At 47.7% G+C, this 46,118-nt stretch carries 33 protein-coding genes; 31 read left to right on the top strand and 2 right to left on the bottom strand.

Annotation, left to right across the window (positions count from 1 at the left end; translation table 11 throughout):
• The first annotated feature begins 431 nt into the window (after positions 1 to 431).
• From DW085_RS17680 to DW085_RS17655, 7 genes are all read left to right on the top strand, one after another.
• The gene (locus DW085_RS17680) at positions 432 to 3,233 is read left to right on the top strand and encodes a hypothetical protein (protein ID WP_118494215.1); all 2,802 of its coding nucleotides are present in this window, start codon (positions 432 to 434) and stop codon (positions 3,231 to 3,233) included.
• Positions 3,234 to 3,296: 63 nt separating this feature from the next.
• A complete protein-coding gene (locus DW085_RS17675; protein WP_118494212.1) occupies positions 3,297 to 4,601 on the top strand; it encodes a hypothetical protein in 1,305 nt (434 codons plus the stop codon).
• A gap of 56 nt (positions 4,602 to 4,657) precedes the next feature.
• Positions 4,658 to 6,112 carry a hypothetical protein gene (locus DW085_RS17670; protein ID WP_147353993.1) on the top strand — a complete coding sequence of 485 codons (1,455 nt, stop codon included), beginning with the start codon at positions 4,658 to 4,660 and terminating at the stop codon, positions 6,110 to 6,112.
• Positions 6,113 to 6,218: 106 nt separating this feature from the next.
• Positions 6,219 to 6,653: a hypothetical protein gene (locus tag DW085_RS17665; RefSeq protein ID WP_118494206.1), complete on the top strand. Its 435-nt coding sequence runs from the start codon at positions 6,219 to 6,221 to the stop codon at positions 6,651 to 6,653.
• A gap of 57 nt (positions 6,654 to 6,710) precedes the next feature.
• Positions 6,711 to 6,917 (top strand): hypothetical protein, encoded by a 207-nt coding sequence (locus DW085_RS17660; RefSeq protein WP_118494203.1) that lies wholly within the window; start codon positions 6,711 to 6,713, stop codon positions 6,915 to 6,917.
• Positions 6,918 to 7,454: 537 nt separating this feature from the next.
• Positions 7,455 to 7,601: a hypothetical protein gene (locus DW085_RS19345; protein ID WP_182430945.1), complete on the top strand. Its 147-nt coding sequence runs from the start codon at positions 7,455 to 7,457 to the stop codon at positions 7,599 to 7,601.
• Between the two features lie 593 nt (positions 7,602 to 8,194).
• Complete coding sequence (locus tag DW085_RS17655; protein ID WP_147353992.1) at positions 8,195 to 9,052, top strand: hypothetical protein; 858 nt, start codon at positions 8,195 to 8,197, stop codon at positions 9,050 to 9,052.
• 98 nt (positions 9,053 to 9,150) lie between these two features.
• Here the strand turns inward: DW085_RS17655 and DW085_RS17650 are convergent, their stop codons facing one another.
• Complete coding sequence (locus tag DW085_RS17650) at positions 9,151 to 10,053, bottom strand: hypothetical protein (RefSeq protein ID WP_118494197.1); 903 nt, start codon at positions 10,051 to 10,053, stop codon at positions 9,151 to 9,153.
• 282 nt (positions 10,054 to 10,335) lie between these two features.
• On the opposite strand from DW085_RS17650, the gene DW085_RS17645 reads away from it, so the two are divergent.
• The 24 genes from DW085_RS17645 (at position 10,336) to DW085_RS17535 (ending at position 44,206) form a co-directional block, all read left to right on the top strand.
• Positions 10,336 to 18,693 carry a zinc ribbon domain-containing protein gene (locus DW085_RS17645; RefSeq protein WP_118494194.1) on the top strand — a complete coding sequence of 2,786 codons (8,358 nt, stop codon included), beginning with the start codon at positions 10,336 to 10,338 and terminating at the stop codon, positions 18,691 to 18,693.
• Between the two features lie 122 nt (positions 18,694 to 18,815).
• Positions 18,816 to 19,070, top strand: coding sequence for a hypothetical protein (locus DW085_RS17640; protein ID WP_118494191.1), 255 nt, complete (start codon positions 18,816 to 18,818; stop codon positions 19,068 to 19,070).
• A 160-nt stretch (positions 19,071 to 19,230) separates the two neighbouring features.
• Entirely contained in the window at positions 19,231 to 20,955 is a 1,725-nt protein-coding gene (locus DW085_RS17635) for an AAA family ATPase (RefSeq protein ID WP_118494187.1), read from the top strand.
• A gap of 192 nt (positions 20,956 to 21,147) precedes the next feature.
• Positions 21,148 to 22,503 carry an IS200/IS605 family element transposase accessory protein TnpB gene (locus DW085_RS17630; RefSeq protein WP_118494184.1) on the top strand — a complete coding sequence of 452 codons (1,356 nt, stop codon included), beginning with the start codon at positions 21,148 to 21,150 and terminating at the stop codon, positions 22,501 to 22,503.
• A 141-nt stretch (positions 22,504 to 22,644) separates the two neighbouring features.
• Positions 22,645 to 23,613 carry an Rpn family recombination-promoting nuclease/putative transposase gene (locus DW085_RS17625; RefSeq protein ID WP_243034083.1) on the top strand — a complete coding sequence of 323 codons (969 nt, stop codon included), beginning with the start codon at positions 22,645 to 22,647 and terminating at the stop codon, positions 23,611 to 23,613.
• A gap of 350 nt (positions 23,614 to 23,963) precedes the next feature.
• On the top strand, positions 23,964 to 24,236 hold the full coding sequence (locus DW085_RS17620; RefSeq protein ID WP_118494178.1) for a hypothetical protein: 273 nt from the start codon (positions 23,964 to 23,966) through the stop codon (positions 24,234 to 24,236).
• Between the two features lie 343 nt (positions 24,237 to 24,579).
• On the top strand, positions 24,580 to 25,365 hold the full coding sequence (locus tag DW085_RS17615) for a SipW-dependent-type signal peptide-containing protein (RefSeq protein WP_118494175.1): 786 nt from the start codon (positions 24,580 to 24,582) through the stop codon (positions 25,363 to 25,365).
• A gap of 151 nt (positions 25,366 to 25,516) precedes the next feature.
• A complete protein-coding gene (locus DW085_RS17610; RefSeq protein ID WP_147353991.1) occupies positions 25,517 to 26,782 on the top strand; it encodes a hypothetical protein in 1,266 nt (421 codons plus the stop codon).
• Positions 26,766 to 27,386: a hypothetical protein gene (locus DW085_RS17605; protein ID WP_118494170.1), complete on the top strand. Its 621-nt coding sequence runs from the start codon at positions 26,766 to 26,768 to the stop codon at positions 27,384 to 27,386. The genes DW085_RS17610 and DW085_RS17605 overlap by 17 nt, the downstream gene beginning before the upstream one ends.
• A gap of 79 nt (positions 27,387 to 27,465) precedes the next feature.
• Positions 27,466 to 33,969 (top strand): SpaA isopeptide-forming pilin-related protein, encoded by a 6,504-nt coding sequence (locus DW085_RS17600; protein ID WP_118494167.1) that lies wholly within the window; start codon positions 27,466 to 27,468, stop codon positions 33,967 to 33,969.
• 4 nt (positions 33,970 to 33,973) lie between these two features.
• Complete coding sequence (locus DW085_RS17595) at positions 33,974 to 34,375, top strand: BspA family leucine-rich repeat surface protein (protein ID WP_147353990.1); 402 nt, start codon at positions 33,974 to 33,976, stop codon at positions 34,373 to 34,375.
• Positions 34,309 to 35,643 (top strand): BspA family leucine-rich repeat surface protein, encoded by a 1,335-nt coding sequence (locus tag DW085_RS17590; RefSeq protein ID WP_118494161.1) that lies wholly within the window; start codon positions 34,309 to 34,311, stop codon positions 35,641 to 35,643. Before DW085_RS17595 ends, DW085_RS17590 begins: the two co-directional genes overlap by 67 nt.
• Before the next feature lie 171 nt (positions 35,644 to 35,814).
• Positions 35,815 to 37,719, top strand: coding sequence for a BspA family leucine-rich repeat surface protein (locus DW085_RS17585; protein WP_118494158.1), 1,905 nt, complete (start codon positions 35,815 to 35,817; stop codon positions 37,717 to 37,719).
• A 306-nt stretch (positions 37,720 to 38,025) separates the two neighbouring features.
• Complete coding sequence (locus DW085_RS17580) at positions 38,026 to 38,250, top strand: hypothetical protein (RefSeq protein WP_147353989.1); 225 nt, start codon at positions 38,026 to 38,028, stop codon at positions 38,248 to 38,250.
• A 246-nt stretch (positions 38,251 to 38,496) separates the two neighbouring features.
• Complete coding sequence (locus DW085_RS17575) at positions 38,497 to 39,108, top strand: 2-hydroxyacyl-CoA dehydratase family protein (RefSeq protein WP_147353988.1); 612 nt, start codon at positions 38,497 to 38,499, stop codon at positions 39,106 to 39,108.
• A 15-nt stretch (positions 39,109 to 39,123) separates the two neighbouring features.
• Entirely contained in the window at positions 39,124 to 40,326 is a 1,203-nt protein-coding gene (locus DW085_RS17570) for an NlpC/P60 family protein (RefSeq protein ID WP_118494149.1), read from the top strand.
• Positions 40,327 to 40,430: 104 nt separating this feature from the next.
• The gene (locus DW085_RS17565; protein ID WP_118494146.1) at positions 40,431 to 40,634 is read left to right on the top strand and encodes a hypothetical protein; all 204 of its coding nucleotides are present in this window, start codon (positions 40,431 to 40,433) and stop codon (positions 40,632 to 40,634) included.
• Positions 40,635 to 40,757: 123 nt separating this feature from the next.
• On the top strand, positions 40,758 to 41,144 hold the full coding sequence (locus DW085_RS17560) for a hypothetical protein (RefSeq protein ID WP_118494143.1): 387 nt from the start codon (positions 40,758 to 40,760) through the stop codon (positions 41,142 to 41,144).
• Positions 41,145 to 41,181: 37 nt separating this feature from the next.
• Positions 41,182 to 42,027 carry a hypothetical protein gene (locus DW085_RS17555; RefSeq protein ID WP_118494140.1) on the top strand — a complete coding sequence of 282 codons (846 nt, stop codon included), beginning with the start codon at positions 41,182 to 41,184 and terminating at the stop codon, positions 42,025 to 42,027.
• Between the two features lie 63 nt (positions 42,028 to 42,090).
• Positions 42,091 to 42,777 carry a hypothetical protein gene (locus tag DW085_RS17550; RefSeq protein ID WP_118494137.1) on the top strand — a complete coding sequence of 229 codons (687 nt, stop codon included), beginning with the start codon at positions 42,091 to 42,093 and terminating at the stop codon, positions 42,775 to 42,777.
• Positions 42,774 to 42,932 carry a hypothetical protein gene (locus DW085_RS19340; RefSeq protein WP_182430944.1) on the top strand — a complete coding sequence of 53 codons (159 nt, stop codon included), beginning with the start codon at positions 42,774 to 42,776 and terminating at the stop codon, positions 42,930 to 42,932. The genes DW085_RS17550 and DW085_RS19340 overlap by 4 nt, the downstream gene beginning before the upstream one ends.
• Before the next feature lie 131 nt (positions 42,933 to 43,063).
• On the top strand, positions 43,064 to 43,330 hold the full coding sequence (locus DW085_RS17545; RefSeq protein WP_118494135.1) for a type II toxin-antitoxin system RelB/DinJ family antitoxin: 267 nt from the start codon (positions 43,064 to 43,066) through the stop codon (positions 43,328 to 43,330).
• Positions 43,330 to 43,590 carry a Txe/YoeB family addiction module toxin gene (locus DW085_RS17540; RefSeq protein WP_118494132.1) on the top strand — a complete coding sequence of 87 codons (261 nt, stop codon included), beginning with the start codon at positions 43,330 to 43,332 and terminating at the stop codon, positions 43,588 to 43,590. Before DW085_RS17545 ends, DW085_RS17540 begins: the two co-directional genes overlap by 1 nt.
• Positions 43,591 to 43,771: 181 nt before the next feature.
• Entirely contained in the window at positions 43,772 to 44,206 is a 435-nt protein-coding gene (locus tag DW085_RS17535) for a hypothetical protein (protein WP_147353987.1), read from the top strand.
• Positions 44,207 to 44,458: 252 nt separating this feature from the next.
• Here DW085_RS17535 and DW085_RS19335 read toward each other — a convergent pair whose 3' ends face one another.
• Positions 44,459 to 44,602 (bottom strand): hypothetical protein, encoded by a 144-nt coding sequence (locus DW085_RS19335; RefSeq protein ID WP_182430943.1) that lies wholly within the window; start codon positions 44,600 to 44,602, stop codon positions 44,459 to 44,461.
• Positions 44,603 to 46,118: the final 1,516 nt, after the last annotated feature.

Genomic DNA, 46,118 nt, shown 5'->3' with positions numbered 1-46,118 from the left:
CATAGCATCCTGGTATGTCTTATCATGTTCCAAACGGGATAAGAGCTTATTTCCGTGTTTGACGCAGACGTTATGGATATGGGTCATGGCACGGAAGCGTTTTTCCATTTCCTGGGAACAAGCTTTGGTATTCAGTAGGATCTGTACGGTATGCATGCGCTCCCTCCTTTCAAGATTTACTATCAGTATGTCGCATCTTAAAAATCGGTTTTTTGCGGATAATACTTTTTGGTCGAAATGATAAAAAGCATTGATTCATCTGGTTAGATAGGAGCGCAAAAAGGCTGGCACAATTCATCTCACGACTAAAAGTCACGAGCATTCTTGTGCCATGCTGTAAAAAAAATTAATGGGATGCCATGCGTTTTCTGCCGACGATTATTCGGCTGTGTGTCACATACTGAAAGAAATGACTAAAGGAGGGTATCATTGTGTCGGAAACTGCTAATCATACCGTAGATATTACAGATCAGTGCGTCCGGCAGTTGATCTTTTATCTGCATGCGACCAGCCTTTTGGACGGAATCCGCCCGGATGACCTTGCGAAGACGCATGAGACGTTAAAACTTCTGGCGAAGGAAGCCGGGATCGATTTGAAGGATCCGGATAACGGAAAGGTCCGGGAACATGTGAAGGATGCCACCAAGCTCATCATGGAGCGAACCGGTCTGATCGAAAAACAAGAGGACGGGACATACCGGATCCCGAATGAGCAACTTTATAAGGATACCATTTATACCATCGGTCTCCGTCTTGACCGGGAACGCGCCCTGCGCGCCATGCTGGACGTCAGCACGAAGATTCAGGAAAAGGCGTTAAAGGCAGCCCTCGGCATTGTTAGAAGTGATCGGGATATCGCAAAGTCCGTGTCCGAGACCCTGAAGGAGCATGACGGTATCATGCGCCTTGCGGAAGCGGTCGTGCAAAACGCGAAAGAAAGCCGCCTGAGCCGGGCCGCCGATTTTCTGGCGGATGAAAATGTCCGGGGTTTCGCGGAGGAGATCTGCCGGTATACAAAGGAGGCAGCGAGCCAGGCATCCGCAGTCCATTCTACAGCAAAAAAAGTTCTGGAAACGGCGAAGAAGGTATCGGATGAAACTTACCTTGCGACCACGCAGGTCCTGGCACACCCGGAGCTTTATGGAGACACGGTGGAAGAAACCGCCAAAGAAGTGGATTCTGTCTGGAACCGGAATGAATCTGCCATGGCACGTCTGATAGACGGGGTTAGAAGCTTAGCCAGGCTGGACTACGACATTCCGCTCTTGTCCGGATTCCTGGATGTCCATAAAGAACTTTTCCCGGAAATGCCGAAACTTCGCTATGAGGATATCAGTAATGAAGCGAAAGAAAAGATCGGCGACCGGCGTAACTGTTGGCAGATCAGTTTGGTGAACGGGGCGACCAGCGTATTTGGCAGTATCGTTACCGTAACGCGTGGGAAGCTGGTAAAAGCCCTGGAGAAGCACCGTCCGGAAATTTCCCGCCGAGAGAAAGAAGGCCAGTTTTTAAGGCGTTTTTACCAGAACGCGGTTGTAAACCTTCTTACCAAGGGAGATGCATGGTTAAGGACCCGGTATGAGGCTTCCTTGAGCGGAGTCTACAAGATGGACGATATCTGTATGCAGGTTTACGATCTCCGGCTAAAGAACCTGGAGCGGGAGCGTGACCCGAAAGAAAACGGACTGGACTTTGCGAAGGCATTTTCGGAATCGAACTTATGGCGCTGCGGTATCAGCAGAAATATCCCCGGATGGTTCCGCTATATGCAGACCGGACCGGAAGACCGGGCGTGGACACTGGCCTCGTTAAAGGCCGGGATCCGCGTTTCCGAGGAAGGTGTCAAATGGGACAGTACCCTGGCGAAGGCCGGGGCGGAGAAGATCTATCGTGCCTATATACATGGGGATCCGGGTCATCCGCGCTGGAAAAAGGACATAGCGCGTCTGGAAGAATCCCTGATCCACGAACATGAAGCGGCAAAGGAGCAGATGGAGCATTTAAGGGCGGCCCATGGAAGGACGAAACTGAGCGAGTATACGGCTCTTAATCCGGATCTCGCAAATGAGCAGGAGCGTGACGAAAAGGAAAAATATTTTAAAACGGATGAAGCCGGGTATCTGGCAGCGGATATGAATGAGGTCCAAAGAGACCATAAATACCTCTGCATCCGGAATGGACGGGGCGTTTCCCTGATGGAATTTCCGGATCCGGAAGAGAAGGAGATGGACAGCCAAAAAAGGGAGCAAGTCGAAACGACTGCGTCGGTCGGTATCCTTGGGAAAAACGGCTATTGTTCTGCCATCCGGACTGCCTACGACACGGACCACACCAGGAATGCTGAAAAATCAAAGCGTGCCACCCTGCAGTCTACAAAACAGGCTGCTACCGGAATGCTTGTGAGCGAAGTGTTGCAAGCGTACGCGCGTACGGGTGAAAAGGATGCATTCCGCGCGGAAAACCGGGAAATCTGTCAAAAGATGATCGGTCTTGGATATACGGCATCGGTCTGCCTGGATGGTATCCGGTTTACAGATCCGGACGGGATACGCGGCCATCATTTTGAGATCCGGCTTGGACGCGACAATTTTCCGATGGAAGCCGCCGTGTACGCAGGCCGTTTAAAAGACGGGATACTGGACGCAGTTGTGGAACGTCACGATCTGCGGGAGAGCATCGAAGCCGCAAAGGAACTCGAAAAGCGTTCCCTGAAAGACCCAATTTACCAGTTTGCGAAGCGGACCGGCGCCATTCAGAGTTCTCGCTCGGATGCCCTCCTGGCCGCAGTGCATAACGTAAAGGAGATTGGCACGGATGAGGTGCTGGATCTTCAATCGAGGGAGCGGAAAACAGAATATGCGGACCGCCTGCTTGGACAGTTTGATCCGGAAGCCATTCGAATGGAACAGAAAACATGCATGGAGGCGGTCCGGGACTTAAAAGAGCTGGTCAGGCGGGATCCGGAGCTTGCATGGTGTAAGACTGTCCTGCCGGACTGTGAACGGATGGAAGATGGAATCACCGGACATGCGATGGATGGCACGGTAGTCAGGATGTCGTCGGACGGTCAGATTGTGGCAGAGCAGAACACCGCAGCGTCCGTGAAAGCGATGGGGCAGGTGTTGGAGGCGCTGCAAAGGATGCAGGGAACATCAGGCCCCAGACCTGCCTTTTCAGAACAGGACAAAACCCCCGAAACGGAGGAAATCAATGCTTCCGGATATGATCGGTAAACCACATCCGGCAGTTGATCGGCCACATACTGAAAGAAATGAACATAAAGGGAGGAAGTTTCTATGGCAGCACCAGATCCGGAAGAGCGGAAACTGATTGAACATTGCAAGAATTATATCGTGGCCTGCGGGGTCCTGCGCGGGATCCAGTATGAAAATATCGCTTCCATGCAGGACGCGATGAAAAGAATAGCGGATGCCTATCAGGTGGACTTAACGGTCGGGGAGGGCCGGATGAAATTTCAGGAAGGCTGCCGGAAAGCAGCTTATGAATACCTGGAGGGCGAAGGGATCATCGCAAAAGATGATGTTTTAGGGAAAAACCCGGATGGAACCGATAAGGTCACCTACCATATCGTACCGGGAAAGGAACAGGATTACAAAGACGCCATCTACAGGGCGGAGCATCAGCGGAAGAACGCGAGGAACCTGGGGCATTTTCTCGCTGCAGCAGAAAAGGCAAAGGATACGGGCGATTTTCTCATGAAGTGTGTCCATGTTCTTGGGCTGTCGCCACAGCCAGCTATCAAACTCTTCGGCCATGTGGTAGCGTTCGCCTCCAAGGTATCCGATATGGCGGACCAGTTCGATGAGACGAAAGCGGATATCGTAAAGCGTGCCGCACAGGCAGCGTCGGATGCAGTGTACGGGACGGCAGACCATGCCGAGGAACTGCAAAAGGGCATCGGAAACGCAAAGGATGTTACTGCACAAATCGCAAAATCCGCAGATGAGATTCTATACAAACAGGCATGCGCCCCGACGAATTCCATTCAGGAAGCCCGTTTCACGAAACGGATGGGGAAATCGGCTGATAAAACGTATGAACGCGTCATGACACCGCATCCGGAACGGAGACAGAAGCTTTGGGAGATGGCAGAGACTCTGCGCCATATCACGGACGGACGCCAGGAGGATATCTTTGCGGCATTTGCGGATCTGGATGAAGTGCTACGCCCCGGACAGAAAAAGATCACAAAAGATGATATCAGCCAGACAGCGAAGGACGATACCAGGTTCCGGCTGGGCGATGTGAACCCGTTTTTAGAATCCGTCTGCCGGACACCGGAGCTGCTCAAAAACCAACTGATGGCCATGAGAAGTTTCCGTTTCTTAGACAAGCTGACAAAACGGCGGTCGGAGCGCCTTGCAACGTGTTTGATGCCGGAGCCCATCTTCCTCTGGTACCGGAACCGCCTGGCAAGAAAGGAATCCCTCCATTATGAACGTACCATGCAGAAAGAATCCGTCAAAAACAGCCGTTTTGACCAGGCACAGATCGGGATCGCGCATTTCAATGCCACTCATCAGGAGCAGGGCAGTGCCAGGCCAGGGGAGAGAACTACGCGTACGAATACGCAGGCTTAAACGTATACCGATGCGGCCGGTCCGGGTTCCTGGTATCCTCCATGCATTTGTTCCGCATGAATACCTTGGACCGGATCTGGGCGATGGCATACATGAAAGCCGGGATGATCGAAAGCGTACAGGGTGTCCGCTACCTGGGAAGACCAAAGGATGAGGCCAGCATGGGGTATGGACGCAGTGAGGTACGCCGGAGAGCGGAAGCAGTCTTCCATTCCTACGTGGACGGGAAACCGATGCATGAATTAAGCCGGGTATGCGATCAGATGGAAGCGGATTTTATCGGAGAGCATTCTGCCATGATCGACCGGATCGCGGCGGAACGGGAGCGGCAGGGCCTGACTCCTTTACAGGAAGTGTCCCACCTCAATGAGAATTTCGATAATGCCCGGGATGACGGTAAAAAAGACCATGCGGATGTGGAAGTCGTGGACGCGGCAGAGATCGACGGGCTGGATGTCACGGCTCTTCGCAAAACACTCGGGAAGGACGGCTTTTTCATCCGCGACAACGGAAGCGTGGCGCTTTATCTCTTTCAGGAAGATAAAGGTGTGGTCGCGCTCGTGGATGAATGGGAGAACGTCACGGACATGCGCCTGACCCTGGACGGATATCATCGGAACAATGAAACAAAAGATGTGTTTAAAAAACGTTACGCGGAAACGCGGGATGGATTACGGGCCGATTCCGCACTGCATCATGTCGGTGTTAAGATCCAGAATCAAGACGTGATGGAAATCCTGCGCGGACGATGGGAACCGTTTATCGCAGATGCGCTGAAAAACGGATGCGAAGCACAGGCCAGAAGCACGGAGCGAGGGACGGTTTTGAAACTGACGGACGAAAGGACTGGAGTATCCATGGAAGTCTGTGAACAGGATCCGGAGCACGGATACCATGGAGCGACCGTGACGCGCTTTGCAAAGGAAATCGCCGGAAAAGAATTTCGGGATATACTCCAGCAGGCAGGACTTACAGAGGATGACGTAGATCATTGTATGGTTTCAACAGAGTCCCTGTCACCGGCAGAACAGAAGATCCTGGCGGTAGCCGATCCGCAGGGACGACTGGGAGCGCTGACCAAACAGACGGAACGCTTCTTAACCCATGTGGATGCGAAAGAAATCTTACATGCGGATCAGAGGGAGAGAGCGATTTCAGGATTGAGGGAAATGCTTATATCAGAACGTGCGGATGAACTGCACACCATTGCGGAGCGTTATCAGCAAAAGCTGCGGGATTATCAGGAGTTAAGCCGGACGGATCCGTTATTGGCATATTGCAGGATAGCAATGCCGGACTGCACCAGAAATGGGGACATGCTTGTTACGTATGCAGCAGATGGGACTAAGGTGTGTATAGGAGAAGATATGCTGCCGGGAGGTCCTGTAAACAGTCGCGAAGGCAAAAGAACATACGCTATGATGGTACAGTGCCTGAATGAGTTTGAGCAGGAGATGCCCGACCAGGATTTGAGAGATTTTGCCGAAAACGAACAAACTCATGACAGGTAACGCAGAGCTGATAGAGAGCGCCGTTTAGAGGGTGTTCCCGGGGAACACCCTTGCGGTATTTTTAGGTAATTTATATTTCAGACAGTTTAAAGTCAAAAGGAGATATATGAAGCAATATAGAATTACATATGAAGCATTGTTTTTGCCAAGACCGTTAAAGGGATTTGAATATAAAGGAAAACATATTGAAGCATTAGCCTTGTACTTTCTTTACAGATATTTTGATTCCAAAACAGGGAAAGAAATTTTCTTCAAACAGGGAGAACAACCTGTTAGAGAATTTAATTGTAGCATAAATAAAGAGCATCTTTATCAAATGACTCCGTTACATAGAACAGATTGCAAGGTAACATACAAACTATATGAGTGTTATATCTATTCCAGACTGGAACAGAACCCAGAGATGATTTCTTGTGAAGATGCTCTGGATATTTTAAAAGAAAATTATCAGTTGTGGGATAATTTTAACAATAAACCTACTCAATGCACATCTTATGGAATGGTTAAAATCAATGGACACAAAAAATATGAACAAATTTGACAAGTAACTTAAAAAGAGTTGCAATTAAAATAACATCACAATAGGAGGGTGAAGACAATGACATATATTGAAAAAGTGTCACATTGCCCGGTTGTAATTCGGGAATATACTACGTCAAAGAAACTTCCTCCGGTCATTTCTAATAATTATAAGTTGAAAACCGTAGTGATTGATGGAAGGAAATGCATCTTTGCTGAACCATCTGCGGATATCAGCCTTTCTGCGATCAGAAAACAACAGAAATTATTGGAAAATTTAACATAACTTCCGAGAATTCCCTCGCCTCCGCAGGCGGTGGGATGAATCGGCCAGATTTGAAAATATTAGGTAGATCGGACGGATTTTATTTCTGTCCGTCTTTTTTTTGACCCAAAAGAGCTATTCGCAAAACAAAAATGTGAAAAGATAAGACCTACTGAGAATGCGGAACAGATGAAGTTCATGCTTTCTGGGGTAATTGTGCGCAAAAAGTGTATGATTTTCAGGGATTTTTAGTATGTTCCCCGCATACGCGGGGATGCACTTTAGCCATGAGAAAGAGAGCACATTTACACTGCATGTTCCCCGCATACGCGGGGATGCACTCTGTCGAAACTGCCCCACCTGGGGCGGCCGATCATATTTGTACTTACACCCCCCGAATGGGAAAAAAGCACTTTCCAGAACATATGATCTATGATACAATGATAGAATGAGATGTCACCATAACGGTAGGCGGCTTGGACCCTCTGGCTTTGCAACTAATAACCAGGAGGGTACATATTTTTGAGCCCTCCTTTTTTGCATATGGAGGGTACAGATATGGATATGATTGAGATACTCAAGGCGGTTTTAGAAATCGCCGGCGGACTTGCACTGATCGGTGCATGCGTCGCCATTTCCGTAAATGTCAAAATCGTAATTCGCCTTGAAAAACCAAGGAAAGCACGAAAAAAGTCAAAAAAATAACCGCCCAGTCCTCGCAAAACTAGCGGTTATTTTTTAATCATATTTTCGAGGGCCAATCCGTCTATCGGTGGCATCTCTGCTATTATCTATACTATACCATCCAGCTCGGAAAAATGCAAGCCTTCAGAAAAATCCCCGGCAAATTTCTGTTACCAAAAGTAGATGCCGAATCTTCTTGCTTCCATGATAAACTGAATGCGTTTTGTCGCAAAAATTATATAGAAAATGCTACAGAACACTGGAACGCATGACTATTACGAATTGTCTATGCGTAGAATAATGCGCGGATGAGGCTAATTACGGGTATCCGCAATAAGTGGTTGAAAATCCGCCCTCGCCGGATCCTGCAAGACCACAGATCAGGCTGAAATCCCGGCAAATTTCTGTTACCAAAAAGTGTTATCCGCAAAACCAAGATCAAAAACTCATCTCGTATTCACCGTCTGCGTCGCCATACTATTTATACGACTATTGAATTAAGGATATCGAGAAAGGAAAAACGCAAATGTTTAGTGTGCGAGGACCATGATGCTGATGTAGATTGGAATAAAATGATAATACTTTTAAATGAAAATTTCGAGGGAGAAATGAAAATGAAAATAAATATAGCTGAACTACCCAGTAAAATGTGTGATAAAATCATGGAAATATTAGGGTGGTTTTTCAAACCATTGCTCAAAATGCTCCTTACTTTTTTAATGGTAGCATTAACAACAGGTATTTATTGCGGAGGATATGTTTATGATGCCTTTTTGGGAGACAGCCTTATTCACTTTGGACATTTTATTGGGAAGAAATGCCCTAAAATTAAAAAGAAGGATCTAATTCAACAAATATGGAGTAAAATTCAACCAAAGGATTTATACTTGCGTTATGAAACGCCATTACTTACGTACGATTTGTGCTATACAACAATTATCGTAGCATGGCTGGCATTCGATAGCAAAGGATTTTGGGGTGCGATAGCGGTAGATTTTTTGTATGTATTTATTTACCTCGTCGGGATGATTCGAAGATGCGGACGGAGGGAACGGTATTTTGAAAAAATTCTTAATCACAATAAAGAATTTTTGACGCTATCATTTTTGCCGTTGGGATTTTTAGCTACATCTTTAGGAGCCGCTATTTCAATTTTAGAGTTTATTGATCCAACTTACGATGTCAAAACGATGGCATTGACTAATTTGCAGAGAGTGGGAGAAGAGATACTAACTCTTTTTTTAAGCAGCCATGCAACAGCGAATGCTTTGGCGGTGTTATTAGAGATTGCTCTCGTGATGATACTATTTTTCATAATGTGTTATGTTTTAAGTCTTCCGGTTCAGTTGATTGCGTACCTGGGTCTCTCGATTATTAATCATTTCAACAAATATAAAACGGGATATAAAGTTTTATACGGTACATATGTGAAATTGTCAGATCCAATTCTGAAATGGCTGCATTCTTCTTAAGTAAAACCGATAAAAATTAATGCACATTTCGCAGTCCATAAAGAAGAGCCGCGGCGGGCTAATGCCTATGCCGCGGCTCTTTGCGCTATGCAAAACGATTATTTGAACAGTACACATACTCCAAAATCATTCCAACTGTCAATACGGGAATCTAAACCACCTTTTTCTTTATCATAACCATGGAAATGATTATATACCAAGTTACCAAAAGAATAGCTGGTCATACCCCAGGAATGGCCGATACCGATATCCTGATAGCGGTACTGGTTCGGATCTACATGATTCTTATCCGGAACATTGATGCTGGTAGCGACATAGAGGCATTCCTCAGAATGTGCCACCTCACGTCCGCCAATCTCCAAAACACCATGTTTATTCACATAATAACCATCCGGAGTGGTGGTATCCGCAAGAAGATATCCCTCATCATTCAAAGCGATCGCTTCGACATCAACGTTGTCGTATGCTAAGAAATACCAACCACCATGAGTGCGGGTCCATCTGGAACCGACAGCGTCGATCATTTTTAAATTGGTAACACCGTTATTCCATTCAGGTTTGGAAGAATCAACAAGAACATTGCAAAGCTCGTCTAATGACATTTTAGAGGAATCTTGGAGATCTCCTCTATATAAATAAGCAACGATTTCTTTCGAGGATGGTCTGCTTGTATTAGCTGTAGTTACCGTACTCTTCGTCTGCACGACTCCGTTCTGAATCCACTGACCATCTGAGTTTACCTGATACCCGTCTGGGGTTGTGCCGTTGGTCGCGATATAGCCGTTGCCGTCGAAGTAATAGCACTCAGCAACGCCATCTCCATTTCCGTCAACCCACTGCCATCCGTTTGCATACCAAGTGCTGTTATCAGCATTGGTACCATACCACCAGCCAGTGTTATTTTTCTGCCAGCCGGCCGCAAAAGCCGGAACCGCCGCCATAACACTCATCATCAGTGCTGCAGAAAGGACGGCTGTCATTTTTAATCTTTTTTTTAACATAAGTAATCCTCCTTTTTCTATTCGATCCTATATATATTATACGACATTTACCGCCGTTTCCCAATAAAAAGATCGAATTTTTTATTGTCGAATTCAGTATGTATGATTTTAATCAATGTGTATTTTTGCGGATAACACTTTTTGGTCATTTATATCATCAAAAGCCTCGCAAACCGCGTGATATAAAAACTTAATTTTAAATTTCCAAAAACGGCAGAACAATCAATAAAATAAGACATACTGAAAATACGGATATTTTAAAGAGAGGAGACAACGTATCAGATGAAGAAGATGAAACGGGTTACAGCGGGGTTCCTCGCTGCGACTTTAGTACTCGGAAATTCCATGGATGCTTTGGCGGCTTCCGGATATGGGCAGTTCCACAATGCGGTCACCCTGCCGTTTGCGGAACGGACCTTTGCAAGCGATGCACAGAGCCAGATTGATGCAGACATGGGACTAAATAAAGCTGGTTATTGGGTAGCCACCGGCCTTGCCGAAGAGATGACCAGTACCCTGCGAAGTTCCAGCGCCCCAAAAGGCATCCAGGAACCGTTAGGTTATGGCAAATGGTGGTACAGAAAGCATGGGGATGTTAGCATAAAGGGGGTTAGGTATCGGAAAGATCCAACAAAAAGAATTAACGTGGATTTTTCCAAGCTTGCAGGGCATTACAATTCCTGTATTGAGAACCACGCTTCCAATGAAGTCAGTACCACGCAGACCAACGGGGTAAAATACGAAGGTCCAATCGGATGCCAGGCATTTGCGGATTATGCGTATTTACCGGTTACAGGGGCCTATCCGGATTTTATTGCGCAAAGTTCCGGAGATACTCAGACATTAAAATTTAAGATGCTTTTGATGTCACTGCTTCATGCGAACCATCCGATCCCGTCGGGCGCAGAATGGGATTCCAGGTGGGATACGCAGTACAGTATTATGCTGTTTTATTTCACGCGTATTATAGAAGCAAATGGATTTAGAAACGGTGTGTTATCATCTCCGGAAGCGGATTATAACGAATTGTGCGCATTTGCCCGTGGCGACATTGTTATGAAGTATATCAATCCAAATAATGCCGGGGAGAATCTTTTTGATGATTTTATCGGGAACCCGGAAGTGAAGGATTACTTTGTCAAACAATGGAAAGCAGCCGCATTTCTGACATATTTTGGTTATGAAATTGCAGATGGCAGCAATTCCGGCGGTTCCTCCGGAGGAAAGGCAGCAAAAGGACCGTCAGATGGCTCCGGCAATTCGCCGGGAGCATTGGAAACCGGCGTGGCAATCACCTTGCCTCTTACCCCGACTGCGCCGAGTGCAGATGGCGGATATGAGCGGCATTTTGATTATGGGGTTGAAAACTCCGTTGATGATGTGAAATTAAGCCCGGCGCCGGATATCATCCGTGATTATTTCACGAACCTTACGGTAAAATTACCGTCGGACAGCAAGATCAAATTCACGAAATCCGGAACACAGTTGATCTTCACCGCCCCGACTGCAGAGGAACTGGATAATGGGCTTGGCAACCTGGAGATTCTGCTCGGTGAAGACGGCAGCGCATTCCGTGAGGAGTCAAAGACAATGGCACCGGGCGGCCTGGTATCCATGCGTTCCTCGTCTACGTCAGAAGATATGACCGATCTGGCGATCGGCGGTGGTCAGCTGCGTTTCGGCGGATACACATTACCGTTCAAGGCGACTCCCGGGCACTATAGCGGTGGCGGAGGGGAGACGCTTCCAGACGAACCAACCCCGATCGTCCGTTACCAGCATACGGAAACATTCCAGGCGGACTATACGGTTAATTTGAGAAAATTCGATTCTGAAACCGGAAAGGGATTAAAAGGCTCCCATTTTGATATCCTGGAGGCATTCCCGGATGCGAATGGACAGCTTGGCGCCACGGAGCTTGAATCCGAAGAAAACTGGGGCAATGACAATGGCAGCCAGTTTTTAAAATGGAAGGGATGGGACTATGGTTCCGGAAATCCGGATGGCGATCAGGGCGATGACCCGTGTAACATTGATGATGACGTAACGGACACCAATGGACTTTTAAAATATTCTGCCGGTACCGGAACGGCCCATACAGATACGAAGACGTATACATACACGAAGGGCTTTTGCGGCGGACATCCGGCAAAACCAGAACCGCAAGAAGATCCGGAAACCGGGGAAATCCTAAACGAGGATGAAATTGAGGACTGGGAGAATGAAGTTGCCACCTGTGAAGAGTTGATCTCGGAATCCAATACCGGATACTTCTGCGCAACAGCAGAAAATGGCTATGAGAATGGTGAAGATGAAGATGGTTCAGAATCCAAAAAAGAAATGGAAGACGACCGGGATAAATATTATGAACAGTTCATCAGCCTGACCTATGACTATTCCGCAAAAGAGATCAAAGCAAGAGACGGATACATCCTACATGATATCCATACGGATGATATTCCGATCGAGACGAAGACCGTAACCAGTTCCCAGTATAAGGATTACAATGATTCCTGCGGTGGGAATGTGACGAATCTCCCGCACCAGGACAGCCCGTCCGGTGGAAATTCCGGCGGAGGCGGCGGAGGCGGGTCGGAAGATCCGGATGAAGATATAGATAATGATTACGAATACGAGGAGTATAAGTATACCGGTACGATCACCGCGATAAATTCCAGTAAGATTACGATCAAAAGTGATGACGGGGATCAGTATCGCTACTCCACGGATAAAATATACGATCTTCTTTCCGAGGAGGACATCGAGCATTTAACCAAGGGATGCCGCGTATCCGTATCAATCATTGCATTCCAGGGCGAGGAATATATTGACTATTTTGAATTTTCAACCGATCCGGATGCTTACAAAGACCCGAAAAAATCACGTAAGTTGGCACAGCAGATAAACGATGCTGTTACACTGGCAGCTGATACGGAAGAAAGCAAAGATGCCGGGCAGCCTGATAAGAGCGTGACAGCGGACGTATACGTATCAAGTACAGCAGGGAAACGGGTAACGATCGCTACCGCATCGGATGCGGAGGGAATGCCGGATATAGAAGGGGACGATTACTTCAGGCATCTGGCGGACTTTGAAGCTTCCTATCAGGAAAGCAGCAAAAACAATGCGGAACCGGACGAGGATGATGCCGCGGAAGAAACCATCTCGGATATAGAGCTGGCAAACGATCTGGACCTTCGCGGTTCAGTCGCGGAAGTATCCGTCGAAAAAGCAACAGCCTCCAATGCAACTGCTTCAGATGCGGATCTAAGCACTGCCATTCAGACAGAAAAAGAAGGCTGGATCCAGACAGTCGTTAAAAATGTACAGGAGCTTGTGGAACAGTTCTTCACCATGTGCCAGAATGGGATCCGTTATGCGATTTCATTATTTGCAGCCGATGACGATGGCGGTTCTGGGGCATCACATCCTGTCCGCGACAGCGTAAAATGGACTCCGGATGGCCCGGGAAATTATGTGACGCCGCTTGCATCCGATATTGTGGATCATACATTTACCGTATTTGATCACCGGACAGAAGGCGAAGTCCACATCAACAAGCGGGATCTGGATCTGGAAATGAAAAATTCGGGTCAGTATGATTCCTACGCAGACGAAAACGGAGATGGAACGCTGGAAGGCGCCGTTTACGGATTGTTTGCAAAAGAAGACATTATCCACCCGGACGGTCATACGGACGTCGTCTATCAGAAAGATGATCTTGTGGCAGTTGCTACAACCGACCGAAACGGAGATGCCTCTTTCATGGTATTTACGGAAGCACCGGGCAGTACATATGATTACGACCAGGGCGCAATTATAAAACGCACAGACTCTCCGTTTGATGGGCCGGATAACCTGCATAAATCACAGCCGGATGGCGATGCTGTATCGGAAGATAATGAAGCTTATATTGGACACGATTCAAATAATCAGGAGATGTCACTGACAGATTCAGATGAAGGGGATGCCACCGTTTATTATAAGCATTCTTCCAATCAGGACGGCATTGAGGGGCTTCATGGCGGACACGAGGTATATCCGATCCTCAATAATGAAGAGAACAATGGAAATTGTTGGATCGGGCGTCCTCTGATCGCAAATCCGAATGGCAGTAACTACTATATTAAAGAACTTTCCCGATCAGAGGGCTATGAGCTTTCCGTTACCGGTAAAACAAATGAGGTAACAAATGGAAAGGGCAGCCAGAATACGGAAAAAGACACCCAGATGGTTACGGTCGGAAGCCTGACAGAAGATAATGCGAAAAACGGCTGGACATTTTCTGTCATCGGAAAGAACTTAACTGGAGATGTCCATATCAGCGCGTCTTCTAAAGAAGGGGCTGAATTTGTTGCGACGACCCTTGTGGAAGAACCATGCGAAATTGAAGTGGAAGAAAAAACAGAAGTAAAAACACCGGTTATTGGGGTAAAAGATACCCAGGTCATTTTAAATGGAGGTCCGGTGGAAGCTTCCGTGGGCGATTCCGTAAATGTCAATGGTACTTCTTATACGGTGACAAATGTAAGTGCAAAAGAAGAACAGACAATGGGCGCGATCCCGGCCAACACCAAAATGTTCGGGCTTCCATCCGCTACGACTTATAACTCAGCTGACGTAAATGATTTTATTACAAAGTACAATCAGGCGTTATTGGATATGGGCTACCGAACACCGGATGCAAATGCGCCATGGATCCGTGTTAAGATTTCAGGAACATCCGATACGGATTGGATCGCTGTTTTATCCGGCGCTATGCGGGACTATGGGCTGATCTATTTTAACCGCGTCCGTATTGTGGATGCAGTGGCCAATTCAGATGGAAGCACAAGTCTGATTATCCGGTATGATTATGCGACAAAGAAAGAGCCGTCTTCCTGCGTATATAATCCAGACCAAGCTGCATTATATGTAAAACAGGATAGTGGAAGCGGATACTTTGTTTACGTGAAGGTACCGTTAGACAGTGCGGATATCATTTCGGTAGATAGAAACGACGAAGGATTTGTCAAATCCGCAATCCTTAAAAAGTTTACTGCATCATGCGGCACATCCTATCCGAACGCATTGCCGGCTCAGGATGGATATGCGAAAACTTATACGGAAGCAAAATCTTATTGGCTTTATGATGGGGTTATGCAGCAGTTCAATAACAACGGAACACTGGCAACAACCAGTTCCTGGGTGACTACAACGCATAAGGAACCATCCACGCAGCTGGTGGAAAAAACGACGGTGCTTCCGTTTGAGTACGCGGACGGCAACTATATGGTAACGATCCCGAAGAATCTGTTCGGTACAGGAGCCGTTGGCAAAGTAACAATCCGTATGCAGGGTAAGGAGAACAGTAAATGGTATTACCGGTTTAACAAACCGATTTTATCTTATGTACCCGTAAATGAAAATGAAGACAGTTATATCGGTACGGCAACCTTGTCCTGGAAAAATGAAAAAACGATTGTGGATGACGCAGCAACGATTGCCAAACCATTAGGAGTGAATGAGCGTTCCCTCCGCCAGAAGATCCGCATCGATAAGGACATCCAGAAGCTCAAAGAATCCAAGAGCGTCTGGTACTGTCTGAATTGTGGCTACGAAAACGCAGACGGAGATGCCATCTGTGGCTTCTGCGGCCATAACCGGACCACAGAGGAAACAAGGACCATCGACTATGCCCATGACACCTACGGGGCAGTCCATTCCGAAAACATTTCCGCCGACCGCGAGGACGGCTGGTATGAGACCGCAAAGGACTGGTTCGCGAAACTCTTAAAGCTTGAGAGCAAGGATGAAAGCACCGAGAGCATCGGAAACTTCCGGTTCAAGGCGTACTTAAAATCCAACCTGGAACGTCTCTACCGGAAGGCGGACGGCACCATCACCTGGGTCGACCGGAACGGAAACGAGATGATCCCGCAGTATGAGGATAAGGCGGCGGATGACGGCAATTACGATACCTTTACCTGGAAGTACAAAGGCGCGTTCGACGGAAAGACCGTGGACTTCCCGGAAAAGGATAAGACATCTGCCGACGGCGCGCTGGAATCCTCCAACGTCCAGAAGATCTACACGGAGGTGGAGCATAACAAGGATTCCAAGACCTCTTCCGCAAGGACAAATAACGTATGGGCGTCCTACGGCACCCCGCAGGGCGGAAATACCACGGATGTCGGTGACATCAAGAGTTACACGACCTCCGAGCGCGGCGCATCCGGAGAAGCCGTGAAGGATAATTCCAGCCTTTACAGCTACGACGGGAAGCTCGTGGACGCGGACCGTTCCGACAAGCTCAACGACACGGCCAACAGCGGCTACACCCGCATCCTGGAATCCATCCTCACGACCATCGAGGATGAGGGAACGACCCGGGAAGTGGAGATGTATAATTACGAGAAGTTCTTTGACGCCATCCATGCGGCCAATACCGACATCTGGGATGACGACATGCACTCCACGTATACAGGGGATGCCATGAAGAACTACCCGGGCCAGCACTGGTTCGAGACCTTCTATGAAAAGTACCAGAAGGATGATACGGACCCGGGACACACGAAAGCCAATACCGACGGTGCGGATAAGGACGGTACCGCGGGCGGCGATAAGGATACATCATTCAAACCGTTCCGCTGGATCCGGGAGAACGTATTCGGGTACCGGGACGGTTATGAGAAGTACCCGGCAGACAACAACGGTGTGAACACCGAAGTGACCGCCAATACATCGGATTTTGCAAGGGCGAATGCCGAAGCCTCCGACGCGGTCCGCCAGTTCGCAGTCAAATGGTACCTGCAGGATGAGGCAGCCAAGCTCATGGTCGACAACGGCCAGGGCGAGAACATCGCCTTAAAGGGCGGCACCATCGGATATGACGAAGCAGTTTATGACGAGGCACTCTTTAATGCCATCGCGAAAGCCTATAATTACTTAAAGCCGTTCTACTTCTACGACCTGGATACCATTTACAGTGTAGAATGGGACAGCGTGAAGAACGGCGGCGCGGATAAGGATTACACGACCCTTTCCGCGGATGAGCTGCATAACGGAACGTATTACAATACCTCCAGTTACCTGCCGTACGGTGTCTATATCATCGTGGAGCAGCAGCCGGAAAGACGGGATAAGGACGTCAATGACTGGAAGAACCACAGCTATGACATTGAAAAGCCGAAGGAAGTCATCGTGCCGAGTGTCTATGATGCGGAAAAGAGCAATGACACCAGCGACAACTACGACCCGCATTATAACTTCGATACGGACATGTCCCTGCAGAAACAGGCAAAGGCATCCAATTACCTGATCCGGTTCGGCGAGGAGCTTTCCGCCAATACCGAGAACCAGGATGAACGCGAGTTTGTGATCCGGGCACACGGCTACTACGGAGACTTTGAGGTCTATAAATACGGACTGGACATCGACGGACTTTCCGGGGTCATCACGGCACCGAACGGGGCATACGGCTACCACGGATGGGAGCTGCGCCAGGGATACCGGGATCCGCTTAAGGACTACTACGAGTACGACCACCGCGGCGAAGCCGGTATCACGGAGATCGGCGCGGAACTTGGCGGAAACAATGAGAGCAAGTACCACGGCTATGAGCAGGAGAACGGGAACGGGAAGGATACCGCCAACGGGGAGACCTATGACGGCGATACCCTGCGGAAGCGTTTCTTCTATGCATCCGTATCGGAAGATGACGGTACCGCGGACAATGTCCTCTATAAGGACGGAGCGAAGGATGACAACAACGCGTCCGGCATGAACTGGAAGGATAACATCCCGTCCACGACCGGGGAGCTGACGGCTTATGATAAGCTGTATTCGGCAGCCCTGGTACCGTGGAGCGTGACGGCACCGGCAAACCTGGATATCTACAGTTCCAAAGACTTCACGGGATATGCGGATGTCAAGGAACGGAACCGCTATTACGTATCCTATTTAAGGGTCAACAAGGTGGATTCCGAGACAGGGGAATACATCCTGCATGACGATGCCATCTTCGGGCTTTATGCGGCATCCCGCTATACAAGCTTTGATGAGATCGAGGAGGATGCAAAGCTGATCGAAGACGCGGATGAGAGAGCAAGGTTCCTGATGCAGTTTAAGCCGGGAGACGCGAAGTTTTACCTGAAAGATACCCATATCGTCGGATCAAAGAAGTTCCTGGAGGCCATGGGAGCAACCGACCTGCAGATCTCAACCGGCAGGACAAGGACCCCGATCGTGGAGAGCCAGGAAGATACCGGACATACCTATACGGGCCTTGTAAGGAAAGGCACGCCGGTATGCGTGGAATCCGAACGGATCGACTTATCCGATGACTTTGGAAAGAAGACCGGGCAGATGACCGTCTGGAGTACCAAGGCGGACGTGAAGATGGACGACCCGGTGACCGGGGAGTTAAAGGACTACGGGGACCAGAACATTGGTTACTTTAAGACCAGCCAGCCGGTCAGCGCCGGTGTGTACGTCCTGGCGGAGATCAAACCGCCGGCCGGATACGCAAGGAGCAAGCCGGTAGCCATCGAGGTGTACAGCGATGAGACCAGCTACTATGTGGATGGTGACATGTACGCGAAAGTGGCGGCAGTGCGGTACGAAGGGAACCTCCTGACAGATATCCCGTACGAAAAGTAAGACCAACAGTGACAGGAAGCACGGACTGCAAAATGCGGTCCGTGTTTTCGCGTTCAGGAGCGTAGACAAATTTCCATACTGAACATGCAACAAAAATATGCAGGAATTGAGAAAGGAGAAGTATGAAAGAAGAAAAAAACGAAACAGGAGCATGGCTCAAAGTAGAAGACCTTTATGGAGATGACAGTCCCAAAGAAGGCCAGCTGTGTCTCGGGAAAAAGGAAGACGGAACCATTTGGCTGTATCGCTTTTCCTGGTGGGATGATGTGACAGGCGCATTTTATCCGATGATCAATCCGAATGAAAGCGACCGGGAGTGGGACGAAGATGTAACCGAAATTATGATGCTTGACCGAATTCTTCCGTTCGAAGAATAAGGCGACAAAAAGGAGAAAAAATGAAAATGAATGGAATTCAGGCAAAGCCGCAAAATTTTCGACTAATAGCTCAGAGGACAAAACTGGATTGCGTAGACTTTATGACAATGCTATAATGTAAGTATCGATATAGTTTGTAGAAGGAGGTACGAGATTCCAAATGATTACCTATATGTTAAAACATCAAAATCGAGACGTAGCTTCTTTTGTTTTAGATAGTGACGGGGATTTATATACATTTGAAATACATAATCAAAAGGAGATGCCTATTCTTGGAGATGGGCGTAAGAATCTTGCTGAATGGATACAAAACAGATCAATCCCTGACAGTCGAAAAGACCTAGATGAAATTTTACAAAAAGCTGGGTGCAAAACGGCGCAGGAATATATGATCCATAACCTTGCTCTTAACCTATCCGATTCCTACTGGATTTGTCCTATGGAAGAAAGGGATCTTAAATGGGAAGATATTAATTTGTATCAACATCCAACAGGAGATCTTACCTTTAGAAATCGATTAAATGAATTGTCTTATAAAAAAGTAAAGAATAACTCGTCTTTGACAGGTTCTCTTGAAAAATACAATTCTTATGAAAAAGATGGCTGGCATCTTATTAAAAAGGGGGATCCTAAAATCCCTGCTGGCCTTCAAAATATTAATGAGGCATTTGTATCTATGCTGCATCAACGGCAAGGTTTTACGGAATATACACGATATATTCTAAATTTCGATGCACATGGGATTTGTGAATCCTGCGATTGCAAATATTTTACAGACAAGGATCATGAACTGATATCCGCATACAATGTAACAGGAGGTATTGCCGGATCATCTGAAACGCTAAAGGATGCATATCAAGAGTATATTGATGTTTGTATTGCGAATGGATTAGATCGTAATTATGTTATGCATTTTATGGATTACATGCTTATGACCGACTTTCTTATTACCAATACGGATCGGCATTGGGAAAATTTTGGCGTTTTGAGAGATCCAAATACTCTTAAGTTTTTATCGTTAGCTCCTATATTTGATTCCGGAACTGCCATGTTTTGTGATGATCCATTTGCAAAAACAAGGATTCGTCTTTTGAATACTGGAGTTCATGGAATTTGCGCTTCTCAACAAGAAAATCTGGAATTAGTTCACGACAAAACAGTTGTGGATGCTACTAAACTTCCAACAACAAAAGAAATTGTAGAATTTTATGAGCAACGAGGAATACAGCAAGACAGAGCAGAACAAATTGCGCGATGCTTTGAACTAAAAAAAGATATGTTATTAGAATTCCAGCATGGATTTCAGATAAGTATTCCAAAGGAGTACGAGTACAATGGTATTCCGCCATATAAAGGTGGGGAACCTAATCAAGAATATGTAGGGTTCCGTGATAATGTTCGTTTTGTTGTATTATGTGGAATTCCCGATTCTGGGAAAGAAGAGGTTGGAAGGCAATACATTCGAGATATAGACAAAACAGCATATATACGGACCAATAATATTAGAGAGAGAATTGGACTTGCTCTTGGAGAAGACGAAGAAAAAGTTTTTACTACTGCATATAGACAAATTAAGCAGGCTTTGGAAGACAGAAAAGATGTTATATATATTGCCACAAATCTTAACCGAGAAACACGTAAAAAAGTTTTGGAATTAGCAGATGATGTCCCAGGTGTAGAAAGGATTTTGTCTGTTGTATATAAGGATCCACAGAAAATTGATTCTGACATACCGGGACAAAAGCTAGTGCGCATGGCAGAAATTTTACATGACAATAAGCCAGATATATCTGAAGGCTGGGATGATATTGATATATTTGGCCAGGAACCAAGACATATAGGGAAAGAGACTCACAATTTAGAATCCAAATATGATGCGAGATAAGAAACCTAAAGCCATTGAAAATCCATCCGCCGCATTCTCGTGACTTTAGTCATGAGTTGGGCGGGTGGGCGTTTTTGCGTCTTAGGAAGCTTTTTTATGCTCTGATGACCAAAAAGTGTTATCTGCAAAAATGCCGTCCGGAAATATGTTCCATACTGACGGCGTAACGATTTTTGGAAAGGAGGCTGCGGCATGAAATTAAGCATGACATATTCCGTCAAGATCAAACGGCTGAACCATATCTTTATGGATACCGTCCGCTTATACCGTCAGGCAGTCTCTTTTTTTATGGACGTATGCCTGCAGGAATGGGATACCGTATCTTCCGGGAACGGCCAGAAGGAACGGGTGAACCTGGTGGAATCATTCACGGTAGCCAGCAAGAAGAACCCATCGGTTTCTTATGACTTCGGTGCGGATTTCTACAAGTTCCCGTGCTATTTACGGCGTGCCGCCATTGCGGAAGCTCTTGGCAAGGTTTCCTCCTACCGGAGCAACCTGGCCCGATGGGAAGCCGCCGATCCGGCTTCCCGTGGAGAAAAACCGGGACTGCCGCAGGCAGGAATCATTTATCCGGCCATGTACCGGGAGAACATGTTCCTCCGGACCAGCACGTACCAGGCAGCCTTAAAGGTATTCATCCGGAATACGTGGGACTGGATCCTGGTGGATTTAAGGAAAAGTGATGTGGATTATATCCTGCGTCACTGCGGGAACTACAAGGAATGCGTTCCTACGTTACAGAAACGTGGGAAGGAATGGTTCCTGGACTTTGTGTTCCAGACTACTGTGAAGTTATCGGAAAACCCGGCGGAACGGATCCTGGCAGTAGACTTAGGGTTAAACAGCGCATGTACGTGCAGTGTCATGGACGCAGAGGGCACGGTCCTTGGAAGGGAATTCTTATCCCTTCCAAGAGAATACGACTCCCTGTCCCATGCCATCAGCCACATCAAGCATGCGCAGAAGCTCTGCGCCGGACGTACCCCGAGACTGTGGGCACAGGCAAAAGGTATTAACGATGACATCGCGGTAAAGACCGCGCAGTTTATTGTGGATACAGCCGTCAAATATGACGTGGACTGCATCGTCATGGAACACCTGGACCTTACCGGAAAGAAACGGGGAAGCAAAAAGATGCGTCTCCACCTCTGGAAGGCAAAGTACGTCCAGTCCATGGTCATGGAGAAAGCCCACCGGAATCTGATCCGGGTTGCCAGGGTATGCACATGGAATACGTCAAGGCTTGCCTTTGACGGTTCCGGACGGGTATCCAGGGGAAAGGAAGCGGACCTTCCGAGTTACAGTTTATGCAGGTTCGCATCCGGGAAGCAGTATAACTGCGACCTGAATGCTTCCTATAACATCGGCGCCCGGTATTTTATCCGTGAGCGCTTAAAGACCCTGCCGGCAACGGTGGGGCAGACGGTTACGGCAAAAGTCCCGGAACTGGCCCATAGAAGCACAAATACCTTATCCACGCTGATTAGGCTCATTGCGGAACTGCAGGGATTCACCCCTGCAGCTGACGGTGTCACAGCCGGCTGAGATGAGCCCGTATGGTGGAAGGGCAGTCCGTTTCCCCTAAAGGGAAAAACTCCCTGTGCTGACGTGCACAGGGAGGTATCGGAAAACCGCGACTGGAAAGCGTCTTTTAACGGGCTCTGCCCAACATGGATGCGTCAATCCATGAAAGGATGCTTGCGACTTCCAGTCATGAGAGGCTTCACAACAGAGATTGCAAATGCTGTAAATGCAGCTGGAGACAAGGCACAATACGATGATTGTGTGAAAAGAATATTGGCACAGAAGAATATCTTAGCGCATATTCTGGTTAAGACGGTTGACGAATTTCAGGGGATGAAGCCTGAGGATGTGGTGCCGTATATCGAAGGAGAACCTCGCATCAAGGTTCCGGCAGAACCGGGATTAACAAATGTATCAAAAACGGACGCTACTGGGCAGCGCATTGTAGGAATGAATACGGAAAACTCTGAAATCAATGAAGGGTTAATTCGGTTCGACGTGCTCTTTTATGTGCGCATGAAAAATGGGCTTTCACAAATGATTATCAATATCGAAGCCCAAAGAAACGAACCTTCCGAATACAAAATTTTAAATCGGGCAATCTTTTATGCAAGCAGACTGATATCATCACAAAAGGAAAGAGATTTTGTTAATACGAATTATGATGATATCAAACAGGTGTTCAGCATCTGGATTTGCATGAATATGAAAACCAACAGTCTGAGTCATATCCACTTGACGAAAGATGAGAAACTGAGTTCGCATGCGTGGAAAGGCAACATCGATCTACTGAATATCGTGTTAATCGGAATCACCAACGATATTCCACTGCATGATGATGACTATGAAATGCATCGCATGGTAGGAACATTGCTCTCAAGCGAACTAAGGGAACAGGAAAAACTGGATATATTAGAACGCGAATATAATATTCCAATCAGCAAAGAATTCAGAGAGGATGTGAGAAGTATGTGTAATCTGAGCGTAGGTATCGAAGAAAAAGGTGCCGAAAAGGCAAATGTCAAAGTAATTCTAAATATGCACAAGCAGGGATATACTCTAAATCAGATCGCAGCTGTGGTCGAAGTGAGTCCTGAACAAGTCGAGAAAGTGCTGAACGAGGCAAAATAAGGACTAAAAAATAGGTAAGACCCAGGATGGCAAATGAGCTATCCGAGCTTTTTCGCCTGAAAAACTTCTGTCGGTTTTTCCGACAAAAGTTCTCTAAGAAGCAACATAACATTTTTCATTTATGATCTCCCCGGATATTACGGGGAGGTCTTTTTTTGACCAAAAAGTGTTATCCGCAAAAAATTGGTGTTCTGCGTATTTGCAAACTTCCGTCACTTATGTGCAGTCTATCGCAGCATAGAATTATGGCAAAATGCCGGAGCGTATCTTGTGGCACTATCTCAAGTGTGATAAGATAATATGGTACATTATCACGTTAATTTCATGCGTGAGATATTAAGGAGGATGCTATGGCTTTTGTAGATTCTGACGGCAGGAATATTAGCTTCGAATGCTCTGTCCTGATCGATGAACTAAAACAAGATATTGCGATCATGGGTGAGGACCGAGTTGTAGCGGTGTGGTGCAAACCGTATGGGAACGTCACTCTGTATACGAATTATGATTTCATCGACGATGAAAACCCAATCACCGAACAGGAACTTAAGGACGGGGAACACATTGCGAATATGACAATGGGTGCGTTATTACCGCTTTTAGAAAAGCAAAACGCTATTTTGTGATGGAAAAATTTATGCGCACACTTGGGCAGGACGATAGTCCTGCCTTTTGTTTTCGTTAGCACTACGACCAAGAACCCCATCGCTGAAATCAGCAGGACACATCGACTAGAGCAGAACTCATCACGGGAGACAGGCGGATCTTATTTCCACCTGTTTTTTTGACCAAAAAGTGTTATCCGCAAATAGATATCCGCAAATAATCTGCGTTTTGTGCGTATTTTAAAAATGCCGCATACTGATAAAAGATGGAATAATGATTCCACGACAAAGGGGAGGCGGCCTCCATTAAAAAATAAAAAAGGAGAAAGTTTATCTGTCTGCCTGCGGATAAATCGCAAGAAACATGAAAAAGACAAAAAAACAGCTGGCAATCGCAATGGCATCCTGCCTGATGGTCGGCGCCCTTGCATTCGGTGGCACCATGGCGTACTTAACCGATACGGAAGGCGCAACCAATACCTTTACCGTTGGTAAGGTGCAGATTGATTTTGAGGAGCCGAACTATCCGGGCAATGACAGTGATACTGTTAAGAACCTGGTTCCGAACGCTGAGGTGAAAAAGGATCCGATTGTTGAGAATACCGGCGAAAACGCTGCGATCGTATTCATGACCGTTGAGGTTCCGAACGATAACGTGACCGTTGTTGCGGCAGATGGCACGAAAGGCACAAAAGGACTGACTGACCTGTTCTGGTTCAAGAAGGACGGCGATACTCAGGGAACTTTTGCAAACAACTGGAACGAGAACTGGGTTGAACTGACCGACAAGGAAACTGCAGCGACTACAGATGCAAAGACTCATAAATACGTATTTGCATACAAGACCGCAGTCGCAAAAGACGGTAAGACCGAAGCCCTGTTCGACAAGGTTCAGTTAAAGAACGTAATCGAGCGTGAAGTTGATGCCGCTACCGAGAAAATCGTTGTAAACGCATACGCGATCCAGGCAGCAGAAGTTCTGGATACTGACGGTTCCGATTTAACCGACACTCTGGATGCAACCACTCTTGGAAAGATCTATGATACTTACTTCAAGCAGAATGGCAATGCAACTGCCAACAAGGTAAAAACAGAGGCTAACACCAATAATGCTAAGGATCTGAAGGGAAACACTATCATCAAGAAGTAATCGCATTCAGAAACTTACGATTAACAACCTTCCCCGCCTTGCGGGGTTTTCTTACCAATCATATGCCGCCTCCCATGGGCGGCTGACCACCGGAGGAGGATATGAGGAAGCGAATTTATTTTATCATCCGGCCATGTGCAGCGTGCTCACGATGACGCCCTGCATGGCGTATGCCGGGGAATATACAACGGAAGTAACCAACAGCGTGACACTCGGGGATGTCTCCATTTCCCTTTCAGAATATGAACTGGATGAGGACGGTAAGGAAGTCCCGTACCAGAATGATAAACAGGTCCTGCCGGGACAGACCGTGGACAAGATTGTCCGGATTACGAACAATGCGAATGCGAGCTGGATCCGGGTGAAGGCGGAATATACGTCAGAGGAGGGCCTTGACAGTCTTTCTGATGAAGAACTGACCCTTGCAGACGGGGATTGGGAAAAGATCGGCGATTACTACTATTACAAGAAGCCGGTTGCAAAGGATGAGTCCGTAGATTTCTTAAAACGCGTGAAGATCCCAGCTTCCTGGGACAGTACCTACGCAGAAAAAGGATTCTCCATCATTCTGACCGCGGATGCCGTGCAGGAGGCAAACTTCACGCCGGACTGGAGCGCAGGTGATCCGTGGTTTGGGACCGTGATTGAAACCTGCGTCCATACATCATACGATCCGAAGCTCGCAGGTAACCAGACATTTTCCGTTATGTTCGAAAACGGTGCGGACGGTCTTGTAAAGACCGAGGAAGACTTTTTCTCCAACTGGACATCCCTCATGCCGGGCGATACGGTGAGCGGGCAGGTAGCTTTAAAGAACAATTACCGCCGGACCGTGACCATGTATTTTAAAACGGAGACCATCGCAGATGATGCACTCTTAAAAGCCCTTCATTTAGAGATCAAAAACGGGAATACGGTCCTTTATTCCGGCGCCATGGACGGTGCCATCACGGAAAAAGTAAAGATCGCGTCCCTTGCCATGAACGAGGAGGCGGTCTTAACCTATACGGTATCCGTCCCAAAGGAGTTAAATAACAGCTACGCCTTATCAAAGACCCAGACCAAATGGATCTTTTCTGCGTATATGTCGAGCTCATCCGGAGGCGGAGGCGGCGGAAGCCATAAGACCGCCGGAGGTGGATCCAATAATTACGGGCCGGGCATGACCAAGGGAACAACCGGACAGAACCAGACCGGAGAGACGGGCAGCACCGGACAGACTCCGGAACCGGGTCCCATACCCATTCCGGAACCAATCAAACAGCTGATCCCGAAACTGGGCGATTCCAACTTCTGGCAGGGTGTTTTCGTGACGGCGGCAGCAGGTCTCATTGGTATGGCAGTCTTTGGAAAGAACGAGAAAGACAAGAAAAAAGACCGGAAAAAGAAGGAGGGCAGTCATGAAGATATTCAGTAATTGTACAAAAAAAGTCCTCATTCCTGCTGCCATTGTCCTGATCGCAAGCGCCGGTGCCGGCAGTACCGCGGCATATTTCCGGCATGCTCAGACTATAAAGAATGTCCTGAGCGTTGGCGAAAGCACCATCGAAATTACGGAGGATTATGCACCGCCAAAAGAAATGCAGCAGGGTGAAAATATCTATAAAAAGAAGGTAACGGTCAAAAATACGGGAACCGTTCCGTGTTATGTTCGCGTCTATGCCGGATTCTCCGACTCAGCCGTAGAAGACGTTTCCCAGTTATATAATCCAAACGGATGGTTTGATGCGGCATCCTACCAGGATAACCTCCCGGATGGCTGGGCGTTTGTAACGCCGACAGATGATGCGGTCGTTGGGGACGGCGGATATTATTACTATACGGAACCACTGCAGCCAGGAAAGAGCACGGAACCGCTCTTTGAGAAGGTGAAGACGACATTCGCGAAGGCAGAAGACGTGCAGGACTATGAGATCATTGTCTATGCGGAATGCGTACAGACATTGGATAAGGATGGCGCGGAATTTACCGGCAGTACACCATGGAAATCTGCATGGAAGGAATTCCTAGAACGAAGATAAGAAGCTTGCAGCCATGTAGAATATACGAAAATGCAAAAGAGGATAGAGATGGCTACAACAAAATAGGAGGAATTTGTGTATGTTGGAATTCAGGCCAAAATTCCGGAGACTTCTTGCATGGATGCTGTCCGTGATCATGCTGCTTACAAGCATGCGTCTGGATGCGTTTGCAGAAGAAGCTGTTTATAAAAACTATCTGGATGGATGGAAGGTTGATGTGGCATGGAACAACCTGACACAGGCCTACGAATGGAACGCGACCGTGGATGAGGTGCGGCAGCCGAAGATCGTCGTGACCTACCGGATGGAGAATGCAGAAAAAGACTATCCGGCAGGAAGCCTGTCATTTACCATACCGGGAATAGGCGGAGTAAAGCGCTCCGGTACCGTGAAAGCGGACAAGCTGGCGGCAGACCAGGGGGATTCCGAGTGGAATTACACCTGGGATCCGATGACGGATACCTACCAGTTCACGAACAAATTCGAGGTCAAGACCGGACAGTCTGTATCCGGCGGTTTCGAACTGCTCTGGACACTGGAGGCAAGGGACTGCGAGAATGGATTTCAGATGGAAGCAGCTCCGACCTTTGCGGTGGCAGATGCGGGCAGCATTATGGCGGAACCGCTCCGGTTTTCCTTTACATCCGCCCGCGACCGTTACCGGATCCGTATGACAAGGCAGAATATTGATGGCTCTACCTACGAGAAAGAGGACAAAAACTACACCTGGTACGATTGCCGGATGTATTTTGATTATGACTGGCTGGCCAGAGGGCTTTACAGGTCCACGATGCTTATGGCCGTATCCGCAGACGGACTTTCTGATGGTGATATCATAGCCAAAGTGGGAGGAAATTATAAAACAGTAGAGACGGAAACGGTCGGCAGTCTGCAGACCTTCAATCTTTTTACAGAAAAAGATGGGGACCTGGTGACAAAATATTCGGATGGGACCAGAGATACGTATTACGTTCCGTTCCGGATTGGATTCAAAACCGATGTCCTGGAAGGCAAGGATGTTACCATTCTGGGACATTTAAGCCGGCTTTACAATGATGAGGAGGACTATACTGATATTGCAGAAGCAAATGAATGCGTAGATGTAGAGGAGACGTTCGCACTTCACGGGTACCACTTCAACCATGCAGGATACATTTATAACCAGTGGTCGATCAACTATAACCATGAGATCTATAACTGGGCAAACCGGCACGATGCACCGTTAAAAGAAGCGGACCGCTTTAATGCAACCGGGCTTTATAACGGAAAAGTGATCCCGTTCCAGTTAAGCGGTATCGCAAACCGGAACTACGCATCCGGACAGAGCGCAGGAAGATCCCGCGTAAAACGCCGTGCAGTCAGAGCGGATGTTGCGACCGGTTCTAATGCATTGGAAGCCGTATCCATTGATGGGGAAGAAACCGGAGGCACATCGGATGGCGATTACGACCGGTACTGGAAAGCAAAGTACAAAGCTGCGATTTCTGAAAACCGGGGAGTGGAGGATGAACTGGGCGATATCCCGGAAGACTGGGACGATCTGGAATGGTATGATCACGATCTGGCAAAAGAAGCGGAACTTTCCGATGGAGTGACATTCGCAGACCTTCATCCGGAAGAACTGGAACCGCCAACCGCGACCAGTTCGGATGCAGAAGAAGACGAAGACATTCTTCCGGACATCACGTTAAGTAAGGCTTCTCTGTCCGACCGTCTGAAAGGACTGTTTTCCATTACCAGTTTTGCAGCGGAAGACGCACAGAAAGCGACCCCTTCCAATGCCCGCAAAGCAGCCAGTGCAGTCTCCACACAGGCATCAGGGGATATCACGGAAGGGTCCGTAAGCAGCAGTGGGATCGGAGAAACAGGCACATACAGCCTGGCAATGGGCGATGATCAGCTGGCTGTTTATTTAAAAGACGGCACCATGCGAAACCTGACGGATGAGGAATACGACATTTCCTATGTGAAGGTTTATCAGAATAACGATTATGATACTTACGATTATGAGGTTTACGGAGCCGAATCCCAGGAAACAGCTCTGGGAGAATACAGCCTGCTGGGTACCGGAAAAACGAATGTAACGACCATTCACCAGCTTCCGGACGGGATCAAGGCAGTGTATGTCCTTGTGAAGGGGATCACGGGCTCCTATTCCTATCAGATAGAACCGGGCATCCGCCTTCATATCAACTGGCAGACGGAGCAGGATAAGGACGAATCCGAACGGATCGACCACACCGCGCGTCTGGTCAACTTTACGTACTTACGATCCCTGTATTATGATGCAGACGGCGTTCTGAAAAATGACTGTGCCACGACCACGGATAACTACGGCGGCACGTACGGCAAAGCACTTGCAGAGCGGGACGGAACCGTTTATAAAGAGCAGCTGTTAAGAGACTATTCCAATGTATGGCTGCGGGATCCGGTGACAGAATTATCCACGAATGTCGCTGTAGATGAGTTTGCCGGGGGAGGAAAAGAAGGATTTACTTCTACCGTACATGCGACCGGAACCATCAAGGCAGATACTTCCGGAAGCTTAAAGAAGTTCTCCCTGTATACAGCCGTTCCGGAAGGCATGAACGTGGATGTTGATCAGGATGAGATCACGATCAGCGGAAGCGGAACCACCCTTGACGGGCTTGAGACAGACGATTTCGCCTCCCATGCGAGCATCAGCACCACAGAGTGGAACGGGAAGACGACGATCGTTGCGGACTTTGATTTTTCCGATGACCCGTTATCAGCAGAAGAGTGCACGAAGATCCAAATGGATTTCCCGGTAAGCCTGGCCTATGCAGATTTCCTTTCTCTCGGAAATGCTTACCGCTTCGAATCCTGTGTCATGGCACATGACCAGGGTCTTGCAAAGATCACGGGAAACTCCGTCCAGAAAGATGAGTATGATCTGGATGCGGACGGCGATACCGGCGAAAAGCTCGCGTATGCGTCAAGCAGAGTCGTAGTATATGAAGACGCGACCGAATGGCGTGAGTACGTATCCAAGTACATTAAGAGCAGCTACTCAAACGGTTTCGTGAACGATACCGTGACCAGACTGTATAACGATGCGGAAGACGATACGCAGAAGGCAAAATCCGATTACCAGTACCGTCTGGATTTCGGCCTTGGCTCTTCCAACGCAAAGAACATCGTATTCTATGACCGGATCGAACAGGGTGCCAAGATCGCCACGTCCGGTACGGATAAAGACCACTACCAGACCATAAACAGCGGATGGCAGGGAACCCTCAGATCCGTGGATATATCCCAGGTGGAAAAACTGGGTATGGTCCCGACCATCCATTACTCCACGGACCCGGCACAGGACTTTGACCTGAATGATGCCGGATGGACCACCACAGAGCCTTCTGACCTGTCATCAGTAAAGAGTATCGCCGTTGAACTGGATACTTCCGGTATGCCGGACGGCCTGATGAAGACCAAACAGATGGCTTACATCCTTCTTAACATGCGGGCTCCGTCTGACCGGGATCTCATTGAGAAAAAGGCAGTCAACCAGTATACCATTACCTACGATGCGTACGGACTGACCGGACAGTATGAAACCGCTTATACGCTGGATTCTTCCGAGACCTACGTTAAACTCTTAGATAACATCGGTAAGGTGGTCCTTCAGAAGGTGGATGCGGATAATCTCACAAAGACCGATCAGGACGGAACCAAACATTACGCTTCCCTGACCGGAGCAAAGTTCCAGATCTATGACCCGAACGGAAACGCACTGTTTGCCGATGGCGGAAAAGAGCTAAATTCCATGGGACGCATCGTACTGAATAATGTACGGGCAGGGGAATATCACTGGGAAGAAGTGGAGGCTCCTCTGGGGTATCAGAAGATTTCCGGAAAGCATATCTTTACGGTAACGGACATTCCGCAGACCATCCAGATCGAAAACAAAAGGATCTTAGGAAGCGTCACGCTGACCAAGAAGGATGCGGACGATGAGACTCATAAACCGCTCGCGGGAGCAAAGTATCAGCTGTATAAATCAGACGGTACACAGGTATTTTTAAGCGAAACCGCCGGCTCCTATTCGGCAACGGACGGATCGCTGGATACCTGCGAGACAGGCAGTAACGGAACCCTGACCATTTCCGGTCTTGCGTGGGGCAGCTATTACCTGCAGGAGACACAGGCTCCGACCGGATATGACGTGAATGATACGAAGATCCCATTTGAGATCGGAAAAGACAAGTACGATAAAGACAGCAATACGATCAGCACGAGCGTGGAAGCGAAAGACCCGGAAAAGACCGCATCCATCCGGCTGACGAAATACGATGCAGTAAGCGGGAAGCCGCTGAAAGGTGCGTACTACGATGTGGCAGTAAAGAAAGCGGACGACACATACCAGAACATTTACGAATATCAGAAGACCAACGCAGCAGGAGAGCTGACCATCGAAGGACTGAAGTTTGGTCATTACCGGTTCACGGAAGTAATCCCTCCGGCTGGATACAAGCTGGCCGCTGATGCAGTGGAAACAGTCCTGGATGAGACAACGGCTGACACCATTGTGAAGATTAAACAGACCGACGAACGGAAGACTGGCTCCGTAAAGCTGATGAAACAGTCTGCGGATGGCATGCCGCTCGCAAATGCGGAATTCTCTCTTTACCGGAAAGCAAATCCAGCAGGAGATGCAGATCCGATGAAGGATAAGCTCATCCGCGAAAATCTGACAACGCTCACGGACGGAACGGCAGATACTGTTCCGAATCTGGAATGGGGCGATTATTACTTCAGTGAAACACGTGCGCCACAGGGCTACCAGAAATCGGATACACTGTTTGCATTCACCGTGGATGCTTCCAATGCGGATTCCGTACAGACCATCCATGTTTCCAATGACCGGATCCTCGGTTCTGTGACTCTGACCAAACTGGATGAAGCGACCAAGTCAAAGAAACTTGCGGGAGCACAGTTTGCTCTCCGCAAAAACGATGGCACGCTCGTAAAGGAAGGATTGGAGACCGATGCAAACGGCGTGATCGCGGTCACGGATCTGAACTGGGGTTCCTACTACTTTGAGGAAACGAAAGCGCCGGCCGGATACGGACTGAACTCCACAAAGATCCGGTTCTCCGTAAACGAGGCAAACTGTGCGGCTATGCAGCAGCTGACCTGCTATGACCCGGTCGAACAGGTGCAGATCACGATCAGGAAGAGTGTGAATGAACTTTATGAGCCGTTTGGCAATGCCGCATTCCTTTTTGAGATCCAGGGAACCGATGTGAACGGTACGTCCCACACATGGCAGAAAAGCGTGACGCTTTCCAAGAACATGCTGACCGGAGAAACGGTACTTTCCGGAATCCCGGCAGGAACCTACACCATCACGGAGAAAAATGTGGAGCGCTATCAGCTTGAAAGCGTGACCGCGGGCAAAAACGTGACCGTAGCGGGGAATACGGCAACTGCCGACCTTTCATCGGAAAAAGAAGCGGAAGTTACCTTTACCAATACGATGACCCAGTACGAAAAGTTCAGTCATGCAGCAAACGCCACAAACATGATCGATTCCAGCGTGAAGCTGACCGGCATCCAGGTCACCTATAATGGGCCTGAAACGATCGAGTCCGAAACGGAAAACAGTTATACCTTTACCGCAAAGGATCTGGAAGCAGCAGCGTTCTACGATGACGGCAGTAACAAGACCGTGGCATTTGCGGACCTGGTGTTAGATCCCGCTAAGGTAACCGGAAACAACAATTCCTCGGGTGCCGGCTATACCGTGCACATCTCTTATACGGAAGGCGGCATTACGGTTAGTGACAGCTTTAGCGTGGAGATCCATCTGCAGATTCCGCCGATCCCGTTCACGGTCACGTATGACGCGAATGGCGGCTACTTCGGGGATGATACTTCCAAAACGCAGAACCAGGTAAGTTACCTAAAAACACCCAATGCGTCGGTGAAAAAGATCGTAAAAACGGATAACGTCCGTGACGATGGAACAACCGTCAGTAGTAAGTATGGAACCGATCTGGAGAAGAATACAGTGATCACCATCCCGGGTGCGGAAAAACTGAATGTTACCATCACTTATCAGACGGAAGGTACTTTATGGGACTGGGTATGTGTGTATGCGGGAACAAACATCAAGCCAAACACAACGAACTTTAAGGAGTCTGTGAGTGGTAAACTTGGCGGTACAACAAAAACCACGGAGACGTTTGTGATTCCGGGTGATACCGTACAGATTTACTTCCACTCAGATTCAGTTATAGATGAATTTTATGGATTCTATGCGGTGATAACAGACGCTAATAGAAGAGCTGAAGTCACTGACGGAGAGGAATTACAGCCGGATCATATAAACAAAGAATTCGTAGGATGGTATACCGATAAGGCATGTACCGATGGAAATGAATTTTCTGTAGAAGATTGTTCAAAAGATGTTACCGTGTATGCGAAATGGAAGGGTTTAACAGCAACTCTGTTGAACTCTGGTTATCCTGCTGGCACACTGCATAAAAAAAGTGGAAAATATCGCAGGGACGAAAACCGAGATTACTGCATTCTTGCATTCCAATACAAAACCGACAGATGAGAATATGACGGATGCAAATGTGATATCGGACGGTAATTCTGAAACGCCAATTTATTTGTGGAGGGATGGAACAACCTTAAAATGGTGGTCGAAGGCGGAAAACGTAAATGTAGTATATTCTTTAGCATCTCTTTTCTACGGATATCAATCATTAACGGATATTAGTGGATTAGCTGATTGGAATACTGAATCTGCCACAAGTATGTCGGGTATGTTCTGGAACTGCTACAAGCTTACGGATTTGAACGCTCTTAAAAACTGGAAAACCGGCTCCGTCACGAATATGTCTGGCATGTTCCAGAGATGTGAAAGCCTTACAGATTTAAGCGCTCTGGGAAGTTGGAAAACCGGAAAAGTTACGGATATGTCGGATATGTCTGCGACTGCAATAAACTCACAGATTTGAATGCGCTTGAAAAATGGAATACGGGAGCAGTCACGAATATGATGAACATGTTCCGTAACTGCAGTAGCCTTACGGATTTGAGTGAACTTAAAAACTGGAATACTGGCTCCGTCACGAATGTGCGTTACATGTTCTACAGCTGCAGCAGTCTTACGGATTTGACCGGTCTCTCGAAGTGGGACACCGGATCCGTCACGAATATGACGGACATGTTCGTGAGCTGTAGCAGTCTTACGAATTTGAGTGCTTTGGAAAGCTGGAATACCGGATCCGTCACGAATATGACGAATATGTTCTATGGTTGCAGCGGTCTTACAAATTTGAGTGGACTTGAAGAATGGAACACCGGATCCGTCACGGATATGCAGAGCATGTTCTATGGCTGTAGCAATCTTACGGATTTAAGCAATCTTAAAAAGTGGAATACCGGATCCGTCACAAACATGTCAGCCATGTTCCATAGCTGCGGCAATCTTACGGATTTGAGTGCTTTGGAAAGCTGGAATACCGGATCCGTCACGAATGTGCGTTACATGTTCTACAGCTGCAGCAGTCTTACGGATTTGACCGGTCTCTCGAAGTGGGACACCGGATCCGTCACGAATATGACGGGCATGTTCGTGAGCTGTAGCAGTCTTACGAATTTGAGTGCTTTGGAAAGCTGGAATACCGGATCCGTCACGAGTATGACGAGCATGTTCGATGGCTGCAGAGGTCTTACGAATTTGAGTGGACTTGAAGAATGGAGCACCAGATCCGTCACAAATATGTCGCACGTGTTCTGGTATTGCCGTGGCCTTACGGACTTAAGCGCTCTTGGAAAATGGGAAACCGGATCTGTCACGAACATGAGTGGCATGTTCTATTATTGTGAAAATCTTACGAATTTGAACGGACTTTCAAATTGGGAAACCGGATCCGTCACGAGTATGACGAGCATGTTCTGGAACTGCTACAAGCTTACGGATCTGAACGCTCTTAAAAACTGGGAAACCGGATCCGTCACGGATATGTTGCAAATGTTCAGTGGCTGCAGCCGACTTACGGATTTAAGCGCTCTTAAGGATTGGAATACCGGATCCGTCACGAGTATGACGAGCATGTTCGGGTATTGCTGGAAACTTACCGATGCATCTGCTATCAATGATTGGGATATTACAAAGGTAACAGACTTTACTAAGATGTTCTATAACTGTCAATCCCACCCAACCTTCACAAAACGTGCTGGCACATGGGATAGCTCGGGTACATTCATTCCAACAACTTAGCAAGCTCTACAAGAACACGACCATTAACGGGTTCAAAGCGAGCGCGAAAGGCCGGTGGGTAGATAATAGCGGCAAAGTAAAATACAAGTAAACCAAATCCTGAATCACGAACCCCGCCGAAAACGGCGGGGTCGTGACGCAGGATAAGTCTTTTAAGAAAAGAGGAACTTTATGAAAAAATCCAGTAAGAAGCTGATTGCTTCGGTAATGGCGTGTACTTTGGTCGGAGCGCTTGCCTTCAATGGTACTTTGGCGTATCTGACAGATACGGAAGGTGCAACAAACGTTGTAACGGTCGGTAAGGTCCAGATCGATCTGGAAGAGCCTGGCTATCCGGGAAACAACAGTGATGAGGTGAAGCGTGTCATTCCAAACCAGGAGATCGTAAAAGATCCACAAGTGGAAAATACGGGCAATAACGCGGCCTTAATTTACCTGAAGGTGGAGATCCCACAGGAGAATTTCACAGAGATGAGCCTGGATGGAACACTTGGTGAAAAGAAGATGCAGGATCTGTTTGCCCTGAAGGGCCTGGACGGGGACTGGGAGCTGGTCAAGACAGAGCCTTCTACCAATGCAGATACACAGAAAACAAAGACTACCTATGTATATGCGTACCGGAAGCCGCTTGCAAAAGGCGCCACCACGTCAAAGCTGTTCGATAAGGTACAGATGAAGAATGCCATTGAGAATGACTTAAGCGGCAATGTGGAAGATATCGTGGTCACGGCATGTGCGATCCAGGCTACGGATATTCCTGGCGAGAATTTGACGGTTGACAAGGATGGATATCTAGGCACTGCCACACTGACCAGCGTATATAAGATCTTCATGAATCAGTCCGGGGATAAGGATGTCAGACCGGCCGATGACGGAAACCGGACTCAGACGGGTAAACTCGGAACGATCACTTACAATCTGGGAGATGATGCTTCCTTAAATGATGCGTTATATGAATATAGCACTGCCGATTACGGCTATGTCCCGCCGACACCAACGAGAGAAAATTATATATTTGCCGGATGGGAACCGGAACAAATTGCGGCTGATAGTGTTGGCGATATATCATTTACAGCAAAATGGGAAGCGAGCATGACTGCTACTTTAGAGACCCGTGGTCTCTACAAAAAAGTGAAAAATATTGCAGAGACGACAACCGAGATTACTGCATTCTTGCATTCCGATACAAAACCGACAGATGAGAATATGACGGATGCAAATGTGATATCGGACAGAAAGTCTGAAACGCCAATTTATCTATGGAGAGATGGAACAGCCTTAAAATGGTGGTCGAAGGCGGGAAATGTAAATGCAGGATCTGATTTGTACAGGCTTTTTGAAGGATATTCATCGTTAACGGATATCAGTGGATTGGCTGATTGGAATACCGAATCTGTCGCGACCATGGCATTCATATTCAAGGATTGCAAAGGTCTTACGGATTTAAGCGCTCTTGGAAACTGGAAAATAGGCTCTGTCACGTTTATGTCGGGCATGTTTGATGGTTGCGAAAGTCTTGTAAATTTGAACGCTCTTGAGAGCTGGAATACCGGAAATGTCATAGGTATGGATAACATGTTCTGTAACTGCATCAGTCTTACGGATTTAAGCGGTCTTTCGAAGTGGGATACCGGATCTGTCACGGATATGAATCACATGTTCGAGGTGTCCGATGACGGCAGCAAACTCACGAATTTAAGCGGGCTGGAGCGCTGGAACACTGGATCCGTCATGCATATGAGTTGCATGTTCAAGGGCCGCACCAGTCTTGCAATTTTGAATGCTCTTGAGAGCTGGAATACCGGAAATGTCATAGATATGGATAACATGTTCTGTAACTGCATCAGTCTTACGGATTTAAGCGGTCTTTCGAAGTGGGATACTGGATCTGTCACGGATATGTCGGAGATGTTCGGGAATTGCTATAAACTTACCGGTGCATCTGCTATCAACGATTGGGATATTGCCACAGTAAAAGACTTTGGGTACATGTTCACCAACTGCCCATACCACCCAACCTTCACAAAACGTGCAGGCACATGGGATGAAGACGGTACCTTTACCCCAACATCATAAGCGTCTCAAATTCTGATATACATTTCTCAGAATCAAATTATTTGATTGATTCACAGACGGGCAGCCCGAAAGGGTTGCCTGTTTTTTGTCCGATGATAGTCTAAACTCCTGTTCTTTCAGACTGTTATTATTTTTTTGCTCAGTTGCGTATTCACGGAAAAAGTTGCAATGATTCGCAGCGTATGAAGACGAGTTGCGATTTATCTCAGAAAGTTGCAAATATCGCATGTTCTATTACAAAAAATGCAACAAATGTTATGATGGTCGTGTAAAGATTTTCAGTTTTTATCATCCGGCATGGATGAGATGGTGCAGAAGCTGGCTGTGAATGACATCGTACCGAACAAGTCGTCCATTTCCAGAGTGGAAGCAGGAAAAACGAGCGAAAAGACCATGATCGAACCCGCGAAAAATTATTGTGAAGCATGTCTTCTGCCGACAGATTCTGAAAAGCCAGACGAACGTGCTTATATTGCGAACGAAATGAGCACGTTCGTCGAGAAAAGGCGAAGAAAAGGCAGACAGAAGTAAAATCTGTCCGCCATTCCTAACATTTTCCAATCTGATCGATTCATCCCACCGCCTGCGGAGGCGGGGGAATCCTCGGAAGTTATGTAAAAGGAGCGTTTTGGCATCCGGTGCCATCTATTTTCCAAGAAAGCCGGCCAGACCCGGGAGTACACCCTGGAATATGACCAAAAAGTGTTATCCGCAAAAATCGAAAGCCCGGAGCAGATGCTACATACTGAAAAGAAAAACGAAGAGAAGAGGAATATTATGAGAAAACCATACGGAAAGTTAATTTTGGTCCTGGCTGCTATGGCGCTGGTGACAGGCGGATGCCAGAAAAAGGGGAACGCGATGGAGACAGATGCATCCACGGAAGCAGCAGTAACGGAGAGTGTCACAGCAAGCGAGCCCGTTTCGGAGGAGACATGGAGCTGGCTTGTTCAGACTTACCAGTTACTGAGAGCCAATTATGAAAATGGGCAGCAGCTCGTAGAGAACGGGCTTGCCACACAGACGGAAGACCCGGAAGAGGTCATTGCTGAAGCAAAGCGTCTGCTCGATTACGGCGAACAGTGCGGGAAAGAAGATATGATGGAGGAGGACGGACAGGACCTTCTCTATGATATGGTAAATGCCTCCAACCGCCTGATGGATCTGATCGAAAAGAACGGAGGGACCGTGGTCACGATGGACGAGGTAATCGGTGGAGAAGCAGCGGCCGCACCTGTCACAGAAGCCGCGACAGAAACGGAAGGGGAAGCAGCAGCGCCGGGCGCGGAAACCGCGCAGGAAACACCGGAATCAGCACCGGATGCAGTGCAGGAGGGCCAAACAGAGCCGGAAGCAACGGAAAGCCAGACGCCGGCAGACGGACAGTAAGGAAGGAGCGGGACCATGCAGCCAGTCAGATTAAAGATCAAGCATAATGTTGCACTGTTACTGTCTGTATCCTTTCTTCCATGCTTCTTGGCCTACGGCATTACACCACAGACACCAAAGAAAGACGAAACCGTCGTGGTGGCGGAAGCGGATGCAAAAGAGGTGGCGGAAACAGGTGCGGATACCGAAGCAGCGAAGCGGAAAGCCCAGTTAAGCGGCATGTTCCGTGCTCTCTCCGACCGTGGGACGGACCGGGAACGGGCGGTAGGAGATTACAGGAAGATCGGGTTCACCTATACGGAAGAAATGTACCTGCAGTTAAGCGGAAACGATACGGTACCGGAGGACTGGCAGGAAGAAATGGCACCGCTCATGGAAGGGCTCATCGAAGAAGAAGCGGAGTTTACAGAGGAAGCAGGCACGGATGACGGCGTAGATGAGAAAGCATGGGAACCGGTCAATTCCCTGGATGCCGGACGGTATGCCTGGGCGACCGGCTCCACGGAAGAACTACCCGTAGCATTAGATGCCGCCAGGGCCGCGCAGAAACGGCTCGGATTCCCGTACTCCCAGCCAAGGAGGGACAGCGGGATCGCCTATGACTGTTCATCCCTAGTGTACTGGGCATACCGGGATGCTGGGGTGAACATCGACCCGGTAAACTGCCATACGGCAGCCAGTATCGCGGAGTATCTCGAAGGAACCGGAAGGGGTGTCGATGCCGGCGATTTAAAAGCCGGGGATCTGATCTTTTACTCGTTCAAGCAGAACGGGCGGTATAAGAACATCAGCCATGTCGCCATGGTCTGTGACGGCGGACTGATGGTGCAGGCCTCCTCCACCCTGGGACGCGTTGTCATGAGCGAGATCAGCCTCGCAAAGGCAGTTGCGATCGCAAGACCGGTATCGGAAACAACCGCAGAAGGGCAGCTGGACGATCAGACCGCTACCGGTTCGGAGGCAACTTGGACGGAGACGCTTACCAGAACGTCCGCAGGGGAAGTGGCGGAAGTGACGGAAGTGCAGGAAACTACAGCTGAATACGGCCCCGGGGTCCTCTCGCAAGAGGAAGAAACGGATGATACTCAAGCCGCAGAGACTGAGACGCAGGAATATGGCCCGGGATTTGTGACCGAAGAAGGATCCGAAACGGAAACGCAAGCCCAGCCAGAGGCAGAGGCACAGACGGAACCTTCCCCGGAAGGCGCGGGCGCGTAACCAGACTTTTCCTGGTTTATAACTATTTCGGGTTTTTCGGAATGGGCCGCACCGGGTACGATTCCATCCGGGAAACGCACGAACTATACAGAAAGGAGAAAAACATGGCAGGCTGCACGACGATAATAACGAAACAAGGGGTTATGATCACGGCGAGCGCACCGAACATTTCCTGTTCGGACGGAAAAACGTATTTCTGGTCCGGCACAACCCTGACAGCCCCATTCGGCATGAGTTCCTTTAACGTCCGCTCCTTCGAGGAGGCGGTTGGCATTGTAATCGGCTACTACGGTGGCCGGACTTATTAGGTCTCAAGACTCCTACCCCCATGGAACAGTTTCCACGGGGGTATTTTTATGCCCGTGAAGAGAGCGGCGCGTTTCCATACTGAAGGTGTATCTAACAAATCATAAGAAAAGGAGGAAATAAAAATGTACAGAAATTATGGAGACAAAAATTTTTTTGAGAACGGGATCCTTGTAGACACCGAACATTCCGACACCGTATTCCCGATGCTTTTATGCCGCCCGTACCCGGATGAGGAAGACTTATACCAGTTCGGCGAGGTAGAAGTAGATCTGGATGACTTTCAGGAGAACGGCTGGGGTGACCGGAAATCCGTCATGGATTTTCTTGGCATGACAGAAGAAACGTACGATCCGGTTCAGTTCGCAATCGGCTGCACAGAATATTTTTCCTGGGACAACTTCGGAGCAGCCTCTTACGCGTATGACTGGCAGCGCATGGACAAACAGTCCATCTGCGAGATTTTAAAGTACCGCCTGATCGCTTCCGACAACCTGGATATCGTGTGGTAGGAACGAAAAAACAAAAATAACAAAGGAGAAAAAGAAGATGAGAAACAGAATGGAAACAAACAGGACAGCCGTGGTGAAAGAACCGTGCGGGTTCCTTTCAAAGCCCCTGTCCGTCAGGGAACAGTGGATGTTATGCAATGAGGATGCATACCTGGAAGGGTTCGTAGCTGTAAACCCGGCGGAACTTGTCGTAAACGATTTAAAGGGGCTCTTAACCCTCTTATCCGAACGGCTGGTCGGTGACCCGTTTTTAAGGGATGTCACCTACCAGGCGGAAGGCGTGACCTCGTTCCACCATGTAATCGTCCGTGTGCGCGGATGCATCGATGAGTGCGAGCCGTCCGAAAAGGAAATGGATGCGATCACGGCAGAGATCTGTGACGGAATTCTCGCATTATGCAATGATGACGCGTTAAGCAAGCTCATCGGGGAGCCGGTGGACGGAAAAACAGGAAAGGAAAAGGAACAGCAGGTTTTGGCATTCCTTGAGATTTCTTCCATCTGGGACCTGATCCGGTACTATAAGACGTACGCCATGCCGGCACAGACAGGAGTTACCAGAACCGAACCAGAACCAGAGACAACAAAGACGTATCTGATTGCGGGACTCCAGTATGATCCGGAATCTTATATGACAAAGGAGGGTATGAAGCGCCTGATGAAGCTGCTTCCATCGGAAGAGTTTGAGATCTGCCATATCGACGGACATAACAATACCAGCTCCTGTTTCCTGATAGATGCAGGATTGTGGGGAGAGTTGGAAGTGAAAGACGTACAGGAATTGGAACAGTCCGTTGCCAGGATCTTAGATGACGTTAATCTGGAATCGGAGGACTGCGCCTATGAATGGCGCAATGTCCGGCTGTTTTTGGATTACTTATAGAAACAAACAAAAACATTACGGCGCGGGGATCTCCTGCGCCGGATACGAAAAAGGAGAAAAACAATGAGAACACAGCAAAACCCATACATGACCGGAGATTTTTTTACCATGATATGCAAGCAGATCGAGTTCCCAAAGATCGTGGAAACTTCCGTGCCGGATGCAAAAAGCCGCCCAATCACACGCGCAGACGGCGTGTTTTACAGCCGTATCGACCAGAACTGGACCGGAGACAGCATCCGTCTCGATGTCTGGCTGGAATATCCAGCCCCGAAGAATCGGGCTGTCCGCCTTGGAACCTTCTTAACCAGGGGCCGCGGGCCGCATGCCATGCGTGACATGGCACGGCTGATGGCTGACTTTATGTATGTGGCGGGCCGCTTTATCAAAACCCATCCGGAAGATTTCCAGTGGGAAGGTTATCGCGTGAGCGGCATCACGGAAGATGGGACCAGTTCTGGCACCGTCTACTGCGACAGGGTCTGCACGGCCATGCCACAGGTGGTGAAGCTGCTAAAAACCAACCCGTATGTCCAGTTCTTCGATGATAAGGAACAGGAAGCATGTTATTTTCGCATGGGAACAAACGGGATGCTTTCCGAATACGGGACTCTCGAAGCATGTCAGAAGGCGGCGCAGGACGCCATCCGGGAAAGCGAGGCCAAAAACCCCGCAGAATCTCCAGAAGAAGAATGCCGTCCGGAAGCGGAGGAAACTGCAAAAGAAGAAAAGGAAGAGAGTGAGAAATGACAAGAAGACAGGCAGAAAAACTGCATAACGAAGATGAGATCATGGTGAAAGAGACCGGAGAGATCTTAACGGTGCTTTCCGTAGATGTATATAACAAGATGGTCCTTGTCCACTGTGATAATGGTAATGTATACCACCACAAGGACATCCGATGACAAAAAGTAAGTACCCGGAGCCGGCAGCGAAAGCTGCTGCCCGGGTCTACATTATAAATAAAAAATAAAGAAAAACGCTTGTATATTTCTTTATTATAGCATATAATGTAGATAAGAAAGGGGTGTTGAAGATGGCACGGGCTGTAAATGTAAATTTCAAACTGGACGAAGAAGTAAAAAAGAGCATGGAGCAGGCATGTTCCGAATTAGGTCTTTCAATGAGTGCGGCGTTCACTGTGTTTGCTAAAAAAGTAGGTAGAGAAAAGCGTATTCCTTTTGAAGTATCAGTAGACCCATTTTATTCTGATAGCAATATCCGCTATTTAGAAAATATTGCGCGTGATATAAAAGACGGTAAGGCCCACTTCGCAGAGCATGATTTGATAGAGGTGGACTAATGAGGTTGCTATGGGAAGATAGAGCATGGAGCGATTACCTGTACTGGCAAACGCAGGACAAGAAAACTCTGAAAAGAATTAACGGACTTATCAAGGATATCCAAAGAAGTACTTTTGAGGGTATTGGAAAACCCGAACCACTAAAAGAAAATCTGAGAGGTATGTGGAGCAGGCGTATTGACGATGCCAATAGAATTGTTTATTTTGAGAAAGATGAGATAATCTATATTGTTTCATGCAAAGGGCATTACGAAGATTAAAAAGAGGACGGGCAACCGCCCTCTTTTTTGGGCTTTTATTCAGGTGCGAAACCATGAAAATATTAACTGGATTATGCCGAAAAAACAGATCAAAATGCGTTTTTGCCCCGTTCACAACATGCCGGAAACACATACTGTTACTGTAATCAAAACAAATATAGGAAATGAGAGGAGAAAAAATATGTTAATCAGAGAATTTGTCCAGAATCCAGCGTTTGATGTAAATTGTTATGTCAAAATTTTTGACTGCACGAAAAAAGCGGGATGGAAGGGAAAGATTCCGGTATATGATGGACCCGGTTCCCCGGTATACGCTCCCGAAGACATCCTTTCCATGGAGCTGTCTCGCGTAACGACCGACCAAAACGACATCATTTTGGAGGGAATCCGCAAGGACAGGGCTGTGCCAGAGGAAGAACCGGAAGCGCAGCTGAAGGGGCATAAGGAAGAAGTGCAAAAAGCGCTGCAAGCACTTTATGATGCAGCATATCAAGTCAACCAGATTACAGACGAAGATGACTATGAACAGTTTCCAGATCTGTTGGATGAAAGCGCAAACGTCACCAACGAGTTCAAAAACCTGGGCATCGTGGAGGACGGCATTGTATCCTTATGATGCGGAAAATGGAGAAATGCACAAAAAATCGGGTAGCAAATTACAAGTATCCGGGACCAGTAGCGAAAGCTGCTGCCCGGGTATTTTTTTTGCCGGAAACAGATCACGAACTGTTCAAAAGCTGCGTCCAGGTTCAGGGCGGTATTGGCCAGGGCAAGGGAATCCACTTCGTTTAAGAAGAAGCATTCATCCAGGTCCTTATAATCCGCCGGTGTATTATTCAGGACATGGCCGATCTCCGCGTACAGAGTATTATGGTCCCCCAGCATCCGCTTCCAGATACCGGCAGCACCCAAATGTTTTATCTTCCTGGGCCGCATCCTGTTCTGACGGAACTCCGTAGAACCGGTAAGCGACCAGTTCGCAGGCTGCGTCCTTTTTCTTACGCTTTGCCATCTGTACTCCTCCCTTCCAGAAATCGTTACACCATCAGTATGGAGTATATTTTCAGACGGCATTTTTGCGGATAACACTTTTTGGTCAAAAAAGACAGACAGAAATAAAATCTGTCCGTCCTTCATCCTATTTTCTAATCTAATCGATTCATCCCACCACCTGCGGAGGCGGGGGAATTCTCGGAACTTATGTTAAAAATAACTTGCAGGCTATCTTGAAATTTAGTTGCACACATGTTAAAATTTAAGTGCCGGAAGGTGTAATCCTTTCCCAATCAGAATGATTGGACGTCTGCATAAGGAGCGTGCAGTGTTGCTTTTCGGGCAACATATAAAAACTGCCACCATCGGAAACACCCGCAGAAGATTTTTCTTCTGATATGTCAAGTGAGTGAGAGGCTCACATGTTGGGGCAGCAACATTATAAACTGAAATACAATGGGCGGCTGTGTTATACACAACCGCCCATTTACGTGGAGAAAAGTATGATTTATGATTCGACAAAAGAGTTACTATCCATTGCAATCAAAGAATATGATAAATTGGCTGGAAAAGAATTTCTGATTGGCTGCAGCATAAGTGACGTCCTCTCATGACTAAAGCCACGAGCTTCCCGGTGAGAGCTTCTCACGGAAAGACATCGTTTCCATAGATTGAGACTTCCCTTATTTTCCGAGCATCACCATTCCCGAAGAATGGATATAGCCCGGGTTTTCCGGGTTCGGGGGATGCGTTCGGTCCGGGACCTAATGGCTGACTCCGCGGGAGTACGCCGGACTCCCAGGATATAGGAATAGTTTACGGGTTCCTCGTGACAGGTTTACGGATTACGTTTTTACTTCAAGTCCATATTTAAAATCCAAAGCACTGCGGCATACTCTGCCCGGTACTTTTCATAAATTATATCCATATAACTCCTAGTATAATAAAAAGCCTTACAGAGAAATGTCTGCAAGGCTTTTTATTCTTTTGAAATACAACTTTCTTTCGCCGAAGCTAAGATGGATTATGGTAAGCTGCCACCTTTCTCGAACCTCCACAGTCACCGCCTTCCACCACGGGTTCTGCTTCATTGGTAAGGAAAGCATTTTTATGAGTATGCGTCTCAAAAGGTTTCCCTTCATTTATTATAATATATCATAATATTGTAATTGTCAACTTTCCTTTTTTATTTACAGCATGGCACAAGAATGCTCGTGACTTTAGTCGTGAGATGAATTGTGCCAGCTTTTTTCTTTTGTACTCTTATCTAACCAAATGAATCAATGCTTTTTATCATTTCGACCAAAAAGTGTTATCCGCAAAAAGCCAAGATCTTAAGATGCGACATACTGATGGTAAATCTTGAAAGGAGGGAACACATGCATACCGTACAGATCTTATTAAATACCAAAACCTGTTCCCAGGCAATGGAAAAACGCTTCCGTGCCATGACCCATATCCATAACGTCTGCGTCAAACACGGAAATAAGCTCTTATCCCGTTTGGAACATGATAAGACATACCAGGATGCTATG

Source organism: Clostridium sp. AF50-3, from assembly GCF_003477445.1.
Lineage (GTDB): Bacteria > Bacillota > Clostridia > Lachnospirales > Lachnospiraceae > Otoolea > Otoolea fessa.
This window is presented reverse-complemented; position numbering and strand designations above follow the sequence as displayed.

Coding starts and splice junctions, on each gene's coding strand:
- DW085_RS17635 (WP_118494187.1), top strand. CDS start 19,231: ATGATTACCTATATGTTAAAACATCAAAATCGAGACGTAGCTTCTTTT.
- DW085_RS17535 (WP_147353987.1), top strand. CDS start 43,772: ATGTTAATCAGAGAATTTGTCCAGAATCCAGCGTTTGATGTAAATTGT.
- DW085_RS17545 (WP_118494135.1), top strand. CDS start 43,064: ATGGCACGGGCTGTAAATGTAAATTTCAAACTGGACGAAGAAGTAAAA.
- DW085_RS17595 (WP_147353990.1), top strand. CDS start 33,974: ATGACGGATGCAAATGTGATATCGGACGGTAATTCTGAAACGCCAATT.
- DW085_RS17575 (WP_147353988.1), top strand. CDS start 38,497: ATGAGAAAACCATACGGAAAGTTAATTTTGGTCCTGGCTGCTATGGCG.
- DW085_RS17585 (WP_118494158.1), top strand. CDS start 35,815: ATGAAAAAATCCAGTAAGAAGCTGATTGCTTCGGTAATGGCGTGTACT.
- DW085_RS17555 (WP_118494140.1), top strand. CDS start 41,182: ATGAGAAACAGAATGGAAACAAACAGGACAGCCGTGGTGAAAGAACCG.
- DW085_RS17665 (WP_118494206.1), top strand. CDS start 6,219: ATGAAGCAATATAGAATTACATATGAAGCATTGTTTTTGCCAAGACCG.
- DW085_RS17605 (WP_118494170.1), top strand. CDS start 26,766: ATGAAGATATTCAGTAATTGTACAAAAAAAGTCCTCATTCCTGCTGCC.
- DW085_RS17645 (WP_118494194.1), top strand. CDS start 10,336: ATGAAGAAGATGAAACGGGTTACAGCGGGGTTCCTCGCTGCGACTTTA.
- DW085_RS17625 (WP_243034083.1), top strand. CDS start 22,645: ATGAAAGGATGCTTGCGACTTCCAGTCATGAGAGGCTTCACAACAGAG.
- DW085_RS17550 (WP_118494137.1), top strand. CDS start 42,091: ATGAGAACACAGCAAAACCCATACATGACCGGAGATTTTTTTACCATG.
- DW085_RS19335 (WP_182430943.1), bottom strand. CDS start 44,602: ATGGCAAAGCGTAAGAAAAAGGACGCAGCCTGCGAACTGGTCGCTTAC.
- DW085_RS17600 (WP_118494167.1), top strand. CDS start 27,466: ATGTTGGAATTCAGGCCAAAATTCCGGAGACTTCTTGCATGGATGCTG.
- DW085_RS17560 (WP_118494143.1), top strand. CDS start 40,758: ATGTACAGAAATTATGGAGACAAAAATTTTTTTGAGAACGGGATCCTT.
- DW085_RS19345 (WP_182430945.1), top strand. CDS start 7,455: ATGGATATGATTGAGATACTCAAGGCGGTTTTAGAAATCGCCGGCGGA.
- DW085_RS17655 (WP_147353992.1), top strand. CDS start 8,195: ATGAAAATAAATATAGCTGAACTACCCAGTAAAATGTGTGATAAAATC.
- DW085_RS17670 (WP_147353993.1), top strand. CDS start 4,658: ATGAATACCTTGGACCGGATCTGGGCGATGGCATACATGAAAGCCGGG.
- DW085_RS17540 (WP_118494132.1), top strand. CDS start 43,330: ATGAGGTTGCTATGGGAAGATAGAGCATGGAGCGATTACCTGTACTGG.
- DW085_RS17570 (WP_118494149.1), top strand. CDS start 39,124: ATGCAGCCAGTCAGATTAAAGATCAAGCATAATGTTGCACTGTTACTG.
- DW085_RS17675 (WP_118494212.1), top strand. CDS start 3,297: ATGGCAGCACCAGATCCGGAAGAGCGGAAACTGATTGAACATTGCAAG.
- DW085_RS17615 (WP_118494175.1), top strand. CDS start 24,580: ATGAAAAAGACAAAAAAACAGCTGGCAATCGCAATGGCATCCTGCCTG.
- DW085_RS17630 (WP_118494184.1), top strand. CDS start 21,148: ATGAAATTAAGCATGACATATTCCGTCAAGATCAAACGGCTGAACCAT.
- DW085_RS17660 (WP_118494203.1), top strand. CDS start 6,711: ATGACATATATTGAAAAAGTGTCACATTGCCCGGTTGTAATTCGGGAA.
- DW085_RS19340 (WP_182430944.1), top strand. CDS start 42,774: ATGACAAGAAGACAGGCAGAAAAACTGCATAACGAAGATGAGATCATG.
- DW085_RS17580 (WP_147353989.1), top strand. CDS start 38,026: ATGGTGCAGAAGCTGGCTGTGAATGACATCGTACCGAACAAGTCGTCC.
- DW085_RS17610 (WP_147353991.1), top strand. CDS start 25,517: ATGACGCCCTGCATGGCGTATGCCGGGGAATATACAACGGAAGTAACC.
- DW085_RS17640 (WP_118494191.1), top strand. CDS start 18,816: ATGAAAGAAGAAAAAAACGAAACAGGAGCATGGCTCAAAGTAGAAGAC.
- DW085_RS17650 (WP_118494197.1), bottom strand. CDS start 10,053: ATGTTAAAAAAAAGATTAAAAATGACAGCCGTCCTTTCTGCAGCACTG.
- DW085_RS17565 (WP_118494146.1), top strand. CDS start 40,431: ATGGCAGGCTGCACGACGATAATAACGAAACAAGGGGTTATGATCACG.
- DW085_RS17620 (WP_118494178.1), top strand. CDS start 23,964: ATGGCTTTTGTAGATTCTGACGGCAGGAATATTAGCTTCGAATGCTCT.